This window comes from Polynucleobacter corsicus (genome assembly GCF_018688255.1).
In the GTDB taxonomy this organism is placed as follows: Bacteria; Pseudomonadota; Gammaproteobacteria; order Burkholderiales; family Burkholderiaceae; genus Polynucleobacter; species Polynucleobacter corsicus.
In genome coordinates, this window is record NZ_CP061314.1 from 1,144,155 (window position 1) to 1,201,825 (window position 57,671).

Sequence of the window (57,671 nt, forward strand, 5' to 3'; positions counted from 1 at the left end):
TTGCTGTACTAGAAGGGCTTGATGCTGCCGTTTCAGTAGTATCAAATGAGAACGGCGAACTATTATTTACAAATCGCTTCTATCGTGAACGCTTTGGTAATACTGCCAAGGGTCACTTTGAATTGGCCGGTAGCGAAAAGACATCCGAAGGTATTTCAGCCCAATCACCCTATCAAGAAACTGAATCAGAAGAAATTCAATTGCTAGATGAGGTGTCGGGAGCCTCAAAATGGTATGAAGTTCGCAGACGTAATGTCCCATGGGTAGATGGGCACTTGGCACAATTATTAATTGCCACGGATATTACGCTTCGCGTAGAAGCTGATGACTTGGCTCGACAACAAGAAGAGCGGATGCAATTTACTAGCCGCTTAACAACCATGGGTGAAATGGCTTCTTCCTTGGCCCATGAATTAAATCAACCGCTTGCTGCAATTTCGAACTACTGCATGGGTATAGCAAAACGCTTGCAGGGTCAGCTTGATCCTGCCTTACAAAAAGATATTCTTCCGGCGCTAGAGAAGGCATCTGATCAGGCTCATCGCGCTGGTACGATCATTCAGCGTATTAAGGGCTTTGTAAAACGAAGTGAACCCCAAAGAAAGTCTTGCGACATTGCTGAAATCATTCACGATGCCGTTGGATTAGTGGAAATTGAAGCCCATCGCCATCGCTTGAGTATCAGCACTGAAATTGCTGAAAATCTTCCCGCGGTCGACTTAGATCCAGTCTTAATTTTGCAGGTCTTGGTCAATCTCCTGAAAAACTCGCTGGATAGTCTGAGGGAGGTTTACCCCCTTTCCTCGCGCTGGTCGGCTCCCCCCGTGCGGATCTCGGCGGATTTAGACACCAGCACCTTCCCCGCCATGTTGCGTATTCAGGTACGGGACGCGGGGGGCGGAATCGCAAAATCAGTGATTGAGCGCATGTTTGAGCCCTTTTTCAGCACTAAAAGTGATGGTATGGGCATGGGTCTGAACATTTGCCGATCTGTAATTGAGTCCCATCAGGGCCGTCTTTGGGCAACCAATCTGATGGATGCTGAACATACAAAGTTGTCGGGCTGCACCTTTACAATACTATTACCTCTAGAGTCTCCGGGCTCTAAGGATAGTATTTAATTTATGTATTTTTTTAGGTTTATTTGCGAAAGCTAATATGAATATCAGTGCTGCTACCAAACCCAATCAAGCTGAAGTAGTTTATGTAGTAGATGACGATGAGGCAGTTCGCGACTCCCTCACCTGGCTACTCGAAAGTAATGGTTATGTTGTTCGCTGTCATGCAAGTGCTGAGCGTTTCTTGCAGTCACTCCAAAGTACTGATAAATCAACCATCTCTTGCGCCATTCTGGATGTCCGTATGTCCGGCATGTCTGGCCTAGAACTACAAGAGCGCCTGATTAGCGAAAATCTACCCATGCCGGTTGCCTTCATTACCGGTCATGGCGATGTGTCGATGGCAGTTTCTACTATGAAGCGTGGTGCGGTGGACTTTATCGAAAAACCATTTAAAGAAAATGATCTCTGCGGCTTAGTAGATCGCATGCTTGGAAAAGCGCGTATTGATTACTCCCAAGCAAGTCAGCGCAAGGTCACGCAAAGCCTCTTGAGCAAACTCACTGGGCGTGAACGCCAAGTACTCGAGCGCATCGTAGCCGGTCGTTTAAACAAACAAATCGCAGATGATCTGAGTATCTCGATCAAAACTGTAGAGGCTCATCGCGCTAATATTATGGAAAAGCTCAACGTGAATACCGTTGCAGATCTTCTGCGTCTTGCCCTTTCTGATCCACAACCTAATTAAATTTTATGCCTGCACAGTTACTCGATGGCATCGCGCTATCAAAAAAATTACGCACTGAAATTGCTGCTCGTGGAGCAATCGTTACCGCCAAGGGTGTTAGACCAGGTTTAGCAGTCATTGTTGTTGGCGAAAATCCTGCTAGCCAGGTTTATGTCAGAAATAAAGTAAAGGCCTGTGAAGACGTTGGCTTCCACTCTGTACTTGAGCGCTTTTCTGTAGAGTTAGGCGAAGAGGAATTACTAGCTCGCATTGCCACTCTCAATGCTGATCCAGCCATCCATGGCATCTTGGTTCAATTGCCACTTCCTGAGCACATTGCGGCTGAGCGGGTACTTGAGGCAATCGCACCCGAGAAGGATGTAGACGGTTTTCACGTAGCTAATGCTGGTGCCTTGATGGTGGGTCAGCCTGAATTCAAGCCATGCACTCCTTATGGCTGCATGAAGATTTTGGAAAGCATTGACTACCCTATCCGTGGTGCACGCGCCGTGATCGTGGGTGCCTCCAATATTGTTGGCAAACCGATGGCCATGCTCTTGCTGCAAGCAGGTGCGACAGTCACTATTTGTAATAGCAAGACTCGTGACTTAGCGCATCACACTAAGGATGCCGATATTTTAGTAGTGGCGACCGGCAAACCGAGAATGATTACCGGTGATATGGTCAAAAATGGCGCCGTAGTCATTGACGTGGGCATTAATCGCATGCCCGATGGAAAACTCTGTGGCGACGTTGATTTTGATGCCGTTCAATATGTTGCTGGTTGGATTACACCTGTGCCCGGTGGCGTAGGCCCCATGACCATCACTATGCTTTTGATGAATACCTTAGAGGCAGCAGAAAAGGCTGCGAAGCCGTCTTAATAGACGCCTTTGCTTGAGGGCCTTTTTTTAGGGTCTGATTAGCAAAAGTATCTGTCGTCCATTAAGCTATAGGGATGACTAAATCAACCACATCAAAGCCCTCCACCGAACTCCAGAAAAATCCACTAATTGCATTCGGAAGAGGAATTTGCGCCTACGCTGAGGTAAAGCCATCCGACATTGCGCCGGCAATCGATTTCCTTCTGCAGGGGGCGCAATCTGCAGTGGATCATGCAGTAGACCCAAGCACCCCTGCAAACTGGAATGATTTGCTCGAACCCCTTGAGGACGCAACTGAATCCCTAAGTCGGTCATGGGGTGTTGTTTCTCACTTAAATAGCGTCGGAGATACGCCGGAGCTACGCGCTGCTTATGGCGAGATGATGCCTAAGGTAACCGCCTTCTTTTCAAGCTTGGGACAAAATCTTGCGCTGTATGAAAAGTTTAAGCTCTTGAGCCAAGGTGGCGACTATTCGAAACTCAATTCCGCCCAGAAAAAAGTGATTGAAAACTCATTGAGAGACTTTCGCCTTGGTGGGGCTGAGCTAAGTGATGCTGATAAGCCCCGCTTCGCAGAGATTCAAGACGAGCAAGCATTATTAGGCAAGGCCTTTTCTGATCATGTTTTAGATGCCACTGATGGATTCATTCATCTTATTACTGATGATGCCGATTTGGCTGGCCTACCTGAGGATGCTGTAGCTGCTGCAGCCGATCTTGCTCAACAGAAGAATCTTCAGGGTTGGGCATTTTCACTACACTTCCCTTCTTATTACCCAGTAATGCAGTACTCCGAGAACAGATCACTACGTCGCTTAATGTATGAGGCCTATGTAACTCGAGCTTCTGAACTAGCCCCTCAGTACTCTCAAGGTAACCTCAATTGGGATAATACGCAAAACATGCTTGAGCAACTAAAGCTACGCGATGAAGAAGCGCGCATGCTGGGGTTTAAAAACTATGCCGCTCTAAGTTTGGCACCTAAAATGGCAAGCACTGTTGAGGAAGTCGATATCTTCTTAACGAATTTTGCTCAAAAAGCAAAACCTTTTGCATTAAAGGATTGGCAAGAACTTTCTCTGTTCGCTAAGACTGAGCTGTCTATTGCTGATGGATTGGAGCCCTGGGATATTGCCTATGCTTCCGAGAGATTGAAACAAGAGCGCTATTCTTTTTCTGAAAATGAGCTCAAACAGTACTTCCTCTTACCTAAAGTATTGGAGGGCTTATTTGGTGTCATTCAAACTTTATTTGGCGTAAAGATTGAAAAGGCTGATTTGCCAACTTGGCATGCAGATGTGCAGTCCTTCTCCGTCAAAAATGCGGCTGACACTACAGTAGCCTATTTTTATCTTGACCCCTACGCAAGGTCGGGTAAACGTGGTGGAGCCTGGATGGATGATGCGCGCGGTCGTCGTGAATCACCCAATGGAGAAATCCAGATACCAGTAGCGTATCTGGTCTGTAACTTTGCGCCCCCTGTAAAAGTAAATGGTGTATTACGCCAACCGACAATCACTCATGATGATGTGATCACACTTTTTCATGAGAGTGGTCATGGCCTGCATCACCTCTTAACGCAAGTCAGTGCATTAGGAGTATCTGGCATCAATGGTGTTGAGTGGGATGCTGTAGAGTTACCAAGCCAATTTATGGAAAACTTCTGCTGGGAATGGGAGGTCTTAGAAAAAATGACAGCGCATGCTGAAACTGGAAAACCACTCCCTCGTGAATTATTTGAAAAAATACTGGCTGCCAAGAATTTTCAAAATGGCTATATGACTTTGCGTCAGGTTGTGATGTCACTCACTGATTGGCGTCTGCATGCCAGCTTTGATCCAAAGAGTGCGCATGGGCAGGCTGTGCTTAATTTATCCAGAAACATCGCCGATCAATTTAATGTCATACCGCAAGCATCTATCTCCCGCTGGATAAATACCTTTAGCCATATCTTTGCTGGTGGCTATGCTGCTGGCTATTACAGTTATAAATGGGCAGAAGTACTTTCTGCCGATGTCTATTCCGCTTTTGAAGAAGCGGCCAAATTGACTGGTAGCGTCCTTGATGAAAAAACAGGTATACGCTATCGCCAAGAGATTCTGGAGGTGGGTGGTAGCCGCCCTGCTGCTGAATCATTTAAGGCATTCAGAGGTCGCGAGCCCAGCATCGATGCCCTACTTCGTCATGGCGGCCTAGTAACTCAGTGAAGGTGACGATCTAAGCCTTAATTTCTGCAATCACGGGGGCATGATCCGAAGGCTGCTCCCAAGTCCGAGGCTCTTTATCAATGATGCTTGAGCTGCACTTTTCTTTAAGGGCATCACTTAATAGAATGTGATCAATTCGCATACCGGCGTTTCTTCGAAAGCCCATCATGCGGTAATCCCACCAGCTAAAGGATTTGGGCGCTTGCTCAAACATGCGGAAAGAGTCCGTCAAGCCCAAATTCAGCAGTTGCTCAAAGGCTTTACGCTCTTCCGGGGAAACTAGGTTTTGCCCAATCCATTTCGAGGGATCGTGTACGTCGATATCACTCGGTGCGATATTGAAGTCGCCCAAAAGAGCTAAGCGACTATTCTGAGTTAATTCTTCTCTTAACCAATTTTCTAGCGCTTTGAGCCAGTCTAGTTTGTAAACGAACTTATCGCTATCGGGCGACTGTCCGTTAGGGAAGTATGCCGATACTAGGCGAATCGGCTGCATTCCCTTAAAACACACTGTAGCCGCTAAGATGCGTTGTTGCTCATCTACATGAGCCGGAATATTTCTCACTGGCTTTAGAAATGTGGTGTCATGGTCAGTAGCAATAGGTGCTAAGGCAGCTTTGCGAACAATAATTGCCACACCGTTATAGGTTTTTTGCCCAGCAGCAACGCTGATGTACCCAGCTTCTTCAAGCTCTTGATGTGGATACTTATCATCAGTTAACTTGAGCTCCTGAAGACAGAGTGCATCGATAGGTGCTTTTGCTCGCTCTTGATCTTGTAGCCACTTGAGCACCTGCGGTAAACGCACCTTCAGAGAATTTACATTCCAAGCAGCTATTCTGACTGAATCAGTCATTAATTCCCAGCTCCTGCAACTTTCGAGTAATTGTATTGCGACCGATACCCAGTCTTTGAGCTGCTTCTACACGTCTGCCGCGGGTAACTTCTAGCGCAGCTTGTAGAACTGCCTTTTCAAATTTAGAGCACAACACGTCATACACCCCTGAATCTCCATCCTGCAACATTTTGACTGCAAGGCGACCTAAACCACCTTCCCAATCAACCGAGCCAGTCTTAACAGCAAGCTGCACTTTAGAGCTAGATTCACCTTGCAGCAGCTCGGATTGTTCACTGGCTTCTGTCAAAATATCAGCAGGCAAATCACTTACCCCGATGACATTAGACGGCGTCATTACCGTCAACCAGTGACAGAGATTTTCTAATTGACGCACATTACCAGGAAATGGCATAGAGCTCATTTCTTTTAAAACGTCATCCGAAAGATTTTTAGCCTCTACACCTAAGGACTTTGCACAAGACAACATAAAATGTCGTGCCAAAACGGGGATATCCTCTGCACGCTCACGCAATGCTGGCATACGCAAGCGAATAACATTTAAGCGGTGTAATAAATCTTCCCGGAAAGCACCCGCGGCCACTCGGGCCTCTAAGTTTTGGTGGGTCGACGCAATGATGCGTACATTTGCTTTAATCGGATCTTGACCGCCAACACGGTAAAAATGACCATCAGTTAGAGCGCGTAACAAACGTGTTTGTAGGTCGAATGGGATTTCACCAATCTCATCCAAGAATAAGGTGCCACCATCAGCCTGCTCAAAACGGCCGCGGCGTAAAGTCAAAGCTCCAGGGAAAGCGCCGCGCTCGTGGCCGAATAACTCTGACTCAAACAAATCCTTTGGAACTGCTGCAGTACTAAAGGCAACGAATGGACCTTTCGCGCGAGGACTATGCTTATGCAGTGCTTGTGCTACCAACTCTTTGCCAGTGCCAGACTCGCCTGTAATTAATACTGTTGAATGTGACTGAGCTAAACGTCCGATCGCTCTAAACACTTCCTGCATTGCTGGAGCCTGGCCAATAATTTCAGTGGAATCTTGTCTCCAGCCATTCATCTCTTTATTGCCAGATTGGTTGCGCTCACTCTGCTCCATAGCGCGACGAATTAACTCAACTGCTTTATCAATATCAAATGGCTTAGTAAGGTATTCAAATGCGCCACCTTGAAAAGATGAGACCGCTGAGTCTAAATCAGAATAAGCAGTCATGATGATCACCGGAAGCAGTGGATGGGTTTCTTTTACATTTTGCAAAAGATCTAAACCATTGCCACGTGGCATACGAATATCTGAAATCAATACCTGGGGGGAATCTTTTTCCAATGCATCAAGTACATCATTGGGATTGGAAAAGCTTTTATGCGGAATATTCTCGCGAGTCAACGCCTTCTCTAACACCCAACGAATTGATTGGTCATCATCAACGATCCAAACGGGTTTCATAATACTTTCTCCTGCCTGCGATAAGGAATTTGAATTTGGAAATCAGTCCGTCCAGGACGGCTATTACAGGCGATAAAGCCTTGGTGCTGCTGCACAAAAGTTTGAGCTAAAGTAAGGCCAAGACCACTGCCCCCATCCCTACCAGATACCAAGGGGAAGAAAATGCGCTCGCGAATTTCATCTGGGATACCAGGTCCGTTATCAATCACATGTAAATCCATCGCCATCTTGTAGCGTTGTTTAGAAATAGTTACTGAGCGCGCTACTCTTGTCTTCAATTCAATTTGAGCTGTACCTTGAGAAATTTCTTCAGTAAGCGCCTGGGCTGCGTTGTGAGCAATATTTAAGACCGCTTGAATCAACTGCTCACGATCACCCAAAACATCAGGCAGACTGGTGTCATAGTTACGAATGATTCTGAGACCCTTAGGAAACTCAGCTAATACGAGACTACGAACTCGCTCTAGCGCCTCATGAACATTAAATGACTCCATGGCATGCGCCTTGCGATGCGGTGCGAGCAGTCGATCAACTAAATTCTGTAAGCGATCAGATTCTTTAATAATGACTTGAGTGTATTCACGCAAGCCCTTTTCTGGAAGCTCGAACTCGAGTAATTGAGCGGCGCCACGAATGCCGCCTAAAGGATTTTTGATTTCATGCGCTAAGTTACGCATTAACTGTTTGTTTGCTTCAACTTGCTGTGTCACACGCTCATCCCGCTCGCTACGTAACTGCTGATCAATCGGGAACCACTCCATCATGATGAGTGTTGGATCTTCAAGGCTAGCTACCACCACATGCGCAGGAATAGATTCTTGATGAATGCTACCGGGCAAGGAATGCAACATCATTTCCTGTCGTTTTGCAGAAAAGTGCCCTGCCTTAACCTCATCAATCATGTGATTGAGGGCTTCATTGGATCCAAATAATTCGCGCACAGATTGACCCTCAAGTGATTTACGAGAAAGATCCAGCGCAGACTCTGCTGCAGGATTCACATAAACCAATTGTTGGTTATCAGCCTCAAATACCACGACGGCATTGGGCATCTGATCAAGCAATGTCGGAAAAAAAGGAGCAGCCGAAGCTGCCCCTTTGAACGAATTGCGCAACAGACCTGCGCTCAACATTTCTCCTTCGCTTACAGGGAGTAGTACATATCGAATTCGATCGGATGAGTCGTCATACGGAAACGTGTGACATCTTCCATCTTCAAAGCGATATATGCGTCGATCATAGAGTCTGTAAAGACACCACCACGAGTCAAGAACTCACGGTCTTTGTTTAAAGCTTCTAATGCCTCTTCCAAGCTTGCACAAACGGTTGGAATCTTTGCATCTTCTTCTGGTGGCAAATCATACAAGTTCTTGTCAGCAGCTTCACCTGGATGAATCTTATTCTGAACACCATCTAAACCTGCCATCATCAATGCTGAGAAGCAGAGGTATGGGTTAGCCAATGGATCAGGGAAGCGAGTTTCGATACGACGACCTTTAGGGCTTGAAACGTGTGGAATACGAATCGAAGCAGAACGGTTACGAGCAGAGTAAGCCAACTTTACTGGAGCCTCAAAGCCTGGAACTAAACGCTTGTATGAGTTTGTACCTGGGTTAGTGATCGCATTCAATGCCTTAGCGTGCTTAATAATGCCGCCGATGTAGAACAATGCAAACTCTGACAAACCTGCGTAGCCATTGCCAGCAAACAAGTTCTCGCCGTTCTTCCAAATAGATTGGTGAACGTGCATACCAGAACCGTTGTCGCCAACGATAGGCTTAGGCATAAATGTGGCTGTCTTGCCGTAAGCGTGCGCTACGTTTTGAATGACATACTTCTGCCAGATAGTCCAGTCAGCACGCTCAACCAATGTGCTGAACTTAGTGCCCAATTCGTTTTGGCCTTGACCAGCAACTTCATGGTGATGCACTTCGACTGGAATGCCTAAAGATTCGAGGATCAAACACATTTCAGAACGCATGTCATGGAATGTATCTACTGGAGCAACTGGGAAGTAACCACCCTTTTTACCTGGACGATGTCCAGGGTTCCCACCTTCGATTTCAGCAGCTGAAGACCATGGAGCCTCTTCAGAATCTACCTTAACGAAACAACCCTGCATATCAGCACCCCAACGGACGCCATCAAAAATAAAGAATTCTGGCTCTGGACCAAAGTACGCTGTATCACCCAAACCAGTGCTCTTCAAATAGGACTCAGCACGTTTAGCAATCGAACGTGGGTCACGGTCGTAACCTTTACCATCTGAAGGCTCGATCACGTCACATGTGATCACCAATGTTGGCTCTTCATAGAATGGGTCGATGTAGCAAGCTGTTGGATCTGGCATCAGCAACATATCAGATGCTTCAATACCTTTCCAACCGGCAATAGATGAACCGTCAAACGCGTGACCACTCTCAAACTTGTCTTCGTCAAAATGGGAAATAGGTACTGTTGTGTGCTGCTCTTTACCCTTTGTATCTACAAAGCGGAAATCAACAAAAGTACATTCTTTCTCTTTAACTAACTTCATCACATCAGCGACGGTCTTCGTCATGCAAATCTCCTCTATTAACTGAATTCGGAATACAAACCTAAGGTGTACACCCTTGTTTATTCCAGGCATTAAATATGCCCTTGGGATGTATCTAATTTACTGAAGCAAACAAACGGTAACAGCCATTATTGCACTAATTAAGTGCTGAAAAGCCCCTCAAAACCCTATAAATAGCTCTATTTGCACCAAACTAGTGCTTAATCAGATTTTGAAATATCATGAATTACATAACCCAAAGCCTCAGTGCCTGCTCGCAAAGCAATCCAGGCCTCTTCTAATAGACTGGCATTACCCTTAATACCCAATTCAATATGCCGGTCGGCGTAGACACCGCCTCTAGAGGAATCGCCAACTGACGGGAGACTAAAGACCTTTACGCCTGGATATGAGGCCTCAATACGCTCCATTAAGGGTGTTAAAACGGACTCAATCCCTTTTGGAACAATAAAACTTTGCTCTGCCCAGTTTTCACGATGAAATAAATTCTGATAATGGGTATCCAGGCACCACGCCATCATGGGCGCAGCCATGACAGGAAAGCCAGGCACAAAATAGTGCTCGCGAATCGAAAAACCAGGGATCTGGTTATAGGGATTTGGGATGATGTCACTCCCAATTGGAAACTCCCCCATCTTAAAGCGATGCTGATTTTCCGCAGTATTGAGATCGGCCTTCATGGGGTCGCCCTCTGCCATGATCCGAATACGTCCTGCAATAAGCTCTTGTGCAGTCGCATGTAATTGCGTTTGTGTACCCAAAGCTAAAGCGGCACATTGTCTAGTGTGGTCATCAGGCGTAGCTCCGATACCCCCGGTACTGAAAACCACATCACCACTTGCGAAGGTATCTTTCAAGGTAGCGGTAATTTGTTCGGGATCATCTGCGACATATTTAGCCCAAGATAAGCTTAGGCCACGCTCATTTAAAAGCTCAATCAATTTACTCAGATGCTTGTCTTGACGACGCCCAGACAAAATTTCATCACCAATCACAATTAAACCGAAACGACGAGTATTTGCTTCGGAGTCCTCGAGACTCGAATTTTTTAATACCTCAACCATGGTTCGGCAACTCCGTATCAATAACACGCGCTTCAATATTCAAAGATCGATCCAACTCAATACTACGTAATTCTTTTAATGCCTCAAGCAAGTAATGTGTAAACCAGAGCGCAGCAAAGACAAAGATTAAAGAATAGACCCACAGCGCAACAAAGCTGACAATGGGAAATAAGACAAGGGCTAAAACAGAAGTTGCCCAGAAAAAGGTCGGCACCGCTCCCAACATCCCAGAAATAATTCCCATAGCCAATAGTGGCCAACGGTGTTGATGCAAAAGGATATCGCGCTCTTCTGCAGTAGCATGCAGCGCTAACACATCGTAAGACATCAGGCGCATGGTCAACCAGCCCCAAATCAATGGCGGCAAAACAGCAACCAGTGGCGGTATCCACCACACTGGCAAAGTGAGCATCACTAGAGCTAAACAGATCAAGGCGGACCAAAGGGTGTAAGCAAAACTACCCAACAAACCGCCGCCCTTTTTCTTCGCAATGTCTTTATAGGCGTATTGACGCGCGACTACCTTGACGATGGTTGGCACGGTTGTCAAGGCGATGAAAACCAATAAACTAATGGAGATTAAAGGAATCAGTAACATCACGAAGAAGAGCGGTGCGATCCATGCACGTGCACCCTCGAAGCCGGCCCAGATCAAGCCATCCGCAATCAAGCTAGTAAAAATGGATGCCGTCAGAAAAGTACTCAGCATCTCTAATGCTGGAGTCCAAGTTAGCCAAATTAAAACGCCCCACAAGACCGAGACAATTAAAAATGGTCGCAGACTAAGCCATAGCATTTTGGGATGCATCGCACCAACTAAAGCTAAGCCAAAAGACTTAAAAACTTGCTGCATGCTATTCATATATTTCCATTGCTACTGTGTGAGCTACTAACTTCTATTTTGCTTTGGGAAAGATTTCTCGAATCGAGTGAATGAGACTTTGCCACTGATGCTGCAATACATTGGGCGACAAAACTAAGTCCCTGACTCCAGTGGGATGAACTTCTTTTGAAAAGATTGCAGTATTAAGCATCATATCCCACCAAGGAAATAAAACACCAAAGTTACAACCCCCTAAAACACCTGGTTTACCTTTGGCCTCGTGACCGAAACCTACCGCGTGATGCAGCCGGTGATACATCGGAGAAATTAAGAAGTATTTAAAAAAGCCAAGATCAATCTTCAAATTGGCATGTTGCCAGCTTTGAATCAGTTGGCTTAACACCACCAACACAATAAATTGACTAGGTGATACGCCAAACAATAGAGCAAAGAAAGAAAACACAAAGGCATGCATGATGTCGTCGATGATGTGATTGCGATCATCAGACCAAGCAGTCATCACCGTTTGACTATGATGCAAGGCATGTAATTTCCACCACCAATTAAACACATGGGAGGCGCGGTGATATAGATACTCCACCAAATCAAGTAAGACAAAGTAGATAAAAAAACTCACCAAGGGTATGGATGTGACTGGTGGCCACCAGGACTCCACATTCAGTCTGCCAAAACGGAAGTCATGCAAGACCGAATCAAGCTGAAAGAAAAGTCCGGATAAGGCAATAAAAATCAGACCGTGAAAAATGCCTAGACGATGAAACAGGGTGTAAAAAATATCCGCCTTGGAGCTCTTCGCAAACCGCTCTTGTATCTCTGCAGGGGAAAATCTCTCCCAGGCTCTGAGAATCACCGCAATCAGGAAAATCTGAATGCATCCAAACAAAAACCAGTCGATGCCATCAAATACATCCTCGGCCATCGACATCAGGTCAAATTGATACAAAATTGGCCCAGCTACATAGGTAAACAAGAATTCTTGAACGCTAGCGTAGGCTGATGCGATGGCGGCTGTCAGGGGGTTTAAGTCCATATTCTCAATTGTGACTTATTTATCCCGTTTTGGCAGGGTTGCAAAACAAAACCCCCGAGCCTTCAAATTCAGAATCAGTTGCTCTAAAACTGCTGGAGCCCAGGGATCCTTACGTGACCAAATACCCAAATGCGCCATAGCGATATCGCCATCCTGAAGCTGGCTACTAGCCTTATCCAGCAGCGCTTTGTTAGGATGCGTCTCTGAACTCAACTCATCCCCCAAAAATCCCGCAGGATTCCAGCCAACATGCTGGTAAGCACATTGATCACCCATCCTGCTCGAACGGGGGGATGTTTTTCCACCAGGAGCTCGCCAGATTTTTTGAATACTGGCGCCGGTTAACTCTTTGAAGCGCTCATCCACTCGACGGATTTCTCGGCAATAAGCTGCTTCGCTGTACAGAGTTGCTACACCAGCCTTTGGGCCGAATTGTGGCTTTGCAAAGATTTCTCCGCTTGGGCCGTCCTTCACAAAGTACACATGGTCATAGGTATGACTACCAAAGTGATGACCTTCACGCACCCGATCTTGCCAATATGATTTCCAAGAATCATCTAAAGAAAAATCACCACGGCTAGTTTTTTCATTCGCTAGAAAAAAAGTAGCTTTCACATTCTGACGATTTAAAATGTCGGCAATCGTTTGCGCTACAGACATATTGCCAGTATCAAAAGTTAGGTAAACCGTTTTTTTACAATTCGCCTCTTGTGCAATACCCAGCAAGGAGCATGCCGCCAGAACGATGAATGCCGTCAGTCGAACGAGGGTCGCATTCAAATACATCTAATTGGGCTATTCCCAGCTAGCACGCGGAGTGAAGAAAACACCGTGAGGGGATCTACCAACAGGAATTACTGAGACCAGCTTCATCGAAGGTATGTCAATCACTCCCACCTTTTTAGAAAAACGGAGTGTGACCCATATAGTTTTTCCATCAGGTGTAATTTCCATATCATCGGGGCCTGCCGGCAGACCAGTAATATCGCCTATCTTTTCCAGAGTCTGCATATTAATCATGCTGATACTTGACGCAATACGATTGGTTACAAACACATGCTTTTTATCACCTAAGGGACGGAAGTTGTGAGCGCCCTTTCCAGTCAAGATTCGCTTTACCTCTTTACGGGTTTTCCAATCAACGACTTGAACATAGTCCTCACCAGTAATACCAATTAACAAGTATTGATCACCAGGCGTCATCCAGACTCCTGCTGGCACCTTACCCGTGGTGATTTTCCATATGACAGTCTGGGTATCCAAATCAATTGCCGCAAGTTCATTGGAGTCTTGCAAAGTAATAAAGGCGATCTTGCTATCTGCCGTGAATGCGACATGACTTGGTGTCTTACCCAGCTTAATTGCTTTAGCCAGCTTGAGATCCGCACCTTGCGCGCGATAGACATCTACCCTATCCAAGCGATTACCGTTTGCAATAAACCACTTATGATTTGGCGAATAACCAATTTGATATGGATCAATGATGTCTGATATCTTGCCAGTTAACTCACCAGTGGTGGGATTCATCAACGCAACATCATTGCCCGCGGCATTGGCAATCAGCAAAGTCTTTTGGTCAGGGGCCATCATCAAGTGATGAGGCTCTTTTCCAACCGGCACAGTCTTAATCACTTTGCGGTTGGGCATATCAATCAGACTGACGGTAGCTTCACCAGAATTCAAGACTACCGCTAACTTGGGCTCCGCCTTGGACTCAGATGAGTTTGAACCTTGAGCATAGACAGCATTTAAAAGCCCAGTCAGGACAAATACAGTAAGGGTTGAAATACTGACAAATTTGGCTTTACTAATATAGGTATGCATGATTTATATTGTAAGCAATTGATTCATCTGGCGTAGGCCTTTAAGCAGAATCATTTGATCTATCGAAAGCTAGCCAAGACCTTTTCTAGGCGCTTTAAGGACATTGGGCTTGGGGTCTTTAGCTCCTGGGCATATAACGCCACCCTCAATTCCTCCAGCTGCCAGCGAAAATCCGCTAAAGCCTGATCCTCACCAAAAGCATGTGACGCAGAGCCTTGGCCAGCCTGAACGAGTTTTTGCCATGGCCTGGCAACCGACTCCCAATCTTTTTGGCACTGTGAATCCCGGATTGGATTAGCGCGTAATTTATCAATTCGCATGGCAATAGCTTTGAGATAGCGAGGGAAATGCACTAACTGGCTGTATGGCGTATCTGAAACAAATTTAGGGGATATGAGGCCTTGGACTTGATTCTGAATATCTGCATGGGCATTAGCTGAGGCAGCCTTTGCTTGAGATAACTTCTTTTGTAGATCTGCATAAGCCTGCAATGCCGCCAAGGCATGCTTTGCAATCTCCTGCGCGATCAGAGCCAAACGGGGCTTACCTGCTTGTAAACGCTCTGCAAATTGCTCGGCATTCACGGGCAATGGATCACTCATAAATGCCCGCTCCAAAGCAAGATTCAGAATTTGCTCAATTAAGCTATCAACAGATCCAATATTGATAAACAGCAATCCAAGCTCCCTAATTCCAGGGAGTTGTTTTTGCAACGCCTTGAGTGTGTCTTTATTCGATAGCGCGAATAATCTGCACAATCCCCGCCAATGATGTTTTCTAGCTTCTAGCAAATCATCGAATACTTCAAGATCACATGCTTCGATACGATCGACTAAAGCTGGATAGCCAAATAAGACGCTATTACCTTTCTGAATTTCTAGAGTCTCAGGTAGCTCACCAAAGTCCCAGCTTCGATAACCACCCTGCTCAACCGTTTTTACTGAAGATGCATTAGTACTTTGATTGGCTTTACTAATAGGGGCGGCGTTACTCACCTGAGCAAGCACACCGAGCTCTTCATGGACTGCTTGCTGCGCTATGGCTTGGAAGGCTGTGCGGGCAGTCTCTCCATATTCAGCACGCAAGCGGGATAAATTACGTTCCAACTCCAATTGGCGGCCGTGCTCATCAACTAGGCGGAAATTCATTGAAGAATGTAAAGGCAAAGATTCTGGTCTGAAATCAGTCCGTTTAATTTCTAAGCCACGTTCTTTACGAATATCGGTAATGAGACTATCTAAAAAGTCACCTACCCCAAACTGCTTGCTTGATAACATCCGCTCTAAATAGGATTTTGCATACTCGGGTAGTGGCACGCAGTGGCGACGCAATTTCTGAGGAAGTGATTTAAGTAATAACCCAATTTTTTCTTCACACATGCCTGGAACTAGCCAATCACATCGACGACCATCAACCTGATTTAATAGAGTCAAAGGCACTACCAGTGTTACTCCATCTTTGGGGCTGCCAGGTTCAAAGTGGTAAGTCAAACTTAGTTCGCTGCCACCAACCATCATCTTTTTAGGATAGCGATCTACCGTAATTCCAGCTGCCTCATGGCGCATTAAATCTGCTTTGGCCAGGCGCAAAAGGCTGTCAGCACCCTCCTCAGCAATGTCTTTACTCGCTAAGGTCTTTAGCAACCAGGCTTTCATGCCCTCCCTGCTCAGAACATCCTCAGGAATGCGTGAATCATAAAAAGCAAAAAGGAGATCATCATCCACCAACACATCGGGGCGTCGTGAACGATGCTCGAGTGCCTCAATCTCTTTAATCAATCTACGGTTATGCCAAAAGAATTCAAAAGTCCCGGGATACTTTTTTCTAGCATCAGCTTCGGTCTCCCGCATTAATGCCGGGCTATCCATACGGCCAAACATCTCTTCTTGAACTAATGCCTGGGTAATAAATAAACTGCGCGCATCTTTTGGGTTATGGGGCTCATAACGTACGCGACGACCGTGATAAATCGGCAGACCATATAAAGTTCCGCGCTCAAAGGCCATAACCTCTCCTTGACGACTATCCCAGAATGGCTCACTCAAGGATTTAATCAGGCGGTGGGTTGCAACCTTCTCAACCCACCCGGGCTCGATTTTTGCAATTGTGCGAGCGTACATGCGATTGGTTTCTTGAAGTTCGCCAGCCAAAATCCAAGCTCCAGCTTTTTTGCCAATCGTTGAACCCGGCCATATAAAGGGACGAATACCGCGTGCACCAATATAACTACCCGTCTTACTGCCACGCTCCTGAGATTTTTCATCCTCTTCTTTTTTGGCCACATAGCCCAAGAGGCCAGTTAATAGCGAAAGATGAACTTGTTCGTAAGTAGCGGCGGATGGATTTTCTTTCCAGCCCTTTTCGGCCAACATCGTATGCAGTTGACCATGAACATCGCGCCATTCACGCAGACGTCTTGGTGACAAAAACTTACTACGGCAGAGATTCTCTAATTGTCGATTACTGTGCTTGTGCTTCAAGGCATCTTGATGCCAATCCCAAAGCTTAACGAAACTTAGAAACTCGGAACGCTCATCCGCAAACTGCAAATGCGCTTGGTCAGCGGCAGCTGCTTGATCCATAGGTCGATCACGTGGATCTTGTGTAGCCAAAGCGGAGGCGATGATAGTGACCTCACGCAATGCGTTGTGCTCCTTGGCCGCTAACAGCATTCGACCAATCCGAGGATCTAATGGCAGATCCGCTAACTGCTTACCAATAGGGGTCAACTTGAATCTGCTGTTGCTATCCGTATCGTTATTGATGGTGACCTCGTCATAGGCAATAGCGCCTAACTCATCTAGGAGCTGTACACCGTCAGCAATCGCGCGACCCAAAGGTTTATCAATAAATGGAAATTCTTGAATGCGAGGTAAACGTAGAGAACTCATGCGAAGCAAGACCGCCGCTAATGAGCTACGCAGGATTTCTGGATCAGTAAATTTGGGACGACTTAAATAATCTTGCTCGCTGTAGAGACGAATGCAAATACCATCTGACACGCGGCCACAACGACCTGCCCTCTGATTAGCAGCCGCCTGAGAAATTGACTCAATCTGAAGTTGCTCTACTTTGTTACGGTAGGAGTAGCGTTTGACACGTGCCAGGCCACTATCGACCACATATCGAATATTGGGAACTGTTAATGAGGTCTCGGCAACGTTAGTCGTCAAAATAATACGGCGGCCATTGCCGGGGTTGAATACGCGCTCTTGTTCCGCAACCGATTGCCGAGCAAAAAGACTCAAAATCTCCGGATGAAAGCGTTGCTGGAGAACATGGTCTTTTCTGAGAGCTTCAGCACAATCCCGAATCTCCCGCTCTCCGGGCAGGAAGACCAGTACATCTCCTGCACCAGACACAACTTCACGCCATACTTTTGCAATTGCTTCTGTGACTGCGTCCGAAAGCTCCTTGGCCTCTTTGGACTCTTTTTTTCCGTCAGGCTTAACGTCAGGCTCTAGTGGTTCATAACGTTGCTCGACCGGGAAAAGTCGCCCACTCACCTCAATTACCGGAGCAGACTTGCCATTTAATGCGAAATGATCTGAAAAACGCTTTGCATCAATAGTCGCCGAAGTAATAATCAACTTGAGGTCTGGGCGCTTGGGTAGCAACTGTCGCAGATAACCCAATAGAAAATCAATATTGAGGCTGCGCTCATGAGCCTCATCAATAATGAGAGTGTCGTAGGCACGAAGCTGAGGGTCTCGCTGCGTTTCTGCCAGCAAGATGCCATCGGTCATCAACTTGATTGAAGCGCCCTGACTGGTCTTATCAGCAAAGCGCACTTGGTAGCCCACGTCTTGACCAATGGGAGTGCCCAACTCCTGGGCGATGCGCTTTGCAGTGGCTGTCGCAGCGATACGGCGAGGTTGCGTGTGTCCAATGAGGCGACCACCGTTCATAGTGCCCCTGCCAAGATCTAAACAGATTTTGGGTAATTGGGTTGTTTTGCCTGATCCAGTCTCTCCACACACAATGACGACCTGATGGGAGCTCAAAGCATCCTTGATGATTTGACGCTGGCCTGATACCGGCAACTCCTCTGGAAATTGAATCTCCAGCCGTCGAAGGGTGTTGGAAGCAGGCACAGTCTCAGGGCTCGCTTTGGGTTTTTGTTGGTTTATGGGCTCTTGCACCCTATAATTTTCTCACTATGCCAACAAATGCACCGAATCCCGGCTCAAATGCCGAAGAATCCAGCTCTAACTTTCCTTTTGTAGGATGGCTGCGTGATGTTGCGCCCTATATCCATAGCTTCCGCGAGAAGACCTTTGTCATTGCCTTTGCTGGTGAACTAGCTCAAGAAATTGGCCTAGAAAATCTGATTGAAGATATCGCCATGCTGCACGCCATGGGTATGCGGATTGTTTTGGTTCACGGCATCCGCCCTCAAATTGAAGAGCAACTCATGCTTCGCAATATCAAGAGTCAGTTTGGCCAAAGTGCAATGCATAGCTACCGGATTACCGATGCAGCTGCCCTAGAGTGCGTCAAAGAAGCTGCTGGTGAACTACGCCTCGATATCGAAGCAGCATTTAGTCGGGGCTTGCCCAACACTCCGATGGCAGGCTCACGAATTTCGGTTATCTCAGGCAACTTTATTACAGCAATGCCTGTAGGCGTAGTTGAGGGAATTGATTACATTCATACTGGCTTGGTACGTAAGGTGGACTCTACCTCCATCAAGCTCTCACTTGATAGCAATAAGATCGTACTGCTCTCGCCTTTGGGATTCTCGCCAACTGGTCAAGCATTTAATCTCGCCTTTGAAGATGTAGCTGCATCTACTGCTGTGGCACTCAAAGCGGATAAATTAATTTTCTTAAGCCCCTATACCGGTTTGAAAGATGAGGAAGATGACTTCATCACCGAACTCTCAATGCCCCAGCTTCAAGAATACGTATCCCAACATCCAGAACTCGATATAGGCATGAAGAGTTTGTTGAATATTTCTGGCAGGGCTATTCGTGCTGGCGTCAGTCGCGTGCACTTCTTGCCATGCAACCGAGATGGCGCCCTCCTGGAAGAGCTCTTTACCCATGATGGTATTGGCATGATGCTAGCCTCATCCGATATTGAGAATTTACGTGAAGCCAATCAGGATGACGTTGGTGGCATTCTGCAGCTCACCAGCCCGCTCGAAGATGAAGGTATTTTGGCTGCGCGGGGTCAGGACGTTATTGAGCGTGATATTCAGCGCTTCTCTGTGATTGAGCATGACCGGGTTCTCTTTGGATGCGCAGCCCTCTTCCCATTTCCGAATGGCGTAGGTGAACTAGCTTGTCTCGCAGTTGATCCGGATGTTCAAGGTTCAGGCGATGGAGAGCGTTTGCTCAAGCGCGTTGAAATGCGAGCAAAACGGGAAGGCATCAAGAAGCTTTTCGTTTTGACGACTAGAACAGAACATTGGTTTTTGAAGCGCGGCTTTAAGCGCGCCTCGGTAGATGATCTTCCAGAAGAAAGAAAGCAAATTTACAACTGGGATCGTAAATCCATGGTCTTAACCAAAGATCTTTAATAAGTTATTTTTATATTTTTTCTTTAGCACACCGTATTTGAAAGGCAACACAAATGGCACGAATGGTTCAATGCATCAAACTGAATAAAGAAGCTGAAGGCATGGACTTCGCACCACTACCTGGCGACCTCGGTAAGAAAGTTTGGAATCAAGTCTCTAAAGAGGCATGGGCCGCTTGGTTGAAACACCAAACCATGCTTATTAATGAGAATCGCCTGAACATGGCGGACCCTCGTGCTCGTCAGTACCTCCTCAAGCAAGTTGAAAAATACTTCTTTGAAGGTGGTGCAGACATGGCTCAGGGCTATGTACCGCCAGCTGAATAATTCTTTTTGAATATCTCTTGACGAGTTAAATTCAGAAGCATAGGATGAAATCGTAGTCAGTCAGTTTGTGTGATCGGCTACATTGGCGAAAGCCACTACTTGTAAGCATATCTATGTGCTTATGGGCATCGGGAACATCAATTCTTCCCTTTGCCTGCGCCATGAATCGTCATGGCAAACAAACCCGATGGAACAGCTTGCTGCCCCGTCGGGTTTTTTAATTAGAAAGTGATTCTGCTCACGCCAGAGGTATTGCTCACCAGCAAAACATCCGCCTTCTCTTTTGCAAATAAGCCAACAGTGATTACGCCAGCGATTTGATTGATTTGCGACTCAAGAGCGATGGGGTTAGCGATCTTTAAACCAGCGATATCCAAAATCCAGCCGCCGTTATCCGTCACAAAAGGCTGACTTGGGGTCTGACCTAAGTCTTCACGAGTCTCTTTGCTCATTCTGAGTGTGACTGCACCGCCCAACTTAGCTAGCTCTTGAGTAACAATACCTTTTGATAAGGGAATGATTTCCACAGGCAATGCAAAGTTCCCCAATACCGGAACCTGTTTTGAGGCATCACAGATGCAGATAAATTGCTTGGCCATGGAGGCAATAATCTTTTCACGGGTCAAAGCGCCGCCGCCGCCCTTGATCATATGACCAGCAGGATCTATTTCATCGGCGCCGTCCACATAAGCAGGTAGACGATCCACCTCATTGGGATCTAAGACCTTAAAACCGTGTTTTAACAGGCGCTCAGTCGTGGCATTAGAACTAGACACCGTACCAGCGAAATGATCCTTGTGGGGCGCTAAGGCATCAATAAAGTAATTGGCGGTAGAGCCTGTCCCGATACCCAAGATCTGGCCTGCGGGTAGCTTTAAAACCTCATCCCGAGCTGCTTCACCCACCAATTGCTTTAGTTGATCTTGATTCATGATCTTGCCCGATATCCTTATCTGAACTGGAACAGCCTTATTTATCCATCTATCATATGATATTCAATCTATATCACCTGATTAATTCATCGAGAGTATTGCCAATAGCCATGACATCACCTGCAAGCGCACTGAGCCAACTCAAACAATTTACTACGGTCGTGGCCGATACAGGCGACTTTGAGCGTATGCGGGAATATCAACCGCAAGACGCTACCACTAACCCCTCCCTCATCCTGAAGGCTGCCCAGCAAGCCAACTACCAGGCCTTGGTAAATCAAGTTAAATCAGCGCACCCTGGCATCAAGCCCGTCGATTTAGTCGACCACATCCTGGTAGCCTTTGGTCTGGAGATTTTGAAGATCGTCCCAGGTAGGGTTTCGACTGAAGTTGATGCCCGCCTCTCCTTTGATACTCTGGCAACGATTAAGAAGGCTAAGCACCTCATCTCACTGTATGAATCGCACGAGATCGACCGTAAACGTGTCTTAATTAAGTTAGCTGGTACATGGGAAGGAATTGAGGCAGCGAGAGTTTTAGAGGCTGAAGGCATTCATTGCAACATGACGCTGCTCTTCTCTTTGGTACAAGCGGCGGCTTGCGGTGCAGTCAATGCGAAATTGATTTCCCCTTTTGTAGGGCGCATTACCGATTGGCATAAAACGAAACTTGGCAGTAATTGGAGTGATGAAAATAATGGCGGAGCAAATGATCCAGGCGTTACCTCCGTCAAGCGTATCTTCCACTATTACAAGCACTTCGGAATCAATACCGAAATCATGGGGGCTAGCTTCCGTAATATCAGTCAAATATTAGAGCTAGCCGGATGTGACTTATTGACTATCAGCCCAGAGCTATTAGGTGATCTTCAGAACAGTTCGGCAGCGGTTGAGAAAAAACTGAATGCCAGTAATGCAGCTAGCGAGCTTGCAAGCGAAAATATCCTAGCACTGAAGCTAGATGAGCCAAACTTTAGATTGCAGTTAAATGATGATGCAATGGCCACTGAAAAACTAGCCGAAGGGATTAGGAATTTCTGCATTGATACCGAGAAACTCGAAGCGCTCTTAAGTCACTAATTCTGTAAATTGCCAGATTAAGGAGTCAAGATGATTATTCATTGTCCGCATTGCAATAAAGGAAATCGTGTTCCTACTGAAAAGCTCAATCAAACGCCTATTTGCGGAGCCTGCCAACAAGAACTCCTATCGCTTCCGATTAACGCCACAGCGGCTAACTTTAGCGAACTCGTAACTCAATCTGTCATGCCAGTGATAGTCGATTTTTGGGCACCATGGTGCGGACCCTGCAAAATGTTCGAGCCCATTTTTCAGGGAAGTGCCATTGCCCATGCAAATCAAATTTTGTTTGTGAAAGTTAATACCGAGGCAGAGCAAGCACTCGGATCGCAATGGAATATCCGATCAATACCAACTCTGACGGGATTTAAGGGTGGTAAAGAAGTGCACCGTGTTAGTGGTGCTCTACCGCCAGCCGAACTAGAGCAATTTGTAAAGCAGTTGACTATTTAGGCTCTTTGGATAAACGCTGCCTCAACGCTTCGTACAAACAGACGCCACTAGCAACGGATACGTTCAGACTCTCTACGACACCCTTCATCGGAATACGTACCAACTCATCACAAGTCTCACGAGTTAAGCGGCGCATGCCCTCACCCTCTGCGCCCATAACGATGCCGATGGGACCAGTCAGATCTAAGTCGTAGATCGATTTTTCAGCTTCATCATCAGTACCGATTAGCCAAACGCCCGCTTCTTGCATTTCTTTCATACTTCGAACCAGATTGGTAACGGTAATCACAGGCATTACCTCAGAAGCGCCGCTCGACACTTTACTCACAGTGGCATTAATTGAGGCTGAACGATCTTTAGGAATAACTACAGCATCCACACCCGCACCATCAGCGACACGCAAGCATGCACCAAAGTTATGGGGATCGGTTACGCCATCTAAGACTAAGAACATTACCTTACTTTGATTGCTTTCCGCATCCTCAACTACTTCAGTAATGGTACGAGCAATGGTCATCTTCTCTGCCAGAGCCACCACGCCTTGATGGCGATCATGACCTGCGAGTTTGTGAAGGCGCTCTGCATCGGCGGCATGCAGTCTTTCACCTAGAATTTCTTCAGCCTGCTTAAGAAAATCACCCATACGACGATCACGCCGACTAGGATCAAAATATACTGACTTCAGACTTGCTGCGTCCACTCGTAAGCGCGCTTGTACTGCATGAAAACCAACTAATATTTGCTTCATCTTTACTTATCTCGATCTGATATTGATACTTATTTACGGCGCGCTTTAGTGCTGCGAACAGGTGGTTTTGTACCTGCCGGTTTGCCAGCAGGTCTTGTGGGCTTCCCAGACTTCGCAACTTTACTTGCGGTTCGTCCAGCTTGATTCTTGGATTGATTTGCACCAAGATTACCAGCAGATTTAGCGGCATTTACATTTACACCAGAATGCTTCTGCGGTTCCTTGCTACCAGGGCGACCTTTTTTAGGCGCAGCTTTTTTATTGGGTCTACCGGTATCGCTAGCCAATACGATTTGGCGACGATTGGTGGTGCCACCCGGCTCTAAGCCAACCGATTTCACCAAACTAAATTCAATTTTACGCGCATCTAAGTCTACTCGACTGACTAATACGTGCACCCGATCACCCAAGCGATAACGAATACCAGTTCTCTCGCCACGCAATTCTTGACGGGCTTCATCGTATTGGAAGTAATCACCACCCAACTCAGTTACATGGATCATGCCCTCAACAAAGAGGTTTTCCAGTTGTATGAATAAACCAAATGTAGCTACACTAGTGACAGTGCCAGCATATTCTTGACCTAAATGATCGCGCATGTAGTAGCACTTGAGCCAAGCTTCTACATCACGAGATGCCTCATCCGCACGGCGCTCATTCGATGAGCAATGCACACCCAGTTGACCCCAAATAGGCATTGCCGCATTAGCGCCCTTAGGCAATTTAGGTAAACATGTGCCATTAGCTGCAGCCTCTTTTGCATCGCTATGAGACTTCTTGGCATTCACAGCATTTTCACGACCCTTACCCTTGCGTGGCAAAGTGAGATTTAAGGGAATCGTTGGCGGCAATACTGGCGTGTAAGGTTTCTTAGTGAGAATTGCTTTAATGACGCGATGGGTAAGTAGATCAGGATAGCGACGAATTGGGCTTGTGAAATGTGAGTACGCAGGATACGCAAGACCAAAGTGGCCCTCGTTATCAGGCTGGTACATTGCCTGCTGCATAGAACGCAAAACAACCGACTGCAGCATGTTGGCATCGGGACGCTCTTTAATTTCGCGCATCAGCTTGGCATAGTCTTTTGGTTTCGGCTTTTCACCGCCTCCCAATGACAAGCCAGAGGTACGTAAAACTTGGCGCAAAGTGACCAACTTCTCTTCGGAAGGTTCACCGTGTACGCGGTAAAGACTGAGATGCTTATTTTTATCAATGAAATCTGCCGCACAGACGTTTGCTGTCAACATGCACTCTTCGATCAAGCGGTGTGCGTCATTACGTAGACGGGGTTCAATGCGCAAGATCTTACCCAGCTCATTGCTGATGATTTGGGTTTCAGTTGTTTCAAACTCGATAGCGCCACGTTTTTGACGTGCGTCTAGCAAAATCTTATACAGGGAATAGAGGTTAGTTAGCAGAGGTCTGAGCTGCCCAAAGCGTGTCGCTTCAGGACCTTTACTGTTAGAAAGAATCTCCCACACCGTGTCATATGTAAAGCGCTGTGCAGAATGCATCACTGCAGGGTAGAACTGGTAAGCCAACACCACACCATTGTTGTCGACTACAGAATCACACACCATGCACAAGCGATCAACCCCAGGGTTGAGGGAGCAAAGACCGTTAGAGATCTTCTCTGGCAGCATCGGTATTACCCTTCTTGGGAAATACACTGAAGTCGCACGCAGCAGCCCTTCGTCATCCAAAGGATGTCCTGGCTTTACATAATGAGATACGTCAGCAATCGCGACAATCAGGCGCCAAGCCTTGCTCTTGCCGTGCATCACCGGTTCGCAATACACCGCATCATCAAAGTCACGAGCATCGGCACCGTCGATCGTGACCAAAGGAACATCGCGCAAATCCACGCGACCTTCTAAATCAGACTGCTGAACAGCATCAGGCAAGGCCTCCGCTTCTTTTTTTGCAGCTACTGAAAATTCGTGAGGCACGCCATATTTACGGACAGCGATTTCGATTTCCATACCCGGATCATCGATTTCACCTAGCACCTCGACAACACGACCAACGGCTTGACGGTAGCTATCTGGATAGTCAATGATCTCCACGCTGACTACCTGACCTAATTTAGCGTTACCTTGGCCTTTTGGTGGAATCAAAATATCGTGGCCAATGCGCTTGTCTTCTGGCGCAACAATCAAAACACCATTCTCATTCAAGAGACGCCCAATGACTACTTTATTGGCGTGCAAAATGACATCGACGATCTGACCCTCTGGGCGACCGCGCCGATCTGTTCCCAATACTCTGACATTGACCCTGTCTGCGTGCATGACACGGGACATTTCTCTTTCAGAAAGAAAAATATCTTCACCGCCATCATCTGGGATAACAAATCCGAATCCATCTCGGTGACCCTGGACTGTACCTAAGCGGTCAGCCTCTCGTGGCACCAAGTTTTTTGCTTTACGCATTTAATTCCTTTGGCAATACATGCCTTATATTTCAATAAAAATTCTGAATTAGCCTACTGTATCAAACCATCAAGTCTGAAGGGTGAAAGGCTAAAACGAGTTAAGAGGTGGGCCAGAGGGCACATGCCTTTATAATAACGGCATGCCCAGGTGGCGAAATTGGTAGACGCACCAGCTTCAGGTGCTGGCGATCGTAAGGTTGTGGGGGTTCGAGTCCCTTCCTGGGCACCAAACAAGGTCTAACAGCGCTCTGCGCCTGATAATACAGGGCCAATATAGAGAAAACTGGCCGTTTCTACACAAAAACACATAAAGCCTATATGGGGGCATCTCTCTTAAATGCAAGCCCCGTTTTGGCTTCTAGATCGAGCGCCCCCTCATACGCAGGCATTAATCACTCCATAACTTGCCAGCAGTCGCCCAATCTGATTTCTTAACATCTCGATAAATAACATCCACTGATTCAGCGCTGCATCCCATAATTTTGACAGCCGCCTCCGTAATTGCCTTGGCGTACTCACGCTTGACCTCATCGCTACGGCCCTCAAATATCTGAACTTGAATTAATGGCATAGATATTTCCTTTTCACTATTTTTTTAATAAACCTAGATAAGCCGGCCACTCTATCTGACCTTCCTCATCACCATCACTGCATAGTTGCTCATAAGTCATTCTACAAATTACCGGATCAGGAACTATCAACTCCTCCACCTTACCTGCCAATAGTTGAATCTTGCAGGCCTTATCTAATACGTCCATTAAATAAAATGCCTGCTGAATACTGACTCCACAGATGATGCTACCGTGATTTTCTAACAATAAAGCCTTTTTATCTCCAAGAGCTGATATGAGCCCCAATTGCTCAGATGCTGATAAGGCTAGCCCTTGATAGTGATGCCGTTCAATATCACTATAGAAACGCAAGGCATGCTGCGATAGCGGTAGTAGACCTTGCTTTTGTGCTGAGACAGCAATGATGGAATCAACATGAAGATGTAGCACACATGCCGCATCTGGTCTGGCCGCATGTACCGCTCCATGAATGGCAAAACCCGATTTATTTACTGGCCCTATGCCTGAGAGAATTTCTCCTTGGACATTCACCTTGACCAAATTTTCTGGAGACACTTCGTCAAAGCGCAAACCAAATTGATTGATTAGATAAGCGCCCTCTTCATTAGGAATAGAAGCTGAAATATGGGTATAAATACCATCATCCCACCCCTTCAATGCAGCGAGGCGATAGGCTGCAGCTAAATTGATTCGAACTTCTTTCTCAGTGTGATTCGTCATATCGAAGAACTAAAGCCCCATAGAGCGATGCAAAATCTTGGGCTTCATTTCATCCCAAAGACCTTCGAACTCTTCCGCCCTATCTTGGGATAGCTCAATCGGCTCAAAGAGTCCACTGAAGAAGATTGTCTTTTTGGGAGCTAAGATCTTTTCAAACTCCGTTAACCCAACCGGCTTATCGTCCATATCCCGAGTTAATTGAGCAGAGCAAACAATGGCTTCATGATCGTCTTGATCAATCACGGCAAATTCAATCAACTGCTGAGACTTGTCTAAGATGACCAGAGTACCTCTAGCGTAGCAAACTGCCTCATGCTCCTGCACGATATACGCCAAAAATTGATTTTCTTCATCCGCGTTCATGCGCAAGTCATCAATAAAAAAGAGGTATTGGCTCCCCTCTCCATTAACTAAAGTAAAAACCTTAGGAATCACCCCATGCCCTAAGGCGAGATTACGGTAATAAGAGGAAAGTTCAACAGCGAGGTTTTCGGAAAAAAGATGCATAAAGTAAATCTGTATGTAAGGTACTTATGGAGTGAGCTGAGTTTTTAAGAAAGTCATCGTACGCTCCCAGGCCAAATCAGCAGCAGCCGGGTTGTATTGCAATGGTGGCAAGCCCCTAGCATCTGACTTTGGATTCGCGAATGCATGCTTAGCATCGTAGCGCTGAAAATCATACGTGGCTCCTGCTGCTTTTAGCTTCTCTTCCAACTGATCTACACCAGCAATAGAAAAAAATTCGTCATGCAAAGCCCAGTGAGCTAACATCGGCTTTTTAATAGCCGGTGCATCAACATACTCGAGTGGCGGGTAACCATACCAAACCACGGTTCCATCACATTCCGGAACTAGGCCGGCTGAAAGTACTGTGAGCGCCCCACCCATACAAAAACCGGTGACGGCAACTTTAGTGCTGCCTGTTGCCTTGAGGTACTGAACAGCGCCACGAATATCTTGGCTGGCGGCATCACCAAAATTCAGATCATTCATGAGGTGCTCTGCTTCATTTGCTGCCAGAGCGAGCTTGCCGCGGTACAGATCGGGAACCAAGGTGCGATATCCTGCTTTAGCTAAGCGATTGGCAACATTCTTAATCTCATCATCAAGACCCCACCACTCCTGAATCACCACTACGCCAGGAGCATTTGTTGGATTGGCCGGCTCAATTAAATAGGCCTCTACTGAAGTGCCATCTGGCCTCTTAAATGAAATCATCACAATCTTTCTCTTTAAATAAATTCGGTTTACTGCGCTTGTTTATCAGTGTGAATATAGCCCACCAAGCAGAAAGTAAGCAAGCCACATAGGGCCGCCCCATAACCAACCAGGTTGTAGTGCTCCATTTTTCCATCTGTACCAATAGTCACCACCATACCAGCAAGCACTGAGGCAAGGCCCGATGCTAACATTTGCACTGAGCCTACCAAGCTCATAAAGGTACCCCGAATTTTCGCCTCCACCATTTGACTGGCAATTGCCATCGCCGGAATCATGCGCCCGGAGATCAAGACGAAAAATGCAGTGGAGTTAATCAATACCACCCAAAGCGGTACCGGTATCAGATTAGTCGTCACTAGCAATGGAACTAGACTAATTACTGCAAGCACTCTAAATACTCTAGTCTTGCCATAACGATCAGCCATATGACCAATCAGACGAGAGCTCATTAGCGTAGCAATACCACCGCAAAGATAAATCAAAGAAATATAGGAGTTTTCAACGCCTACGTTCGAGGTGAGATAGAGGGCAATATAGGGAATGACAGAAAATCCAGTTAGCATAATGAGCGCCATGAAAAAGAATGCGCGTAGATGCTGGTGAGCGACAAAGATATTCCAGATTTGACTAAGGCGACTTCCCTCGTGAGTGTGCTGTAAGTGACCAGAGATCCTGGGAATATTGCGATAACCCAAATACAAAATGAGAGTAGAAATCAAGGCAATAAAAAAGAATGGCGCACGCCAACCTAAGTATGGAATGTTGTTAGCTAACAATAGACTGAGGGGGACCCCCGCCACTGTCGATACCGAGAAAGCAGACATCACTGTACCCAAAGCTTTGCCTCTGCGCTCAAACGGAATCGAGTCCGCAACGATGGTTTGAACTAGTGAGCTCAGAATACCGCCAAATGCACCTGCAAATGCCCGAGCAATAAAAAGGGAATGGTAGTCTGGGGCTAAACCACAGACTAAGGTGGCAATAATGAAACAGGCATACAAACTCAGAAGCAGCACCCGCCTCTCAAAGCGATCTACAAAGTAGGTAGCAAATACACCGGCAAGTGCAGCGGCGAAAGTGTAAGAAGAAAGTAGTAGGCCGAACTCATGGGTATTGATGTTGAGCTCACGAATAAATTCTGGACCCAAAGGCATCATGATCATGAAATCTAGGATATGAGTGAACTGAATTCCAGCTAAGGAGAGTAAGAAAAAGTGTTCCTTTTTGCCGCCTGGCATTTGATGCTCGGTCAATGGTTTCTTTATATGAAATTGGGGATACATCATTATCAACCTAGGGGCTCGAAACTTGTCTAGCCTTGCTAAATTGGGGCATTGCCTTGCAAGGGCGGGACTTTATTGGTGTTATGTCCAACAACAATCATCCAGTATATCTCTAGGGTTAACCCACCAAGAGTTCACCAGTGAACACTCAAAATCGGTGCGATTTCAATAGGCCCCTGCTATTAGCATCAAGCCTTTAATAGCAATTAAAGACATTTTTGTCCTATTAGCAGACGCTTTTAGCGAAGCTAAAGTAATGGAGCAGAAATCACGTAGAACTAGTGGAAATTGGTAATTTATTGCTGATTTAGCTCTGTTTTAGGCCATTTTTGGTCGTTTTTTAAGTGGTAAGCCTCCATTCCTTTGGAGGCTTTTTCTTTTAAGTATCTCTAGCGCTGAATGTAGTAACCATAGACACAGCGTGACCCACTCCGAGATGGGTTATGGGTATCTTGAATAACGCCATTAATAACAGCCGTCAGGTGCTTAGAAACCTTCACAATTAATCTACCCGGGGGCAACTCATTGGCTAGTAAATGCACTTTACAGCCAGCGCCAACCTGCATAGTAGGCACCCAATCAAAGCCATGACCCACAATGTAGTCATGAAACACATTGCGATGATTGCCGTTACGCGGTGAAGCGCCCTTAGCGTTGAGACGCCTAGCCAACTTGTCGTTTCGTTGGTCGGCATAAGCTGCATTGGCAGCACGAAGATCTTCGTAGACCTGCAAATAAGGCAATTGCGCAGCAATCGCAATTGCTCGAACTACACAGTCACCAGCCCCACCTTTAAAACCCGCAAGCTCCCTACCCCCATCGTTGAGTTGAAAGCCCAGCTCTTGGCCGCGACTATTAGATAGTCTGGAGAAGAGGTTTAACAGATTGAGCATAGGGTGGTTGGAAGTTCAAGAGAATTCGGGAGGGATCTTACCAAAGAAAAATGGACTTGCCTTTCGACAAATCCATTCTAATTTGCTTCTCACTTCAGATTACTTTGCTTGCGCCTGCTTGACCTTCAAACGCCAAGCATGCAGCAATGGTTCGGTATACCCGTTTGGCTGCTCAAGACCCTTAAAGATCAGATCGCTTGCAGCTTGAAAAGCATCTGAATCCTGATAGTTTGGCATCATTGGCTTATACAAGGGATCGCCAGCATTTTGACTATCCACGATAGTGGCCATTCGTTGCATAGCTTCCTCTACTTCGGCTTTGCTTACATACTTATGCAGTAACCAGTTAGCAATGTGCTGACTAGAAATCCGCAATGTTGCACGATCTTCCATTAAGCCCACATTGTAAATATCAGGCACCTTAGAGCAACCAACGCCTTGGTCAATCCAGCGCACAACATAACCCAAAATACCTTGGCAATTATTATTGAGGGCTTCGCGAATTTCCTCTTTAGTCCAATCAGGAAATAGCGCAATTGGCACAGTCAAGAGATCATCAGTTAAGGCCTCATACTCGGCTGCAGTGTCCTGCTTCTCCATATCCTCTTGGATCTTTGCTACATCGACCTGATGATAGTGAATCGCATGCAAGGTGGCAGCAGTAGGCGATGGCACCCAAGCAGTATTGGCTCCAGCCTGAGGGTGTGCGGCTTTTTGCTCAACCATTTCTTTCATGAGATCTGGCGCAGGCCACATACCTTTACCAATTTGTGCGCGACCACGTAGGCCACAATCTAAGCCTGCCAATACGTTGCGGCGCTCGTAAGCTCCAAACCATTTAGCAATCTTCATCCTACCTTTACGAACCATGGCGCCGCCATACATCCCGGTATGCATCTCATCACCGGTACGGTCTAAGAATCCAGTATTAATAAAGGCAACACGAGCACTAGCTGCAGCAATGGCAGCTTTAATGTTGACGCTCATACGGCGTTCTTCGTCCATGATGCCTAATTTGACTGTGTTCTCAGGCAAGCCAAGTAATTTCTCGACCCGGCCAAAGAGTTCGCCAGCAAATGCCACTTCTTCAGCGCTGTGCATTTTTGGCTTAACGATATAGACCGAGCCTTTACGTGTATTACCAATAGCCTGAGTCGCTGGGCGATTAATGTCATACAAAGCAATCAACACAGTCACGACTGCGTCTAAGATGCCTTCGTAGATTTCCTTACCTTCACCAGTAATAATGGCGGGGTTAGTCATCAAGTGACCAACGTTACGCAAAAACAAGAGTGATCGGCCATTCAAAGTGACAACGCCATCTTTCGGATTGACAGCGCCAATACCGGCTGTGTATTTGCGATCTGGATTGAGTGTACGGGTAAAAGTCTTGCCGCCTTTACTAACTTCTTCAACCAATGTGCCCTTAAGAATACCCAACCAATTCTCATAAGCAAGCACTTTGTCATCGCCGTCAACCACTGCTACTGAGTCTTCTAGGTCCAAAATGGTTGAGAGTGCAGCTTCAAGCACCACATCATTTACGCCCGCTAAATCAGAAGCACCAATGGTTTTTGTCTTATCAATTTGAATATCAATATGAATGCCATGATTACGCAATAAAACAGATGATGGTGCAGAGGCATCGCCTTGGTAACCAACAAACTGTTTCTCATCAGTCAAACCTGTTGTGCTGCCGTCTTTTAATTTCACGGACAGTTTTTTATCCACAACGGCATACGCAACTACATCGGTGTGAGAGGCTTTGGCCAAAGGAGCAGCTTGATCTAAAAACTGGCGTGCGTAGGCAACTACCTTGGCACCACGAATCGGGTTGTAGGCTCCCGCCTTGGTAGCGCCACCTTCTTCAGAGATAACATCTGTGCCGTACAGGGCATCATACAAAGAGCCCCAACGTGCATTTGCAGCATTTAAGGCATAGCGCGCATTGAGCACTGGAACAACCAGTTGAGGACCGGCTTGAAGAGCCAATTCGTCATCCACATTCTGAGTAGTAGCCAAAACTTTGGCAGGCACATCGTCGATGTAACCAATTTCTTTCAAGTACTTGCGGTAAGTAGGCATATCTTTGATTGGGCCAGGATTGGCTTGATGCCATTTATCCAAATCCAATTGCAAGCGATCACGCTTAGCTAGTAATGCTTCATTCTTTGGGCTCAGATCTTTAACGATCTCGTCAAAACCTTTCCAAAAGTCCGCGCTTTTAATTCCTGTGCCAGGCAAAACTTGATCTTCAATAAAACGGTAAAGCGGTGTAGCTACTTGAAGGCTATTACATTGTGTACGTGCTGTCATTTCTAAATCCCAAAGCAAATGTGTAAATTAAATATAAAAAAATTAAAAAGGAAGTGCTTTATTAACCTTTGAATGGATGTTGTAGAAGAATTGTTTCATCGCGATCAGGTCCCGTTGAGACCATGGCGATCGGCTTTCCTGCAACTTCTTCGATACGACGCAGGAACTTCTGTGCCTCTATTGGGAGTTTGTCCCATTCACGAATACCAAAAGTAGTTCCCTTCCAACCCGGGAAATCCTCATAAATTGGTTCGCAATGCGCCACAGCTTCAGCGCCGCGCGGTAATACATCTAATTTTTGACCGTCAAGGGTGTAGCCCACACAAAGACGAATAGTCTCAAACCCATCCAATACGTCCAGCTTAGTAATGCAAAGGCCAGACAAACCATTGATCTGAATTGAACGCTTTAGTGCAGCAGCATCTAACCAACCAGTGCGGCGCGGACGGCCCGTGACGGAACCAAACTCTTTACCCACTTCAGCCAAACGAATACCAACAGGATCTTGCTTGGCTGGATTATCAAAGTCGTATAACTCACTTGGGAACGGACCAGCACCAACACGCGTGCAATAAGCCTTGGTAATGCCCAAGATATATTGCAGTGAATCCGGACCAACGCCAGATCCAGCGGCAGCATTACCAGCCACACAGTTGCTGGAAGTCACGTACGGATAGGTGCCATGATCAATGTCCAGCAAAGTACCTTGCGCACCTTCGAATAATAAATTTTGACCAGCTTGCTCTGCTGCATATAAAGCGCTAGAGACATCGACCACCATCGGCTTGATGCGCCCTGCATAAGACATGGCTTCTTCTAATGTCTTTTGAAAATCAACTGGCTCGGCCCCATAGTAATTTGTGAGCATAAAGTTGTGATATTCCAAGTTCTCACGCAATTGCGCGGCAAACTTTTCCGGATAAAACAAATCCTGAACACGTAGGGCGCGTCGGGCTACCTTATCTTCGTATGCTGGTCCGATACCGCGGCCAGTAGTGCCAATCTTGGCATGGCCACGTTTTTTCTCACGGGCATGATCGATGGCTACGTGATACGGCAAAATCAAGGTGGTTGCTTCAGAAATCTTCAAACGGGATTGAACATCCAAGCCTGCAGCCTCTAACTCACCAATTTCTTTAAAGAGTGCTTCTGGAGAAAGCACAACACCATTACCAATGTAGCAAATCACGTTCTTATGCATGATTCCAGAGGGGATCAAACGCAAAATCGTTTTTTTACCGCCAATGATCAGCGTATGGCCAGCGTTATGTCCACCCTGAAAACGTACGACTGCTTGCGCATGGTCTGTCAACCAATCCACTACTTTGCCCTTGCCCTCGTCACCCCACTGGGTACCAATGACAACGACGTTACGACCATGAGCTTGTTGCTTTAAAGACATAATGAAATCCAAAAGGTAATTACAGAATTAATGTGTTGTTCAAATAGCGTTTACTTCTTTTTTACTACCCATGAGCTGCCTTGCTTTACTAGCTCACGATCACAAAGATATTCAGCAGTTTCTACAGCATCGCCACTAGGAGCCTGGATGACTACTTCACCAGCATCGCGCAATTCGGTAATCTTGGCAGCTAGGTCAGCATCTAAAGTCCAAGGCGCTACGATGGCGGGCATTCTTTGCGCTACAGGTGCCAGGTTAGCCAGGGTCAATAAATCCATTGAAAAGCCAGTAGCAGGACGGGAGCGTCCAAATGCTTGACCAACATGGTCGTATCTGCCGCCTCTCGCAATTGGCTGTGGCAACTGATCAACATAAGCAGCGAACATCACACCGCTGTGATATTGATATCCACGCAGATCCGCCAGATCCATGCTGAGCTCAACATTGCCTGGAAGTGCATCAGTTGCTGCGGCCAATTTTTCTAGTTGAGACAAGGCCTCATCAATTAATGGATGTTTCGGTAAAGACTTTCTAGCACCAGCCAATACTTGCGCACAAGGGCCATTTAATTCAGTAAGAGCCATTAAGGCTTGCGCAGACTCGGCCGGTAAGCATTTAGACCAAATCGCTAAGCGTGGGCGATCTTTGCTTTGCAATAAGCTATACAGTGCCTCGACATCAGCCTTCTCTTTAACTTGCCCATCCAGAATTCCCTCGAGCACGCCTGCATGCGAGAGATCGAGGTAGACCTTATTCAGCCCAGCAACACTCAAGGTTTTTAGTAATAAGGAGATCGCCTCAAAATCCGCTTCCCAAGTAGCGCATCCATAAATCTCTGCGCCAAGTTGTAATTCTTCACGAGCAGAGCTGCCTACTGGTGTGCGTGCATGGGCAACTGATCCTGCATAGCAAAGGCGGGTTACGCCTTTACGGTTGAGTAAGTGCGCATCAATGCGAGCAACTTGCGGAGTCATGTCAGCGCGCAGGCCTAATGTTCTCCCAGACAACTGATCAACCAACTTAAATGTTTGTAAATTCAGATCTGAACCAGTGCCAGTCAGCAAAGAATCTAGGAACTCCAATATAGGAGGAGCAACCAGTTCATAGCCATAGGACTGATACAAATCGAGAATAGCGCGACGCAGAGTCTCTACCTTACGAGCCTCGGCTGGCAAAACATCAGCAATATCTTCAGGAAGTAACCAGCGATTCATGATTTGAACTATTCACTCTTAATTTTTTTTGTGCATGAACTTAAAGAACTCGCCATTAGGCTCAACAACTATGACATCTTTCTTATCTTTAAAGGAGCTTCGGTAGGCCTGAAGACTTTGGTAGAACTGGGCGAACTGAGGATCACGCCCAAAAGCATCGGCATATAAAGCAGTGGCCTTTGCATCGCCAGAACCTTTTATTTTCTGCGCTTCACGATAGGCTTCAGCCAAGATCGTGTCACGCTGACGCTCTGCATTAGCTCGAATCTTGTCGGACTCTGCAGCACCTGTGGAGCGCAACTCATTAGCAACGCGTTTACGCTCTGCTTCCATGCGCCGGTAAACGGAGTCACTAATTTCAGCTAGTAGATCAACCCGCTTGAGGCGAACGTCGACGATTTCAACACCAATATCCGATGCATCATCGGCTACTTTTTTACGAATACCCTGCATCACTTGCTCACGTTGATCAGAAATGATCTCTCTGACTGTGCGTTTGGTGAACTCTTCATTCAAGGCAGAGCGCACTAACTGAGTTAAGCGATCTTGTGCCAAGCGTTCATCGCCTTTAAAGCTGACAAAGAACTTACGGGGATCGACAATACGCCACTTCACATAAGAATCCACCAAGAGATTTTTCTTCTCAGAGGTAATAAAGCGCTCGGCTTCTGGTGTATCAATAGTCAAAATACGACGATCAAAGAAACGGACATTTTCAAAAGGTGCTGGCAGCTTCACCTGTAATCCAGGCTGCTCAATCACGCGCACAATTTGCCCGAATGAAAATACCACGGCGTAGTTACGCTGATCGACTACAAAAATACTTGAAGTCAGAATATAGAAAAGACCAATCAGGCCAGCTATAGCAGCTAAGAGACGATTTGCATTCATTATCTTGCATCCCCTCTATCGCGGTTTCTTAGGCCGTCGCGTTTTTCGGAAGCACCAGCACCTGAGGTATTGCTAGGGCTTGGGCTAGTTGTATTGTTGCTAAATGGAGCTGCTGGATTACCTGTCGCGCCTCCCACTGTCACAGACCCAGTAGGTGTTGAAGCTGGCGCCTGACCAGTAGCAACTTGGGTACTTTCTGCGCTGACTTGTGCAATGATTTTATCGAGAGGTAAATACAGCATGCTATTACTCTTGGTAGTGTCTACCAAAACTTTAGACACGTTGTTATACATCTCGCGCATGCTATCAATGTACATACGATCACGAGTCACGCCGGGTGCTTTTGCATATTCAGTCTGGACTTGCTTGAAGCGATTTGCATCACCCTCTGCGGTTGCAACCACCCTAGCCTTATATCCTTCAGCCTCTTGAATGAGTCGATCAGCCGTACCCTTTGCACGTGGAATGATGTCATTCGCATATGCTTGACCTTCACTCTTGAGGCGCTCCTGGTCTTGGCCAGCCTTAACAGCATCATCAAATGAAGCTTGCACTTGCTCAGGTGGCTGAACGTTTTGAACAGTCACGCTCGTGACGTAGATACCAGTTTTATAGCTATCTAGAATTTTCTGTATTGAGCTAGCAAGATCAATGGCGATCTTTTCACGACCTTCATACAAAACGGTATCCATCTTGCTACGCGCCACAATTTCACGCACTGCAGTTTCTGCAGCTTGCACCACAGTGGTATCGGGATCGCGATTGTTAAATAAATAATCGGTTGGATCTTTTAAACGGTACTGAACTGCAAAACGTACATCAATAATATTTTCATCTTCCGTGAGCATGGAAGTGTCTTTTTGATTGGTTGCTTTAATCAAAATAGAGCGACCAACCTCAACGGAACGAACTCCAGAGACGTTAACAACTTGCTCAGCCTGAACAGGCCAAGGCATGCGCCAGTTAATACCTGGGCCTGCGGTGTAAGCATACTTACCAAACGTAGTAACCACGCCCGACTGACCTTCTTGAATGATGTAGAACCCACTAAAAATCCACAGCAACACTACACCGCCTGCAGCCATGATCACCGTGACTTTGGAGCCAAAGGGGTTTGTGAAATTGAAGTTAGGTGCAGTAAAGCCACCGCCGCCATTACCACCACCATTACCGCGCTGCGATGGTGGGGGAATATCAGTACTGTTCGGCTTGTTCGCTGGCGCGCTTGATGAGGCGCCTGGCTTTTTCTTACCGCCAAAAATACCGCTCAAGCGATCATTAAAGTCGCGCCACAACTCATCAAGGTCTGGTGGACCATTGGGTCGTGCGGGCTGATTTTGCGGTGGGGTTTCAACAGGCTTATCCGACCCTGGATTAGCGGGGTCTACTTTTGGAGCCTGATCAGAACCCTGACCATCTTTGTTGTGTTTAGATCCGTTACCTGGGGCACTGTTACCCCAGCCTGGATCATTGACCGAAAACAGTTCGAGAAATTTACGCATCGTTTGGTGAGTACTTACGGTTAGGAATCGGATTAAATTCGGAAGTTTCTGGTCGTTCTGGTAAAGGAGCTAAAAACTCGCCTGGGTCCATTTGAACTTTAGCGCGATTCTGCTCGACCCTTATTCTATCAGTCATTTGAGAGCATTCGGCAAGGGCCGATCGCAATAAATCAAGGCCTAGGCCTGTCTTGGCGGAGAGGAAAACCTGACTCGGAATGCCCTCAGAATCGCGCACTAGGACAGCCCCTTCCGTAAAGGTCTGGGGCATCTGGTCAATCTTATTCATGATCTCGATACGGGGGATGTCATCCGCCCCAATTTCACGTAAAACAGCCTCTACTTCAGCCTTTTGCTCCCGAGCGACCGGGCTACAGGCGTCAATCACGTGCAGAATCAGATCTGCATGAATGGTCTCATCCAAGGTGGCTCTGAAGGCCTCTACCAGCTGGTGTGGTAACTCACGGATAAAGCCTACTGTGTCAGAAACCACAATTGAACCCACACCGTCTAAATGGACTTTACGGGAGGTCGTATCTAGGGTTGCAAATAACTGATCTGCCGCATAAGTCCCTGCTTTTGTAAGGGAATTAAACAAAGTGGATTTACCAGCATTGGTGTAGCCGACCAGCGAAACTGAAAAAACGTCCCTGCGGTTACGGGCCCTTCTTTGGGTTCTTTGCTGACGCTGAAGCTTCTCAAGCTCAGCCTCTAGACGCTTAGCTTTGGTTGCTAGCATCCGCCGATCGAGCTCCATCTGGGTTTCACCAGGGCCGCCACGTACGCCAATACCACCGCGTTGACGCTCCAAGTGACTCCAAGCACGCACTAGTCTAGACATCCGGTAGCGAACCTGGGCTAACTCAACCTGCGTTTTACCAATATGACTTTGTGCTCTTTGGCTAAAGATATCCAAAATCAGACCAGTACGATCCATCACATGAAAACCAATATGACGCTCTAAATTGCGTTGCTGAGTCGGGGATAGCGGATGGTTAAAGATGACTAATTCGGCACCTTGCTCTTCCATCGCTTTTTTAACTTCGTTCGCCTTACCTGAACCAATAAATAAAGCAGGATCCGTCTTACCCTTACGGGCAATCACGCTGGTGATGGGTACAGAGCCAGCACTCTGTGCAAGCAGGCTGAGCTCTGCCATGCTGTCCGCAAAATCTTCGCGGCCTGTATCGACACCAACTAAAACGGCACGCGCCGCATCTACACCGGTTTTAAACAGAGCTAACTTCTTCCGTGCGGAACTCCACTGCACGAGCAGGGACAATTGTAGAAATAGCGTGCTTGTAGACCATCTGAGTTACGGTGTTACGCAAGAGAACAACATATTGATCGAACGATTCAATATTGCCTTGCAGCTTAATACCGTTAACAAGGTAGATGGAGACAGGAACATGCTCTTTGCGCAGGGCATTGAGGAAGGGATCCTGTAGTAATTGGATTTTGCTGTTATTCATACTGCTCCTTAATGGTTTTTATTTGCTGCTGCTATTTTGGGAGTCTTGCTTTTTTTATTTATCAATCTACTGCTAGGCAAAGCTAATTACGAGTACATGTCTCTTACATAAGGGGTCTGATGTTCAAAAAAACAAGCCCCGCACTTAAAACACAATTAAAACTGTAGCTCTATTTTTACTTTTTTACTTCTTTTTACCTTTTTTGCCTTTGTCCGCATCAACATAGGGGTTTTTAGCGGTATTCATCTGAATACGCAAAGGAGTGCCGCGCAACTTGAAGACTTCTCTAAAGCGCCCTTCTAGGTAACGCTTATAGCTATCAGTTACACCGCTCAAAGAGGTTCCATGAATCACTACAATAGGGGGATTCATACCGCCCTGGTGGGCATAACGCAATTTTGGACGACCCATACCCACACGCTTAGGCTGTTGGTGCTCAATAGCATCCTGCAAAATACGGGTCAGTTTCGGGGTTGGTAATTTCGCCATGGCTGCGGCATAAGCTAAATCAACGTCCTTAAATAGCTCTTTGAGACCAGTACCCTTCTTAGCAGAAATCGGATGTACATTTGCAAAATCAAGGAAGCGCAACTTTTGAGCAATCTCTAAACGCGCGCGCTCCTTCACGTAAGTATCAAGACCATCCCACTTGTTTACGGCAACAACCAATGCACGCCCTGCTTCCACGATAAATCCAGCAATATGAGCGTCTTGCTCAGAAATATCCTGCTGGGCATCGAGCATCAGAATGACTACATTGCAATCAGCAATCGCTTGCAATGTTTTAACAACGGAGAATTTCTCAATCGCTTCAAATACTTTGCCACGGCGACGCAGACCTGCTGTGTCTACCAAGATATAAGGCTTGCCATTACGCTCAAACGGCACTTCAATCGCATCACGGGTTGTGCCCGGCATATCAAATGCAATCACACGCTCTTCACCGATCAATTTATTGATCAGGGTAGATTTACCCACGTTAGGACGACCCACTACCGCAATCTTCATTGGGCGATTAGGATCGTTTTCTTGTTCTTCTGGTTCTGGCTCTGGAATGCCTAAAGAATCCAAAGCATCATCGATCAAACCGCGTACACCATCACCGTGCGCTGATGAAATTGGGAATGGTTCGCCTAGACCTAGCTCATGAAAGTCTGCAGTAACCACGCCAGACTGCATGCCTTCAGTTTTATTCACTGCCAGAATGATCGGTCTACCCGTCTTGCGTAAGAAATCCGCAATCACGCGATCTTGAGGGGCCATACCCAAACGGCCATCCACCAAGAAAATGATAATGTCCGATTCAGCAACAGCTTGCTTGGTTTGCTTGGCCATCTCGGCCACAATGCCGGTCTTGGCTACGGGCTCAAAACCACCGGTATCTACGCAAATAAATGCACGTTCGCCAATGCGACCTTTACCGTAGTGACGGTCACGGGTCAGGCCCGAGAAGTCGGCAACCAATGCATCACGTGAGCGCGTTAAGCGATTAAAAAGTGTCGATTTGCCAACGTTAGGACGACCGACAATGGTGATTACTGGATTCATTTTGGACTGTACGCCGCTAGTTTTCCACCTTGAGACTGAACCAAGATGAGGCCGTTCACCGCAATCGGTGCGGCTGTGATGGGACTACTGTCATGACGAATGCGTGCCAGCATTTCACCATTCGCTTGTGATAGTGCATGCACATAACCCTGCGCATCACCAAGGAGTAATACCTTACCAATCGCCATTGGCTCGCCGACATCTCTAAATGTCAGCTGCGTATTTTCCCAGGCTTGTGAACCATCCTTCACCGCAAATGCAGTGACATACGATTTTTCGTTTGAAGAAAAAACCAAATCAGGACTCTGCGCCGTGCCGGTATAGCTTGAATAATCTTTGAACCACAATAAATTACCTGTGCGCGCTTGACCGCAACCTATGCGGCCTTGATAAGAGACGGCGCAAATGATTTCGCCTTCCATACTTGGCTTGGCGGTCACATCATTGAGGCGCTCAATTTCAGAGAATCCTTTTGGAAAGGAAATCGGGGTTTCCCAAACGAGCCCCCCGTTTGCAATCGCAATCATGCCAAAGCGACCGCCGGAGAATCCAGTCACAATAACCTCATTACCAATGGCAAGCATGCCGTAACCAACACGCAATGACAGAGCGGATTGTTGACGCTGATAACTCCACTTGCGCACGCCTGTCTGAGCATCAAAGCCAACAAAGCGATTATCTAAAGCACGAATGATGACTACGCCACCAGCAACTACTGGTTCTGATAAGACCTCACTGCCAACGCTCACGTTCCAAATAGCCTTACCAGTATCGTCGTAGGCATAGATCGTTCCTTTGGTGGTGACTACTGCCGTAGTACGACCATCCGATCCAGGTCCAATCGATAGACGATCTGGCACAGATACTTCCCATACTTTTTGACCGGTGCGCAAATCAATCTTGGCAAGATTACCGCGATGAGAGGCGGCATAAACAGCATCACCGGCTACTGCAGGATGAAAATTAAATGGCTCAGATGAACCTACGCTAGTTGTCCATGCGGGAGTAAAGTCAAATTGATTGCTAACAGGAACTAGCTCAGCAGGCTTGCGTACACGCGAGCTGCCTGAACAGGCTACTAGGGCTGTTACCACGAAGCCTAGTACTAAAGCTGTACTTGCTAGTTTTGCTACGCGTTTGCAATCCATCATCACTGAGCTACTCCTCCGACGGCATCTAATTTAACCTTCAAGAGACGACGCGCCTCTTCAGGGAATTCTTTTGCATCATTTAACTGCTTCCAAGCAGCTTCATAGCTCTTGCGCGCATCAGCCATATTCTTTTGAGCCAAATACCAATCGCCGCGACGCTCTAACCATAGGGCCTCAAAGCCGGAAATGGGCTTTTCTTTCAGAATCGCATCTGCTTCTGCAAAATCTTTTTCTGTACCAAGCTCAATTAACTGGGCGGTGAGACGTAATTTAGCTAAGGCTAAATATCCTTGGTCAGATGCATTCTTCGCAGCCCAGCGCAAATAATCCATCGCCTTTGCCGAGTCACCAGCATCAGAGGCAATCTTCGCAGCCACTAAGCTGGACATTGCAGCATAAGGTGTACCAGAGAACTGTTTTTGCAAATCATCAGCAGCACGTAAAGTTTGATCTTTATCACCCTTGTTAATCGCAGTAACCATGGTCTCGTATAACTGGGATGCCGCTGCAGCTTGGCTAGTACACCACCATTGATATCCGCTATATCCTGCATAGGCAAATAAAGCAGCCGTAATCACACCAGTGATCAGGTTGCGATATTTTTGCCAAAATGCTTTAAGTTGATCTAATTGTTCTTGTTCTTCTAGGTCTAAAGGCATGTCAATCCAAGCAAATAAATACAGTATTAATAATCAATGTCTTAATTCTATTCGGTGGCGCCAACAATGGCATCAATTACCGCTTCTACAACGCTGTCAAGGTCAACTGCCTTCTGCACACCGGTGCTACGCAAATCTTTGAGCTGAGCCTCATTCTTAGCCAATTCATCTGGCCCAATGATGACAGCATAGGCTGCCCCACTCGAGTCTGCCTTCTTCATTTGCGACTTAAAGCTAGCAGTCTGGCCATCCGGAGGACAAAATAGGATGACATCGATACCCGCATTACGCAGGCGCTCAGCAATAATCATGGCCGCAGTCAGAGTCTCGCCCCCTTGGTGAATCACAAATGCGTCGCATTGAGCCTGCGCTTCTGGCAAAGACCCAGAAACCTTCATGAGTTCCAAGACCCGCTCCATACCCATTGCCCAACCGCAGGCTGGAGCAGCTTTGCCACCCATACGCTCAATTAGGGGGTCATAGCGACCGCCACCGGCAATCGTGCCTTGAGCTCCCAACTCTTCAGTAATCCACTCGAAAACAGTCAGGTTGTAGTAATCCAAACCACGCACTAAACGAGGGTTGATTTTGCAAGGAATGTTATTAGCCTTGAGTAAGACTTGCACCGCCTCAAAATGCTTAAGGGATTCTTCGCCCAAGAAATCTAATAACTTGGGTGCACCTTCGATCAAATCTTGCATTGCCGGGTTCTTAGAATCCAAGATACGTAATGGATTCGTTAATAAACGGCGCTGCGAATCTTCATCGAGTTGTTCTTTGTTTTTCTCAAAATACGTTACCAGGGCAGCGCGATGTTCTGCACGCTCAGGAGCCTGTCCTAAAGAATTAATCTCTAAACGAACACCTTTCAGGCCGAGCTCATCCCACAGGCGTTGGCCCATCAAAATGATTTCTGCATCGATATCTGGGCCAGCAAAACCCATCGCTTCAATACCAAATTGATGGAACTGGCGATAGCGGCCACGTTGTGGGCGCTCATGACGGAACATTGGTCCGGTATACCAAAGACGCTTTGGTCCTTCGTACAGTAAATTGTTTTCAACCACGGCGCGCACGACAGCGGCAGTACCTTCTGGACGCAATGTGAGTTGCTCGCCATTCAGGCGATCCTCAAACGAATACATTTCTTTTTCAACAATATCGGTGACCTCACCAATGCCGCGCTGAAACACTGCAGTCGCCTCGACAATTGGAGTGCGCAAAAATTCATAGCCGTAGGCACGCGTGAGATCACGCAGAACATGCTCTAAATGTGTCCACTGTGCAGCATCTGCTGGCAAGAGATCATTCATGCCACGGACGCCATTAATTTTCTGAATCTTTTGCGCTTTAGTTGCGTTTGCTTGGTCTGCCATGAGGTGCTTTGATGGATGTCTTTTTTTATTGTTGCTGTATGTTGTTCTTGTTCTAGCTTTTGTCTTGCTTTTTACTTCGGAGCGTAATTTTGCTTGACGTACTCATCGACAATGACCTGAAACTCTTGAGCAATATGATCGCCACGCAAAGTTTTGACTTTGACACCATCCACGAATACCGGTGCGGCAGGAGTCTCGCCAGTGCCTGGCAATGAGATGCCAATATTGGCATGCTTACTCTCGCCTGGGCCATTCACAATACAACCCATCACGGCGACATTCATTGCTTCGACACCTGGATGGGTTTTTTTCCACACCGGCATTTGCTGACGCAGATACGATTGAATATCAGCCGCTAGCTCTTGAAAAGTAGTGCTCGTCGTTCTGCCACAGCCCGGACAGGCAATCACCATGGGCGTAAAATTACGCAATCCCATCGTTTGCAAAATTTCTTGAGCCACAATGATTTCATTCTCTCGTGGCGCACCTGGGTCAGGTGTTAATGAAACTCGAATGGTGTCACCAATACCCTCTTGCAACAAGATACCCAATGCAGCAGTTGAGGAAACAATCCCTTTGCTTCCCATGCCTGCCTCGGTTAATCCTAAATGCAATGGGTAATCTGAGCGATTGGCGAGATCGCGGTACACCGCTACCAAATCTTGGACGTTGCTGACTTTACAAGACAAAATAATTTGGTTGGGGTTCATACCAAACTCCACTGCTTTTTCAGCGGACTGCAAGGCTGACTGAATCAAAGCCTCAATCATGACCTCTTGTGCAGTCTTAGGAACTGGCAGTGCTGCATTAGCATCCATGATGCTAGCCAGTAAGTCTTGATCTAAGCTCCCCCAGTTCACGCCAATCCGAATCGGCTTGTCGTATGTACAGGCTGCTTCAATCATTTGCGCAAATTGAGGATCACGTTTAGCGCCCTTACCTACGTTACCGGGATTGATTCGATACTTCGATAAGGCCTTGGCGCACTCGGGGTAATCTTTTAATAGAGTGTGGCCGTTGTAATGAAAGTCGCCAATCAATGGCACTAAGACATCCATCTTGTCTAACTGTTCACGAATATAAGGAACCGCTGCAGCCGCAGCTGGCGTATCCACAGTAATGCGCACCATCTCTGAACCAGCTCGGGCCAACTCTTTAATCTGTATAGCGGTACCGACTGCATCCGCAGTATCGGTATTGGTCATCGATTGGACGCGTACCGGCGCGTTACCACCAATCGTAATGATGTTGGTTTTCCAGGCAACCGTTGCTTGGCGTGTTTCCCGCTTTGGCGATGGGCCTAGTGGCAGCTTTGGAGGATTGCTAGATGTATCACTCATAGGACTCTTTTTATGAATTAGTCGTCTAATCTTTTAAGCCATAGCACTGGGTGCTCGGCTTGGTACTCTTGCTCTTCTTCATCGTCAAGACTATCAGTTATGTCATCTTGACCTAAATTGATCTGCTTGTCATGCACCGCACGCTCGCGTACTTTAGTGCGGTCAACTACATCACCCGCCAACTGACCACAGGCTGCAGCGATATCATCGCCACGAGTTTTACGAACAGTAGCTACCATGCCAGCGTCCAACAAAATGCTGGCGAAGGCATGAATACGCTGTGCTGATGAGCGCTTTAATCCAGATTCTGGGAAAGGATTAAATGGAATCAGATTAATTTTGCACTTGATGTTTGCCAATAAACGCACCAGCTCTTTAGCCTGGATATCAGAGTCATTGACGCCATCGAGCATGCAATATTCAAAGGTTAAGAAATCTCTTGGGGCAAATGGCAAATACCGTTCGCACGCAGCAAGTAATTCTCTTAAGGGGTATTTTTGATTGAGCGGAACAAGTTGATCGCGCAGCTTGTCGTTTGGTGCATGCAATGACACCGCCAAGGCGACTGGGCAATCTTGTGCCAAGCGATCAATCATCGGGACTACACCAGACGTAGAGAGAGTCACGCGACGACGCGACAAACCGTAGGCTCTGTCATCAAGCATTAAACGTAAAGCAGTCACTACGTTGTCATAGTTAAGTAGCGGTTCACCCATGCCCATCAACACCACATTGGAGATCACGCGACCGGTGTGCTCCCAACCTGGGGTGGGGTATTTTTCAATACGGCGAACCGCATTCGGATCAGAGCGGAGCAAATGTTCTGCAAACCAGAGTTGGCCAATGATTTCACCGGCGGTGAGGTTGCGTGAGAAGCCTTGATGCCCCGTTGAGCAAAAACGGCAATTGACTGCACAACCAGCCTGAGATGAAATACACAAGGTGCCACGGTCATCTTCAGGAATAAATACTGACTCGACAGCATTTCCAGCGCCAACATCGAGCAACCACTTACGGGTGCCGTCGGCTGCATGCTCGTCTTTAATAACTGGAGGTGAAAGAACTTCTGCTTTATTGAGCAATGTTGCTCTAAAGCTTTTTGCTAAATCACTCATGTCGTTGATGTTGGATACACCACGTTGGTGAATCCACTGCATGAGTTGCTTCGCCCGAAAGGGCTTTTCATTCAACCCCGCGACATACGCTGCCATTTGGTCAGCGTCAAAATCTAAGAGATTTACGCGCGGGGAGGTCAATGCGCCTACTTATGTATTAAATAGCTTTTTCGTTAGCAATCGTGAATTAACGATTGAAAACGTTCATGCCAGCGAAGAAGAATGCAACTTCGACAGCAGCAGTTTCAGGAGCATCAGAGCCGTGAACAGCATTTGCATCGATGCTGTCAGCGAAGTCAGCTCGGATAGTGCCTTTGTCTGCCTTCTTAGGATCGGTAGCGCCCATCAAGTCACGGTTCTTAGCAATTGCGCCTTCACCTTCTAATACCTGAATCATGACTGGACCAGAAATCATGAAGCTCACCAAATCTTTAAAGAAAGGACGTGCTGCATGAACAGCGTAGAACTGCTCAGCTTCAGCTTGTGACAAATGCGCCATTCTGGACGCAATAATCTTCAAACCAGCAGACTCGAAACGGTCATAGATCTTGCCGATCACGTTTTTTGCTACAGCGTCAGGTTTGATGATAGAAAGGGTGCGTTCAATAGCCATGTAAAACTCCAATAGTGATTTCAAAGATTTTGCTGAATTGGCGCTGATTTGGGTCCAGAGAGAAGATCTCCCCTACTTCCTACAACGCGTCAGGAATTCGGCGACCCCCAAATTATACATCGGCTGACCGTATTTACCCTGATCCTAGCGTGGCTAAGCCCTTGAATTTACAGGGCATAACCCTTTAAGTTGTAGTCCTTTTCATGGGGGGCTTGAAATTACCCCATTTTGTCTATACTTACTGTCAACAGCCCCTAGTGGGCTCGTGTAATTACTTTGAAAAAAGGAGTCAATATGAGCGATCTAAACTCTTACGGCTTTGGGCAAACTGGCTCGATTAGCACCCCTCAAGTACGCAACCGCGTATTGCGCAACACTTATGCCCTTTTGGCGCTCTCGATGGTTCCTACTGTCATTGGCGCATGGCTTGGCGTTGCTTTTGGGCTTAACTTCATGGCGGGCAGTCCTTTTCTAGGCTTCATCGTCTTTATGGCAATTGCTTTTGGCTTCTTTTGGGCGATTGAGAAAAACAAAGACACTGGAGCGGGCGTTCTGTTGCTTTTAGGATTTACCTTCTTTATGGGCATCATGATGTCCGGCCTAGTTGGTTACACCCTCAATAGCTACAGCAATGGCGCTACCTTGATCATGCTGGCCTTTGGTGGCACGGGAGCAATTTTTGCGGTCATGGCATCCATTGCTACTGTGAGCAAGAGCGACTTCTCAGGCATGGGCAAATGGTTGATGGTTGGTGTACTGCTCCTGATCGTGGCTTCATTAGCCAACATCTGGTTGCAGCTACCAGCTTTGATGCTCACTGTGATGATTCTCGCAATTGCGATCTTCTCGGCTTTCATCTTGGTTGACGTACAGCGCATCATCAACGGTGGTGAGACCAACTACGTGATGGCTACTTTAGCTATTTACCTCGATGTCTATAACGTCTTCACCAACTTGCTCGCACTCTTGGGCATTGTGGGCGGCAACAGAGACTAAGCATTAGTTAAGCTTCAATAGAAAAGGCACCTGCGGGTGCCTTTTTCTTTATTTCAATTACCAACTGCTGAGCTATCAGGCTCTTTCAAATACTGCCATGGATTCCACATGGGAGGTATGGGGGAACATGTTAACGATACCTGCACTCTTAAGAATGTAGCCCGCTTGATGACACAAAATCTCTGTATCTCTAGCCAGAGTCTTTGGATTACAAGAGACATACACAATGCGTTGTGGTGGCAGATCGCTGCCCTGCTCGTGCAATAAGGCTAATGCTTGACAGATCTCCATGGCGCCCTCGCGCGGAGGATCCATGAGCCAGCGCTCAGCCTTACCCCATGAAGCAATCGTTTCTGTCGTCACTTCAAACAAATTGCTTTGCATGAAACTGGCTTTATCTGCCAGTTGATTGTGTTCGGCATTGGCTTTGGCTCTGGTGGTCAGGCTTTCTAGACCTTCAATACCTAGGACTGTATTTGCTCGTCTTGCAAGTGGTAAGGTGAAGTTGCCAATGCCGCAAAATAAGTCGAGCACACGGTCACTTGCCTGAACATCTAAGAGGCGAATCGCCCTACTGACTAAGGCACGATTCATCATGTGATTGACTTGTGTAAAGTCCGCCGGCTTAAAGGGAATCTCGATTTCAAATTCAGGCAGGCGGTAGCAAAGCTTGCCTGTTAAAGGGTAGAACGGTGCAACGGTTTCTATGCCTTTGGGCTGCAACCATACCCAGACTTGATGCTCATCAGCAAAGTCTCTGAGCAACTGCTCGTCGGCTGGTGTCAAAGGCAGGAGATTTCTAAATACTAAGGCAGTGACTGGCTTTGTTTTTTTAGGGTCGTCTGAATTCGGATCCTCGGGCTCACCTACAGCGATTTCGATTTGTGGCATGCGATCCACAATGGATAACCCCATTACCAATTTACGCATCTCTGGCAATAAATCCGAAACATGTTTTGGCAAAATCTCGCAAGCGGTCATGTCGGCGACATAGCCACTCTTCCCCTCATGAAATCCAATCAGCACAGTACCTTTTTTAATTGAGCGGTTGACGGCGCTCAAACGTGCGCGATGGCGATATTCCCAGGCGGGGCCACCCATCGGGCGAAGAATCTCTTCTGGAGCTACTTTGGCGATATGCTTTAGGTCATCTTCTAATACGCGCTGTTTCATTGCTACCTGCGCTCGAATATCCAAGTGCTGCATAGTGCAACCACCGCACACTCCAAACGCTTTGCACTTAGGCTCTGCTCTAAATACGGCAGGCCTCTGGATATCAAGAACTTTGGCTTTACTGAAGCGGGCTTTGTCACGGGTAATGACGTAAGTGACTAGTTCTGTTGGTAGCGCGCCTTGAATAAAGATGACTTTACCGCTTTGACCCAGAGCAGCTTCCTCCTCATTGGGTGCCAAGCGCGCAATGCCTTGCGCATCTAAATCAAGTGAATCAACTCGTACTGGTTCAGTCACCACAATGTGGACTGGCTTTTCTCCTCTACGCATCCGGAGTAAAACCTAAGAGATACTCTTGCCACTGCTCACCATGTGGCTCTTTAGATTCTTTCTCTAAATACGCTTTAACGAAGGCAATTTCTTCTTTGTATTCTTCTGATGAAAAACCACCACGCATTAACTGAAAGCGGCAATACATCAGATACGTATTGACCACATCGGTTTCGCAATAGCGACGAATCTCATCAATTCTGCCTTCTTGATACGCAGGCCATACCTGACTGCCATCCATTCCCATCTTGCCTGGGAAACCGCAGAGTTTTGCTAGGCCATCTAAGGGTGCATTAGCGCGACCATTGAATTTAGCTAAGAGATCCATCAGATCTAAATGGCGCATGTGATAACGACTGATGTAGTTGTTCCACTTGAACTCACGGCTATCGTTTTCTTGGCTCTCACCCATCTCCCAATAGCGTGGTGCCTGAATGTGATTTGCTAAAGCGCGATAGTGCAGTACCGGCAAATCAAAGCCACTGCCATTCCAGGACACTAATTGGGGAGTGTATTTTTCAACAAGCTCAAAGAAGGTCTGAATTAACACTTTCTCATCATCTTGCGGGGTGCCTAGCGTACCTACCTTGATTTGCGGCGAGCCATCTTTGCTGGTTCTACGGATGACGCATGAGATAGCGCAGATACGTTGCAAATACAACGGGAGGAACTCGCTACCGGTTTTCTCGGCACGTTCTGCCATCGCCTTAGCAGCAACCTCACTATCTGTCAGCGCAACAGGATAGTCGTTGAGTCGACGCAGACCCGCAACATCGGGGATGGTTTCAATATCGAAGACGAGAACGGTTGCCATACTTAAATCGCTAGCAATGAAATGAAAGCAATTACTGCATGTATGGCGTTGGATTTACCGGCTTGCCATTCACGCGTAATTCGAAGTGGAGCTTCACCGAAGTTGCATCGGTATCACCCATCTCAGCAATCCTCTGCCCCTTCTTCACCGCATCACCCTCTTTAACTAAGAGTGTGCGGTTGTGGGCGTAGGCCGTGAGATAAGTATTGTCATGCTTGATGATGACAAGGTTGCCATAGCCACGCAAGCTATTGCCAGCATAAACCACCTTGCCTTCAGAAGCTGCCGTTACAGGCTCACCTAACTTACCAGCAATATCAATACCTTTAGTCTTTTCGCTGAAATCATCTGTGACCTTACCTTTGGCTGGCCACGATAAACGAATACCTGGCTCGGCAACAATTTCTTTTGAGGGCTCTGCTTTAGAGGTGTCTGCTTTTGGTGCATCGGTTTTAGGTAGATCGCTAGCTGTTTTCGGAATAGGCTTAACAGTCATTTTGCTGTTGGCTGGCGGCTTCACTAAAACGAGGTCACCCACTTCAATTAAGTTTGGGTTCGATAAATTATTCCACTGCGCTAAATCCCGCGGAGATTGCCCATTATCTAGAGCAATGCGGGCTAAGGTATCACCGCGTTTGACGCGATAGTAGCCTGGAGGTGCTGGCTCATTGTCGCCACCACTACGATCAACGACATTCGCTGGTTTAGCTCTCGGAGTTGATGAACAACCCGCATTGAGCAGCAAAGAAGTCATTACCAGTAGCAATAGGAGGTATTTAGGTAAAGTATTCATAAGGATTTTCATACTACCCCTGATTGTAAGGGGACAAAAAAGACCTCGTCCAGAACGGTTCTTTGATAGCGTTGGGAACTCATCCGCTCCACCATGATCAATTGCTGCTCTTTCTCATTCTTGGCAACCGGGGCCACTAAGCGCCCGCCAATAGCCAATTGATCTAATAAGGCATCCGGGATACCCAAACCAGCTGCTGCCAGAATGATTCCATCAAACGGGGCTGCTTGAGGGAGGCCCAGGATGCCATCTCCGTAAATGAGGCGCAGGTTTTTAATCCGAAATGGGCGCAGTTTCTCTCTCGCCATATCGTGCAAAGGACGAATACGCTCTATCGAATACACCTCATCCGATAGCAAGCTGAGAACAGCTGCTTGGTAGCCACAGCCAGTACCAATCTCCAACACTTTTCCCAAGGATTGTTTGGGCTTATGCAAAAGCTCAATCATGCGCGCCACTACCGATGGCTTAGAAATCGTTTGGGAGTGGCCGATTGGTAAAGCAGTATCTTCATAGGCCTGGGGATGCATGCCCGCATCCATAAATGCATGACGCGGAACGGTGGCGATGGCTTCTAAGGTTTTGCCATGCTTAACCCCAGCAGCGAGTACTTTCGCAGCCAAAGCTTGCCGATGACCAGCATTGCGTTCTGCTGCTGGCCTCAACCGCGCGTCCAGCCATTGGCACGCATTGCAGTTAATCGAGCATGATGGGTCAAATCTAATTGCATAGGTGTAATCGAGATACATCCTTCATCAATTGCATGAAAATCCGTACCTTCAGAACTGTCTTTTGCATGCCCTGCTGCCCCAATCCAGTAAATATCGTCGCCACGTGGACTCTTCTGAACGACTACTGGTTGCGAGTGATGCCGATTACCTAAACGCGTTACACGCCAGCGATTCAGGTCGGCATAGGGACGATTCGGAATGTTGACGTTAAGCAAAGTGGCAGCGCCATCGGCATGAGTCAAATTGGATGCCAGCGTTTGGACAACGATATCGTGCGCTGCTTTTGCAGCATCTTCAATTCGGTTCCAGCCCTTATCGATTTGCGAGAAGGCAATGCCGGGAACACCAAACATCACACCCTCAACTGCAGCGGCAACAGTGCCTGAGTAAAGGGTGTCTTCACCCATGTTCTCGCCTTGGTTAATGCCAGAAACTACTAGGTCTGGCTTCTCATCCAAGAAGCCAGTCATCGCAATATGCACACAATCCGTTGGGGTGCCATTAATAAATAGGAAGCCATCACGCTCACCACCCGCTACCCGATGAATCGAGAGTGGTCGTGATAGTGTTAATGAGTTTGATGCGCCACTGTGATTTTGCTCAGGCGCAATCACTGTGACACGACCTAATGGACGAATGGCATTAACCAGGGCTAAAAGACCAGGCGCAAGATAGCCATCATCATTAGAAATCAGAATATGAGGAACTTTATTAACTACCATGGCTAAACCAACCCTGGTGCATGCTTGCCTCTACCTCTGAGAGAGGCGTATAAAACCGGAAGTACTAACAAGGTTAATACAGTCGTTGTAACCATACCGCCAACAATTACCAAAGCAAGGGGTCTCTGCGCCTCAGATCCAATCGCGTGAGATAAGGCGGCAGGCAAAAGGCCTAGTCCAGCAAGCATTGCTGTCATTAAGACTGGACGCACTCGCAAAGCAGCGCCATCCACCATTGCATCCTTCATGGCGCCATGCTCCTCAGCAACCGTCTTATTAATATAAGAAATTAGAATGACGCCATCCTGAATTGCGATACCGAACAAAGATAAAAATCCGAAGAGCGCTGAAATACTCAGCGTCTCGCCGCCCAGATGTAAGGCAATAATTCCTCCGATTGCAGCAAACGGTACATTAATTAAAACGATTACCGCATCACGAATATTGCCCAAGGCAGCAACGAGCAACAGGAAGATGGCTAATAGCGTTAATGGAATGATGACCATCAGCTTTTGTTGCGCGGCCTTCATTTGATTAAATTGACCATCCCATAAAATCGTATAGTTAGTTGGTAGCGCTACATTTTTCTCGACTAAGTACTTAGCATCCTCTACAGCTCCACCTAAATCCCTACCGCGAACACTAAAAATAACGGCAATATACCGCCTACCCGTTTCACGATAAATGAAAAAAGGCCCATCCGTTAATTGAACGTTAGCAACCATTGATAAGGGTACTTTTTGACCATTGGGCGTGTCAATCAACAAACTCGCTACATCAGGAATATCATTACGACTAGCTTCATTTAAACGCACAGCAATACCAAAAGTTTTCTCGTCCTCAAGAAAATTAGAAACAGGAGCGCCGCCAATTGCATTGGCGACAACTGTTTGAATATCACTTACATTAATTCCGTAACGAGCAGCCGCCTCACGATTAATCTGGATATTTAAAGTTGGCTGACCCAACTCTTTCAAGATATTCTCGTCTTCAATACCTCGAACTTTTTTTAGCTGGGAAACAACTTCATGAGCCTTTTGATTTAAAACATCAAGATCGGATCCATAAATCTTGACCGAGTTCTCACCCTTCACCCCAGAAAGAGCCTCATTGACGTTATCTTGAATATATTGAGAAAAACTAAAATTGACGCCGGGAATCTTACCCAATTCCGTTTGAAGATGTTGTAACAATAAATGCTTACTTGAACCCTTTGGCATTTCTTCGGGTGACTTTAAATATAGACCATACTCTTGGTTGAAAACACCGGTCGAGTCAGTGCCATCATCCGGTCGTCCAATTTGTACGGCTACTTTATCGAGCTCGGGTTGCTTCAAGAATATTTCGCGTAGTTGATTAGCCACCTTGATGGAATAATCTAAATCAACCGTATTAGGCAAGGTAACGCGCAACCAAATATTATTCTCTTCCAGGGTGGGCAAGAATGCAGTACCTAAACGAGTAGCGCTCAATAGTGTTACGCCTAGAATGAAAACGGAAACAGTAATGACATGGCGTGGATGGTCCATCAATTTACGCAATAAAGGCTTATAACGCTCAAGCATCCAAGTAATGAACTTAGGGGGCGCATGATGGAACTTTTCACCAAAAACCAAAGAAATGGCTGCCGGCAAAAAGGTTAAGCTTAAGATAATGGAAGCTATTAAGGCAAAACCCATAGTAAAGGCCATAGGCTTGAAGATAATGCCCTCTACACCACCCATTAAAAATAGAGGTGAATAGGCAACAATAATGATGCTGGTTGAATACACCATCGCACGTTGCACTTCACTAGTTGCCAAAATAATGCTCTGCTTGAGTCGATTGCCGCCTTCCTCAAGGTGTCGCATTACATTCTCCGTAATAATTACAGCGGCGTCGACAATCACCCCAAAGTCAATCGCCCCTAAAGAAATTAAATTCGCGGGAACGTTGAACAGATACATTTGAATAAATGAAAAACACAGGGCCAGAGGGATAACCGCAGCAACAACAGCGGCAGCACGTAGATTGCCTAGAAAGACATATAGCAACGCCAATACCATCGTGATACCAAAAAACATCGTGTGCTTAACAGTGCCAACCGTAATATCTAAAAGTACTTGACGATCATAAAAAGGTTTAATCTCAATGCCAGGAGGTAAGATGTGTTTATTAATATTGGCTACCTTATCCCGAACTCGAGCCAAAACTTCAGACGCATTCTCACCACGACGCAAATAAACAATGCCTTCTACAGAATCTGGGTTGTCGTCAAATTGGAATAAGCCTAATCGTGGAGCGTTACCAATTTGGACGGAGGCAACGTCCCCAATTCGAACGGGTACGCCTTTATTAACAGCAATAACGACTTGCTTAATATCTTCAATATTTCGCAATAAGCCAACGCCACGAACTACGAATTGCTGCTCGCCACTGGGTAAAACTCCGCCGCCAGTATTGTCATTAGCTTTAGACAAGGCATCTATTAATTGAGGTACTGTCACGCTTTTGGATTGAAGACTTTCCGGACTAACAATAACTTGGTATTGGCGAACCTTGCCGCCAAATGATGAGACGTCAGCAACGCCAGGTGTTTGTTTGAGCTCTTTATAGATCTCATAGTTCTGTAGCGTTTTCAAGCGAGTTGGTGAGGCATAGTCAGATGTCACCTGATAGCGCAGGATTTCTCCGGTTGCATCCGAATCTGGGCTAACACTTGAACTAACACCCGTTGGAAAGGTAACATTCGCGAGGCTAGTAATAAATATTTGACGTGCTTTAAATGCATCGGCATTGTCAGTGAACTTAAGGGTAACAACAGAGAGCCCAAAAAGAGAGACCGAACGAAAGGTCTTTACACCGGGGATACCAGCCAGCGCATTTTCAACAGGGATGGTAACTTGCTGCTCTACCTCTGTAGTACTTCTACCAGGCCATTGAGATATAGCCTGAATTGTCAGTGGAGCTACGCCTGGGTAAGGCTGAATCGGCAGCTCCTTAAGACTAAAAGCGCCTAAGCAAAGTAATACTCCAGCCGCCATCAGAATGATGACGCGCTTTTCTAAAACTCCACGAATAAATGAAGTAACTAAACTCAATTATTCCTCCTGCTTAGCAAAACGGTCATTCAGTAAGACCGCACCATCAGTCAGAACTTGCATGCCGGGTTCCAAGCCTTCTGTAACCGCAAATCGTTTGCCATCCAAGTCATAGCCCTTCACTACAAAACGACGGAATGTATCAGATCCAATTTTGATGATGACATAGCGCATCTCGCGTACACGCACAATCGCAGATTGAGGAACGACTACCGCCTCAGCCTCGCCTACTTTTAATTTAGCACTCACATACATGTCAGGACGCAATAGGCCCTCAGAATTCTCCACATCACAGCGGATTAATAAAGCATGTGTCTCAGGGTCAATTACCGGTGCAATGTAATTCGCAGTTGCTATAAATTCCTTATCTGGATAGGACTGAGAGCGCAGGATCATTGTCTGGCCTTTTTGAATTTTACGAATATCTTGCTCATATACATTGCCCAAGAACCATAATTCTTTTTGATTCGCCAATGTAACTAAAACATCACCGGCATTCACGACTGATCCCGGTTCGACCGCGCGTTTGACCACAATACCCTGCAACGGCGAGCGCATCACTAGATTAGATTGGGTTCTGCCGCTCCTCTCCAGAGACTTAATATCACCGTCGCCAGCACCTAAATTGCGCATACGATTAGCAGCTGCTTGCTGAGTAATCCTGGCATCTCCCAATAAATCACTCATGGTCTTATTAGCTTCAAGCACTTTTGCAGTTTGCGAAGAGAGTAAATATTCTTGCTGGGCGGATATGAACTCAGGGCTATACACCTCAACCACTGCAGAACCCAGACTTACCTCAGCACCATCAAAAGCAAAGATGCGCTCCACTCTTCCTGGTGCTCGAGCAGAAAGTACTTTAGCTTTTTCAGCATTAAAAGCTAGACGACCCGGCACATTCAACTCAACAGGAACTGAAGCCTTAACGGCCGTCTGAAAAATATAAATATTGGGATTAAGCTCAACCCCTTGTAAACGCAACTCCATTACGCCCGTCTTTTCGATCTTGAGGCTCTTATCACTCTTCTCAAGCTTTACTGGACGATTCACGTTGACCGCTAGGCCGATCACAATTCCCAACATCAGGATAGAAGTGCAGATTGCAATCAACCGTATACGCTCTCGGCTAGTAACTGGAAGTGCCCAATAATTTTTACGAATCTCCTCCTGTTTAACGCTAGCGCGATGAAGCAGCTGGCTCCAGATCCGCTCTAATGTCTTGAGTGCAGACTTTAAGAAAGAAAGAATTTTGTCCTTCAACACTGCTCCTTAAAAAGGTTCTTTGCCAGATGTCGCCAGCAATACTGCTTGTGCTTGCAATAAATTACTTTCAGCCAGCGCTAATTGAACTTCGAGATTGCGCAATTGCGTTTGCGCTGTCAGCAAATCGTTAAATCCCTGACCATTATTTGAGTACTGAGTTAAGCCCACTTTATAAGCAGCATCCGCTTGAGGAACTTGGCGCTCTTTCAGAAATTGCGTTTGATTCTTAGCTTGCTCGTAGCTAGCAAAGGCACTGTTCACAGCCAACACAATTTGTTGACGATTGGAGATATTACCCGCCTCTGCAGCCGCTTGATTACGCTGCGCCTGCTCTACGCCATATTTTTCTTTAGTAAAGAAATACAGTGGAATGATTAAGTCCAGCTCAAACTGATAGAACATGGCGCCATTATTGGCCGAGAACGGGCCACGCGGAGTATAGGATGAGCCTATTACTTGGAAGTCTGGCAAATAAGCCTTCTTCGCTAAATCA

Annotated in this window: 49 protein-coding genes, 1 tRNA gene and 1 pseudogene (2 of these 51 cut by a window edge); 10 read left to right on the plus strand and 41 right to left on the minus strand. The window is 46.7% G+C overall.

What is annotated here, in order from left to right:
* The 4 genes from C2747_RS05970 to C2747_RS05985 form a co-directional block, all read left to right on the plus strand.
* On the plus strand, positions 1-1,121 hold the 3' portion of the coding sequence (locus tag C2747_RS05970) for a PAS domain-containing sensor histidine kinase (RefSeq protein WP_251374703.1). The gene continues 1,240 nt to the left of window position 1, outside the view; the window shows 1,121 of its 2,361 coding nt (coding positions 1,241-2,361); its start codon lies off the left edge, out of view; the stop codon is at positions 1,119-1,121.
* A 37-nt stretch (positions 1,122-1,158) separates the two neighbouring features.
* Positions 1,159-1,806 (plus strand): response regulator transcription factor, encoded by a 648-nt coding sequence (locus tag C2747_RS05975; RefSeq protein ID WP_215304203.1) that lies wholly within the window; start codon positions 1,159-1,161, stop codon positions 1,804-1,806.
* Positions 1,807-1,811: 5 nt separating this feature from the next.
* Positions 1,812-2,669, plus strand: coding sequence for a bifunctional methylenetetrahydrofolate dehydrogenase/methenyltetrahydrofolate cyclohydrolase FolD (gene folD, locus C2747_RS05980; protein WP_215330719.1), 858 nt, complete (start codon positions 1,812-1,814; stop codon positions 2,667-2,669).
* A gap of 74 nt (positions 2,670-2,743) precedes the next feature.
* A complete protein-coding gene (locus tag C2747_RS05985; RefSeq protein WP_215330720.1) occupies positions 2,744-4,876 on the plus strand; it encodes a M3 family metallopeptidase in 2,133 nt (710 codons plus the stop codon).
* A 10-nt stretch (positions 4,877-4,886) separates the two neighbouring features.
* Here C2747_RS05985 and xth read toward each other — a convergent pair whose 3' ends face one another.
* The 10 genes from xth to hrpA form a co-directional block, all read right to left on the minus strand.
* Positions 4,887-5,732, minus strand: coding sequence for an exodeoxyribonuclease III (gene xth / locus C2747_RS05990; protein WP_215330721.1), 846 nt, complete (start codon positions 5,730-5,732; stop codon positions 4,887-4,889).
* Complete coding sequence (ntrC, locus tag C2747_RS05995; RefSeq protein WP_215330722.1) at positions 5,725-7,176, minus strand: nitrogen regulation protein NR(I); 1,452 nt, start codon at positions 7,174-7,176, stop codon at positions 5,725-5,727. Before ntrC ends, xth begins: the two co-directional genes overlap by 8 nt.
* Positions 7,173-8,309 (minus strand): nitrogen regulation protein NR(II), encoded by a 1,137-nt coding sequence (glnL, locus tag C2747_RS06000; RefSeq protein WP_215330723.1) that lies wholly within the window; start codon positions 8,307-8,309, stop codon positions 7,173-7,175. The genes ntrC and glnL overlap by 4 nt, the downstream gene beginning before the upstream one ends.
* A gap of 11 nt (positions 8,310-8,320) precedes the next feature.
* Positions 8,321-9,736, minus strand: coding sequence for a type I glutamate--ammonia ligase (glnA, locus tag C2747_RS06005; RefSeq protein WP_215330724.1), 1,416 nt, complete (start codon positions 9,734-9,736; stop codon positions 8,321-8,323).
* 197 nt (positions 9,737-9,933) lie between these two features.
* Positions 9,934-10,797 (minus strand): competence/damage-inducible protein A, encoded by an 864-nt coding sequence (locus C2747_RS06010; RefSeq protein ID WP_215330725.1) that lies wholly within the window; start codon positions 10,795-10,797, stop codon positions 9,934-9,936.
* Positions 10,790-11,650 (minus strand): EI24 domain-containing protein, encoded by an 861-nt coding sequence (locus tag C2747_RS06015; RefSeq protein ID WP_251374704.1) that lies wholly within the window; start codon positions 11,648-11,650, stop codon positions 10,790-10,792. Before C2747_RS06015 ends, C2747_RS06010 begins: the two co-directional genes overlap by 8 nt.
* Before the next feature lie 43 nt (positions 11,651-11,693).
* Positions 11,694-12,671, minus strand: a complete 978-nt coding sequence (locus C2747_RS06020; protein ID WP_215330727.1) for a sterol desaturase family protein — start codon at positions 12,669-12,671, stop codon at positions 11,694-11,696.
* A gap of 15 nt (positions 12,672-12,686) precedes the next feature.
* On the minus strand, positions 12,687-13,451 hold the full coding sequence (locus C2747_RS06025; RefSeq protein ID WP_251374705.1) for a polysaccharide deacetylase family protein: 765 nt from the start codon (positions 13,449-13,451) through the stop codon (positions 12,687-12,689).
* 15 nt (positions 13,452-13,466) lie between these two features.
* Positions 13,467-14,495 (minus strand): YVTN family beta-propeller repeat protein, encoded by a 1,029-nt coding sequence (locus tag C2747_RS06030; protein ID WP_215330729.1) that lies wholly within the window; start codon positions 14,493-14,495, stop codon positions 13,467-13,469.
* A gap of 59 nt (positions 14,496-14,554) precedes the next feature.
* Positions 14,555-18,637 (minus strand): ATP-dependent RNA helicase HrpA, encoded by a 4,083-nt coding sequence (gene hrpA, locus C2747_RS06035; RefSeq protein WP_433915489.1) that lies wholly within the window; start codon positions 18,635-18,637, stop codon positions 14,555-14,557.
* Between the two features lie 17 nt (positions 18,638-18,654).
* Here hrpA and argA point away from each other — a divergent pair, with 17 nt between their 5' ends.
* Together argA and C2747_RS06045 are read left to right on the plus strand one after the other, a co-directional pair.
* Entirely contained in the window at positions 18,655-20,019 is a 1,365-nt protein-coding gene (gene argA / locus C2747_RS06040) for an amino-acid N-acetyltransferase (protein ID WP_215330730.1), read from the plus strand.
* A 53-nt stretch (positions 20,020-20,072) separates the two neighbouring features.
* Positions 20,073-20,345: an oxidative damage protection protein gene (locus C2747_RS06045; RefSeq protein WP_215304216.1), complete on the plus strand. Its 273-nt coding sequence runs from the start codon at positions 20,073-20,075 to the stop codon at positions 20,343-20,345.
* Between the two features lie 221 nt (positions 20,346-20,566).
* Here C2747_RS06045 and rpiA read toward each other — a convergent pair whose 3' ends face one another.
* Positions 20,567-21,277 carry a ribose-5-phosphate isomerase RpiA gene (gene rpiA / locus C2747_RS06050; RefSeq protein ID WP_215330731.1) on the minus strand — a complete coding sequence of 237 codons (711 nt, stop codon included), beginning with the start codon at positions 21,275-21,277 and terminating at the stop codon, positions 20,567-20,569.
* A gap of 110 nt (positions 21,278-21,387) precedes the next feature.
* Here rpiA and tal point away from each other — a divergent pair, with 110 nt between their 5' ends.
* On the plus strand, positions 21,388-22,356 hold the full coding sequence (gene tal, locus C2747_RS06055) for a transaldolase (RefSeq protein WP_215330732.1): 969 nt from the start codon (positions 21,388-21,390) through the stop codon (positions 22,354-22,356).
* A gap of 30 nt (positions 22,357-22,386) precedes the next feature.
* Positions 22,387-22,809, plus strand: a complete 423-nt coding sequence (trxC, locus tag C2747_RS06060; RefSeq protein ID WP_215330733.1) for a thioredoxin TrxC — start codon at positions 22,387-22,389, stop codon at positions 22,807-22,809.
* Here the strand turns inward: trxC and rlmB are convergent.
* Both rlmB and rnr read right to left on the minus strand, forming a co-directional pair.
* On the minus strand, positions 22,802-23,557 hold the full coding sequence (gene rlmB, locus C2747_RS06065) for a 23S rRNA (guanosine(2251)-2'-O)-methyltransferase RlmB (protein ID WP_215304220.1): 756 nt from the start codon (positions 23,555-23,557) through the stop codon (positions 22,802-22,804). The two genes, trxC and rlmB, sit on opposite strands and share 8 nt — an antisense overlap.
* 29 nt (positions 23,558-23,586) lie before the next feature.
* Entirely contained in the window at positions 23,587-25,989 is a 2,403-nt protein-coding gene (rnr, locus tag C2747_RS06070) for a ribonuclease R (protein ID WP_215330734.1), read from the minus strand.
* Between the two features lie 144 nt (positions 25,990-26,133).
* Here rnr and C2747_RS06075 point away from each other — a divergent pair.
* A tRNA-Leu gene (locus tag C2747_RS06075) sits at positions 26,134-26,220 on the plus strand.
* A gap of 159 nt (positions 26,221-26,379) precedes the next feature.
* Here the strand turns inward: C2747_RS06075 and C2747_RS06080 are convergent.
* From C2747_RS06080 to ndk, 20 genes are all read right to left on the minus strand, one after another.
* Positions 26,380-26,562 (minus strand): 4-oxalocrotonate tautomerase, encoded by a 183-nt coding sequence (locus C2747_RS06080; protein WP_215304222.1) that lies wholly within the window; start codon positions 26,560-26,562, stop codon positions 26,380-26,382.
* 16 nt (positions 26,563-26,578) lie between these two features.
* Positions 26,579-27,283: a class II aldolase/adducin family protein gene (locus C2747_RS06085; protein WP_215330735.1), complete on the minus strand. Its 705-nt coding sequence runs from the start codon at positions 27,281-27,283 to the stop codon at positions 26,579-26,581.
* A gap of 9 nt (positions 27,284-27,292) precedes the next feature.
* Complete coding sequence (locus C2747_RS06090) at positions 27,293-27,790, minus strand: hypothetical protein (protein WP_215330736.1); 498 nt, start codon at positions 27,788-27,790, stop codon at positions 27,293-27,295.
* A 24-nt stretch (positions 27,791-27,814) separates the two neighbouring features.
* Entirely contained in the window at positions 27,815-28,501 is a 687-nt protein-coding gene (locus C2747_RS06095; RefSeq protein WP_215330737.1) for a dienelactone hydrolase family protein, read from the minus strand.
* 29 nt (positions 28,502-28,530) lie between these two features.
* Positions 28,531-29,742 (minus strand): MFS transporter, encoded by a 1,212-nt coding sequence (locus tag C2747_RS06100; protein WP_215330738.1) that lies wholly within the window; start codon positions 29,740-29,742, stop codon positions 28,531-28,533.
* A gap of 434 nt (positions 29,743-30,176) precedes the next feature.
* Positions 30,177-30,680 (minus strand): hypothetical protein, encoded by a 504-nt coding sequence (locus C2747_RS06105; RefSeq protein ID WP_215330739.1) that lies wholly within the window; start codon positions 30,678-30,680, stop codon positions 30,177-30,179.
* A 99-nt stretch (positions 30,681-30,779) separates the two neighbouring features.
* Positions 30,780-32,996, minus strand: a complete 2,217-nt coding sequence (locus tag C2747_RS06110; RefSeq protein WP_215330740.1) for a malate synthase G — start codon at positions 32,994-32,996, stop codon at positions 30,780-30,782.
* Positions 32,997-33,057: 61 nt separating this feature from the next.
* Positions 33,058-34,398, minus strand: coding sequence for an adenylosuccinate synthase (locus C2747_RS06115; RefSeq protein ID WP_215330741.1), 1,341 nt, complete (start codon positions 34,396-34,398; stop codon positions 33,058-33,060).
* Positions 34,399-34,448: 50 nt separating this feature from the next.
* The gene (locus C2747_RS06120; RefSeq protein ID WP_215330742.1) at positions 34,449-35,612 is read right to left on the minus strand and encodes an ATP phosphoribosyltransferase regulatory subunit; all 1,164 of its coding nucleotides are present in this window, start codon (positions 35,610-35,612) and stop codon (positions 34,449-34,451) included.
* An 18-nt stretch (positions 35,613-35,630) separates the two neighbouring features.
* Entirely contained in the window at positions 35,631-36,503 is an 873-nt protein-coding gene (gene hflC / locus C2747_RS06125; RefSeq protein ID WP_215330743.1) for a protease modulator HflC, read from the minus strand.
* Positions 36,503-38,005, minus strand: coding sequence for an FtsH protease activity modulator HflK (hflK, locus tag C2747_RS06130; protein ID WP_215330744.1), 1,503 nt, complete (start codon positions 38,003-38,005; stop codon positions 36,503-36,505). The genes hflC and hflK overlap by 1 nt, the downstream gene beginning before the upstream one ends.
* Positions 37,998-39,239, minus strand: a complete 1,242-nt coding sequence (gene hflX / locus C2747_RS06135) for a GTPase HflX (RefSeq protein WP_251374859.1) — start codon at positions 39,237-39,239, stop codon at positions 37,998-38,000. The genes hflK and hflX overlap by 8 nt, the downstream gene beginning before the upstream one ends.
* Complete coding sequence (hfq, locus tag C2747_RS06140; RefSeq protein WP_114653200.1) at positions 39,232-39,474, minus strand: RNA chaperone Hfq; 243 nt, start codon at positions 39,472-39,474, stop codon at positions 39,232-39,234. The genes hflX and hfq overlap by 8 nt, the downstream gene beginning before the upstream one ends.
* Positions 39,475-39,657: 183 nt before the next feature.
* Positions 39,658-41,022: a ribosome biogenesis GTPase Der gene (gene der / locus C2747_RS06145; protein ID WP_215330745.1), complete on the minus strand. Its 1,365-nt coding sequence runs from the start codon at positions 41,020-41,022 to the stop codon at positions 39,658-39,660.
* The gene (gene bamB / locus C2747_RS06150; protein WP_215330746.1) at positions 41,019-42,173 is read right to left on the minus strand and encodes an outer membrane protein assembly factor BamB; all 1,155 of its coding nucleotides are present in this window, start codon (positions 42,171-42,173) and stop codon (positions 41,019-41,021) included. The genes der and bamB overlap by 4 nt, the downstream gene beginning before the upstream one ends.
* Complete coding sequence (locus C2747_RS06155) at positions 42,173-42,832, minus strand: YfgM family protein (protein WP_215330747.1); 660 nt, start codon at positions 42,830-42,832, stop codon at positions 42,173-42,175. The genes bamB and C2747_RS06155 overlap by 1 nt, the downstream gene beginning before the upstream one ends.
* Positions 42,833-42,879: 47 nt before the next feature.
* Positions 42,880-44,208, minus strand: a complete 1,329-nt coding sequence (hisS, locus tag C2747_RS06160) for a histidine--tRNA ligase (protein ID WP_215330748.1) — start codon at positions 44,206-44,208, stop codon at positions 42,880-42,882.
* Between the two features lie 71 nt (positions 44,209-44,279).
* Positions 44,280-45,548, minus strand: a complete 1,269-nt coding sequence (gene ispG, locus C2747_RS06165; protein ID WP_215330749.1) for a flavodoxin-dependent (E)-4-hydroxy-3-methylbut-2-enyl-diphosphate synthase — start codon at positions 45,546-45,548, stop codon at positions 44,280-44,282.
* Positions 45,549-45,565: 17 nt separating this feature from the next.
* Positions 45,566-46,759 carry a dual-specificity RNA methyltransferase RlmN gene (rlmN, locus tag C2747_RS06170; RefSeq protein WP_215333104.1) on the minus strand — a complete coding sequence of 398 codons (1,194 nt, stop codon included), beginning with the start codon at positions 46,757-46,759 and terminating at the stop codon, positions 45,566-45,568.
* 91 nt (positions 46,760-46,850) lie between these two features.
* Positions 46,851-47,276 carry a nucleoside-diphosphate kinase gene (gene ndk / locus C2747_RS06175; RefSeq protein WP_215330750.1) on the minus strand — a complete coding sequence of 142 codons (426 nt, stop codon included), beginning with the start codon at positions 47,274-47,276 and terminating at the stop codon, positions 46,851-46,853.
* A 294-nt stretch (positions 47,277-47,570) separates the two neighbouring features.
* Here ndk and C2747_RS06180 point away from each other — a divergent pair, with 294 nt between their 5' ends.
* Positions 47,571-48,272: a Bax inhibitor-1 family protein gene (locus tag C2747_RS06180; protein ID WP_215330751.1), complete on the plus strand. Its 702-nt coding sequence runs from the start codon at positions 47,571-47,573 to the stop codon at positions 48,270-48,272.
* A gap of 75 nt (positions 48,273-48,347) precedes the next feature.
* Here C2747_RS06180 and rlmD read toward each other — a convergent pair whose 3' ends face one another.
* The 8 genes and pseudogenes from rlmD to C2747_RS06220 form a co-directional block, all read right to left on the minus strand.
* Positions 48,348-49,775, minus strand: coding sequence for a 23S rRNA (uracil(1939)-C(5))-methyltransferase RlmD (rlmD, locus tag C2747_RS06185; RefSeq protein WP_215330752.1), 1,428 nt, complete (start codon positions 49,773-49,775; stop codon positions 48,348-48,350).
* On the minus strand, positions 49,768-50,589 hold the full coding sequence (locus C2747_RS06190; RefSeq protein ID WP_215330753.1) for a 3'-5' exonuclease: 822 nt from the start codon (positions 50,587-50,589) through the stop codon (positions 49,768-49,770). Before C2747_RS06190 ends, rlmD begins: the two co-directional genes overlap by 8 nt.
* A gap of 31 nt (positions 50,590-50,620) precedes the next feature.
* A complete protein-coding gene (locus tag C2747_RS06195) occupies positions 50,621-51,382 on the minus strand; it encodes a peptidoglycan DD-metalloendopeptidase family protein (protein ID WP_251374706.1) in 762 nt (253 codons plus the stop codon).
* Positions 51,383-51,390: 8 nt separating this feature from the next.
* Positions 51,391-52,014, minus strand: a pseudogene (locus tag C2747_RS06200) (protein-L-isoaspartate(D-aspartate) O-methyltransferase); the annotation flags it as partial.
* A gap of 29 nt (positions 52,015-52,043) precedes the next feature.
* The gene (gene surE, locus C2747_RS06205) at positions 52,044-52,835 is read right to left on the minus strand and encodes a 5'/3'-nucleotidase SurE (RefSeq protein ID WP_215330756.1); all 792 of its coding nucleotides are present in this window, start codon (positions 52,833-52,835) and stop codon (positions 52,044-52,046) included.
* A 2-nt stretch (positions 52,836-52,837) separates the two neighbouring features.
* Positions 52,838-55,915 (minus strand): efflux RND transporter permease subunit, encoded by a 3,078-nt coding sequence (locus C2747_RS06210; RefSeq protein WP_215330757.1) that lies wholly within the window; start codon positions 55,913-55,915, stop codon positions 52,838-52,840.
* Positions 55,916-57,175 carry an efflux RND transporter periplasmic adaptor subunit gene (locus C2747_RS06215; RefSeq protein ID WP_215330758.1) on the minus strand — a complete coding sequence of 420 codons (1,260 nt, stop codon included), beginning with the start codon at positions 57,173-57,175 and terminating at the stop codon, positions 55,916-55,918.
* A gap of 9 nt (positions 57,176-57,184) precedes the next feature.
* On the minus strand, positions 57,185-57,671 hold the 3' end of the coding sequence (locus C2747_RS06220; RefSeq protein ID WP_251374707.1) for a TolC family protein. 1,040 nt of this gene lie beyond the right edge of the window; only the last 487 of its 1,527 coding nucleotides appear in the window; its start codon lies off the right edge, out of view; its stop codon occupies positions 57,185-57,187.

Excerpts from the sequence above, each read along its gene's own strand:
- C2747_RS05975 (WP_215304203.1), top strand. The coding sequence starts at position 1,159 with ATGAATATCAGTGCTGCTACCAAACCCAATCAAGCTGAAGTAGTTTAT.
- folD (WP_215330719.1), top strand. The coding sequence starts at position 1,812 with ATGCCTGCACAGTTACTCGATGGCATCGCGCTATCAAAAAAATTACGC.
- C2747_RS05985 (WP_215330720.1), top strand. The coding sequence starts at position 2,744 with ATGACTAAATCAACCACATCAAAGCCCTCCACCGAACTCCAGAAAAAT.
- xth (WP_215330721.1), bottom strand. The coding sequence starts at position 5,732 with ATGACTGATTCAGTCAGAATAGCTGCTTGGAATGTAAATTCTCTGAAG.
- ntrC (WP_215330722.1), bottom strand. The coding sequence starts at position 7,176 with ATGAAACCCGTTTGGATCGTTGATGATGACCAATCAATTCGTTGGGTG.
- glnL (WP_215330723.1), bottom strand. The coding sequence starts at position 8,309 with ATGTTGAGCGCAGGTCTGTTGCGCAATTCGTTCAAAGGGGCAGCTTCG.
- glnA (WP_215330724.1), bottom strand. The coding sequence starts at position 9,736 with ATGACGAAGACCGTCGCTGATGTGATGAAGTTAGTTAAAGAGAAAGAA.
- C2747_RS06010 (WP_215330725.1), bottom strand. The coding sequence starts at position 10,797 with ATGGTTGAGGTATTAAAAAATTCGAGTCTCGAGGACTCCGAAGCAAAT.
- C2747_RS06015 (WP_251374704.1), bottom strand. The coding sequence starts at position 11,650 with ATGCAGCAAGTTTTTAAGTCTTTTGGCTTAGCTTTAGTTGGTGCGATG.
- C2747_RS06020 (WP_215330727.1), bottom strand. The coding sequence starts at position 12,671 with ATGGACTTAAACCCCCTGACAGCCGCCATCGCATCAGCCTACGCTAGC.
- C2747_RS06030 (WP_215330729.1), bottom strand. The coding sequence starts at position 14,495 with ATGCATACCTATATTAGTAAAGCCAAATTTGTCAGTATTTCAACCCTT.
- argA (WP_215330730.1), top strand. The coding sequence starts at position 18,655 with ATGCCAACAAATGCACCGAATCCCGGCTCAAATGCCGAAGAATCCAGC.
- C2747_RS06045 (WP_215304216.1), top strand. The coding sequence starts at position 20,073 with ATGGCACGAATGGTTCAATGCATCAAACTGAATAAAGAAGCTGAAGGC.
- rpiA (WP_215330731.1), bottom strand. The coding sequence starts at position 21,277 with ATGAATCAAGATCAACTAAAGCAATTGGTGGGTGAAGCAGCTCGGGAT.
- tal (WP_215330732.1), top strand. The coding sequence starts at position 21,388 with ATGACATCACCTGCAAGCGCACTGAGCCAACTCAAACAATTTACTACG.
- trxC (WP_215330733.1), top strand. The coding sequence starts at position 22,387 with ATGATTATTCATTGTCCGCATTGCAATAAAGGAAATCGTGTTCCTACT.
- rlmB (WP_215304220.1), bottom strand. The coding sequence starts at position 23,557 with ATGAAGCAAATATTAGTTGGTTTTCATGCAGTACAAGCGCGCTTACGA.
- rnr (WP_215330734.1), bottom strand. The coding sequence starts at position 25,989 with ATGCGTAAAGCAAAAAACTTGGTGCCACGAGAGGCTGACCGCTTAGGT.
- C2747_RS06080 (WP_215304222.1), bottom strand. The coding sequence starts at position 26,562 with ATGCCATTAATTCAAGTTCAGATATTTGAGGGCCGTAGCGATGAGGTC.
- C2747_RS06085 (WP_215330735.1), bottom strand. The coding sequence starts at position 27,283 with ATGACGAATCACACTGAGAAAGAAGTTCGAATCAATTTAGCTGCAGCC.
- C2747_RS06090 (WP_215330736.1), bottom strand. The coding sequence starts at position 27,790 with ATGCATCTTTTTTCCGAAAACCTCGCTGTTGAACTTTCCTCTTATTAC.
- C2747_RS06095 (WP_215330737.1), bottom strand. The coding sequence starts at position 28,501 with ATGATTTCATTTAAGAGGCCAGATGGCACTTCAGTAGAGGCCTATTTA.
- C2747_RS06100 (WP_215330738.1), bottom strand. The coding sequence starts at position 29,742 with ATGCCAGGCGGCAAAAAGGAACACTTTTTCTTACTCTCCTTAGCTGGA.
- C2747_RS06105 (WP_215330739.1), bottom strand. The coding sequence starts at position 30,680 with ATGCTCAATCTGTTAAACCTCTTCTCCAGACTATCTAATAGTCGCGGC.
- C2747_RS06110 (WP_215330740.1), bottom strand. The coding sequence starts at position 32,996 with ATGACAGCACGTACACAATGTAATAGCCTTCAAGTAGCTACACCGCTT.
- C2747_RS06115 (WP_215330741.1), bottom strand. The coding sequence starts at position 34,398 with ATGTCTTTAAAGCAACAAGCTCATGGTCGTAACGTCGTTGTCATTGGT.
- C2747_RS06120 (WP_215330742.1), bottom strand. The coding sequence starts at position 35,612 with ATGAATCGCTGGTTACTTCCTGAAGATATTGCTGATGTTTTGCCAGCC.
- hflC (WP_215330743.1), bottom strand. The coding sequence starts at position 36,503 with ATGAATGCAAATCGTCTCTTAGCTGCTATAGCTGGCCTGATTGGTCTT.
- hflK (WP_215330744.1), bottom strand. The coding sequence starts at position 38,005 with ATGCGTAAATTTCTCGAACTGTTTTCGGTCAATGATCCAGGCTGGGGT.
- hfq (WP_114653200.1), bottom strand. The coding sequence starts at position 39,474 with ATGAATAACAGCAAAATCCAATTACTACAGGATCCCTTCCTCAATGCC.
- der (WP_215330745.1), bottom strand. The coding sequence starts at position 41,022 with ATGAATCCAGTAATCACCATTGTCGGTCGTCCTAACGTTGGCAAATCG.
- bamB (WP_215330746.1), bottom strand. The coding sequence starts at position 42,173 with ATGATGGATTGCAAACGCGTAGCAAAACTAGCAAGTACAGCTTTAGTA.
- C2747_RS06155 (WP_215330747.1), bottom strand. The coding sequence starts at position 42,832 with ATGCCTTTAGACCTAGAAGAACAAGAACAATTAGATCAACTTAAAGCA.
- hisS (WP_215330748.1), bottom strand. The coding sequence starts at position 44,208 with ATGGCAGACCAAGCAAACGCAACTAAAGCGCAAAAGATTCAGAAAATT.
- ispG (WP_215330749.1), bottom strand. The coding sequence starts at position 45,548 with ATGAGTGATACATCTAGCAATCCTCCAAAGCTGCCACTAGGCCCATCG.
- rlmN (WP_215333104.1), bottom strand. The coding sequence starts at position 46,759 with ATGGCAGCGTATGTCGCGGGGTTGAATGAAAAGCCCTTTCGGGCGAAG.
- ndk (WP_215330750.1), bottom strand. The coding sequence starts at position 47,276 with ATGGCTATTGAACGCACCCTTTCTATCATCAAACCTGACGCTGTAGCA.
- C2747_RS06180 (WP_215330751.1), top strand. The coding sequence starts at position 47,571 with ATGAGCGATCTAAACTCTTACGGCTTTGGGCAAACTGGCTCGATTAGC.
- rlmD (WP_215330752.1), bottom strand. The coding sequence starts at position 49,775 with ATGCGTAGAGGAGAAAAGCCAGTCCACATTGTGGTGACTGAACCAGTA.
- C2747_RS06190 (WP_215330753.1), bottom strand. The coding sequence starts at position 50,589 with ATGGCAACCGTTCTCGTCTTCGATATTGAAACCATCCCCGATGTTGCG.
- C2747_RS06195 (WP_251374706.1), bottom strand. The coding sequence starts at position 51,382 with ATGAATACTTTACCTAAATACCTCCTATTGCTACTGGTAATGACTTCT.
- surE (WP_215330756.1), bottom strand. The coding sequence starts at position 52,835 with ATGGTAGTTAATAAAGTTCCTCATATTCTGATTTCTAATGATGATGGC.